The sequence below is a fragment of the Parabacteroides sp. KHUB-01 genome (assembly GCF_056640935.1).
In genome coordinates, this window is sequence record NZ_CM153256.1 from 1,622,501 (window position 1) to 1,680,171 (window position 57,671).

At 37.7% G+C, this 57,671-nt stretch carries 40 protein-coding genes, 6 tRNA genes, 1 rRNA gene and 1 pseudogene (1 of these 48 cut by a window edge); 21 read left to right on the plus strand and 27 right to left on the minus strand.

The window, feature by feature from the left end; genetic code table 11:
- The 4 genes from ACYIAR_RS07275 to ACYIAR_RS07290 all read right to left on the minus strand — a co-directional run.
- A tRNA-Ala gene (locus tag ACYIAR_RS07275) sits at nucleotides 1-63 on the minus strand (it extends 11 nt beyond the left edge of the window).
- 88 nt (nucleotides 64-151) lie between these two features.
- Nucleotides 152-225 (minus strand) — tRNA-Ile (locus ACYIAR_RS07280).
- A gap of 120 nt (nucleotides 226-345) precedes the next feature.
- Nucleotides 346-1,878: ribosomal RNA gene (locus ACYIAR_RS07285) — 16S ribosomal RNA — on the minus strand.
- 590 nt (nucleotides 1,879-2,468) lie between these two features.
- Complete coding sequence (locus ACYIAR_RS07290; RefSeq protein ID WP_480333089.1) at nucleotides 2,469-3,623, minus strand: 6-bladed beta-propeller; 1,155 nt, start codon at nucleotides 3,621-3,623, stop codon at nucleotides 2,469-2,471.
- Between the two features lie 943 nt (nucleotides 3,624-4,566).
- On the opposite strand from ACYIAR_RS07290, the gene porE reads away from it, so the two are divergent.
- Both porE and ACYIAR_RS07300 read left to right on the plus strand, forming a co-directional pair.
- A complete protein-coding gene (gene porE / locus ACYIAR_RS07295; protein WP_480333091.1) occupies nucleotides 4,567-6,543 on the plus strand; it encodes a PorE family type IX secretion system protein in 1,977 nt (658 codons plus the stop codon).
- 68 nt (nucleotides 6,544-6,611) lie between these two features.
- Nucleotides 6,612-7,751, plus strand: coding sequence for a glycoside hydrolase family 76 protein (locus tag ACYIAR_RS07300; protein ID WP_480333576.1), 1,140 nt, complete (start codon nucleotides 6,612-6,614; stop codon nucleotides 7,749-7,751).
- Between the two features lie 94 nt (nucleotides 7,752-7,845).
- On the opposite strand, the gene ACYIAR_RS07305 is transcribed toward ACYIAR_RS07300, so the two are convergent.
- Nucleotides 7,846-8,988, minus strand: a complete 1,143-nt coding sequence (locus ACYIAR_RS07305) for an aldose epimerase family protein (RefSeq protein WP_480333093.1) — start codon at nucleotides 8,986-8,988, stop codon at nucleotides 7,846-7,848.
- Nucleotides 8,989-9,226: 238 nt separating this feature from the next.
- Here ACYIAR_RS07305 and ACYIAR_RS07310 point away from each other — a divergent pair, with 238 nt between their 5' ends.
- From ACYIAR_RS07310 to ACYIAR_RS07330, 5 genes and pseudogenes are all read left to right on the plus strand, one after another.
- Nucleotides 9,227-10,021 (plus strand): thymidylate synthase, encoded by a 795-nt coding sequence (locus ACYIAR_RS07310; protein ID WP_480333095.1) that lies wholly within the window; start codon nucleotides 9,227-9,229, stop codon nucleotides 10,019-10,021.
- Nucleotides 10,022-10,074: 53 nt separating this feature from the next.
- Nucleotides 10,075-10,572, plus strand: a complete 498-nt coding sequence (locus ACYIAR_RS07315) for a dihydrofolate reductase (protein WP_480333097.1) — start codon at nucleotides 10,075-10,077, stop codon at nucleotides 10,570-10,572.
- A 210-nt stretch (nucleotides 10,573-10,782) separates the two neighbouring features.
- Nucleotides 10,783-16,410, plus strand: coding sequence for an alpha-2-macroglobulin family protein (locus tag ACYIAR_RS07320; protein ID WP_480333100.1), 5,628 nt, complete (start codon nucleotides 10,783-10,785; stop codon nucleotides 16,408-16,410).
- An 81-nt stretch (nucleotides 16,411-16,491) separates the two neighbouring features.
- Nucleotides 16,492-17,034 (plus strand): helix-turn-helix domain-containing protein, encoded by a 543-nt coding sequence (locus ACYIAR_RS07325; protein ID WP_480330947.1) that lies wholly within the window; start codon nucleotides 16,492-16,494, stop codon nucleotides 17,032-17,034.
- Nucleotides 17,019-17,867 (plus strand): annotated as a pseudogene (locus ACYIAR_RS07330) (IS3 family transposase); the annotation flags it as partial. The gene ACYIAR_RS07325 and the pseudogene ACYIAR_RS07330, both read left to right, overlap by 16 nt.
- Before the next feature lie 142 nt (nucleotides 17,868-18,009).
- Here the strand turns inward: ACYIAR_RS07330 and ACYIAR_RS07335 are convergent.
- Together ACYIAR_RS07335 and ACYIAR_RS07340 are read right to left on the minus strand one after the other, a co-directional pair.
- Nucleotides 18,010-18,417 carry a hypothetical protein gene (locus ACYIAR_RS07335; RefSeq protein WP_480333102.1) on the minus strand — a complete coding sequence of 136 codons (408 nt, stop codon included), beginning with the start codon at nucleotides 18,415-18,417 and terminating at the stop codon, nucleotides 18,010-18,012.
- A 382-nt stretch (nucleotides 18,418-18,799) separates the two neighbouring features.
- On the minus strand, nucleotides 18,800-19,705 hold the full coding sequence (locus ACYIAR_RS07340; protein ID WP_480333104.1) for an Rpn family recombination-promoting nuclease/putative transposase: 906 nt from the start codon (nucleotides 19,703-19,705) through the stop codon (nucleotides 18,800-18,802).
- Between the two features lie 172 nt (nucleotides 19,706-19,877).
- Between ACYIAR_RS07340 and ACYIAR_RS07345 the strand changes: the two genes are divergently transcribed.
- Nucleotides 19,878-20,249, plus strand: a complete 372-nt coding sequence (locus ACYIAR_RS07345; protein ID WP_480333106.1) for a BlaI/MecI/CopY family transcriptional regulator — start codon at nucleotides 19,878-19,880, stop codon at nucleotides 20,247-20,249.
- A gap of 16 nt (nucleotides 20,250-20,265) precedes the next feature.
- Nucleotides 20,266-21,588 (plus strand): M56 family metallopeptidase, encoded by a 1,323-nt coding sequence (locus ACYIAR_RS07350; protein ID WP_480333108.1) that lies wholly within the window; start codon nucleotides 20,266-20,268, stop codon nucleotides 21,586-21,588.
- Nucleotides 21,589-21,717: 129 nt separating this feature from the next.
- Here the strand turns inward: ACYIAR_RS07350 and ACYIAR_RS07355 are convergent, their stop codons facing one another.
- Nucleotides 21,718-23,211, minus strand: coding sequence for a RagB/SusD family nutrient uptake outer membrane protein (locus tag ACYIAR_RS07355; protein WP_480333110.1), 1,494 nt, complete (start codon nucleotides 23,209-23,211; stop codon nucleotides 21,718-21,720).
- A gap of 97 nt (nucleotides 23,212-23,308) precedes the next feature.
- Nucleotides 23,309-26,389, minus strand: coding sequence for a SusC/RagA family TonB-linked outer membrane protein (locus ACYIAR_RS07360; protein ID WP_480333112.1), 3,081 nt, complete (start codon nucleotides 26,387-26,389; stop codon nucleotides 23,309-23,311).
- Nucleotides 26,390-27,115: 726 nt separating this feature from the next.
- Between ACYIAR_RS07360 and ACYIAR_RS07365 the strand changes: the two genes are divergently transcribed.
- The 3 genes from ACYIAR_RS07365 to meaB are packed head-to-tail and all read left to right on the plus strand — an operon-like array spanning nucleotide 27,116 to nucleotide 29,752.
- Nucleotides 27,116-27,502 carry a DUF1573 domain-containing protein gene (locus tag ACYIAR_RS07365; RefSeq protein WP_480333114.1) on the plus strand — a complete coding sequence of 129 codons (387 nt, stop codon included), beginning with the start codon at nucleotides 27,116-27,118 and terminating at the stop codon, nucleotides 27,500-27,502.
- A 23-nt stretch (nucleotides 27,503-27,525) separates the two neighbouring features.
- Entirely contained in the window at nucleotides 27,526-28,632 is a 1,107-nt protein-coding gene (locus tag ACYIAR_RS07370) for a DUF1573 domain-containing protein (RefSeq protein ID WP_480333116.1), read from the plus strand.
- A 25-nt stretch (nucleotides 28,633-28,657) separates the two neighbouring features.
- Nucleotides 28,658-29,752 (plus strand): methylmalonyl Co-A mutase-associated GTPase MeaB, encoded by a 1,095-nt coding sequence (meaB, locus tag ACYIAR_RS07375; RefSeq protein WP_480333118.1) that lies wholly within the window; start codon nucleotides 28,658-28,660, stop codon nucleotides 29,750-29,752.
- A gap of 60 nt (nucleotides 29,753-29,812) precedes the next feature.
- Here meaB and ACYIAR_RS07380 read toward each other — a convergent pair whose 3' ends face one another.
- From ACYIAR_RS07380 to purB, 17 genes are all read right to left on the minus strand, one after another.
- Nucleotides 29,813-30,514, minus strand: coding sequence for an SIMPL domain-containing protein (locus ACYIAR_RS07380; RefSeq protein WP_480333120.1), 702 nt, complete (start codon nucleotides 30,512-30,514; stop codon nucleotides 29,813-29,815).
- 203 nt (nucleotides 30,515-30,717) lie between these two features.
- Nucleotides 30,718-31,698, minus strand: a complete 981-nt coding sequence (gene pfkA, locus ACYIAR_RS07385; RefSeq protein WP_480333578.1) for a 6-phosphofructokinase — start codon at nucleotides 31,696-31,698, stop codon at nucleotides 30,718-30,720.
- 80 nt (nucleotides 31,699-31,778) lie between these two features.
- Entirely contained in the window at nucleotides 31,779-32,660 is an 882-nt protein-coding gene (locus ACYIAR_RS07390; protein WP_480333122.1) for a 4-hydroxy-3-methylbut-2-enyl diphosphate reductase, read from the minus strand.
- Nucleotides 32,661-32,664: 4 nt separating this feature from the next.
- On the minus strand, nucleotides 32,665-33,354 hold the full coding sequence (gene cmk / locus ACYIAR_RS07395) for a (d)CMP kinase (RefSeq protein ID WP_480333124.1): 690 nt from the start codon (nucleotides 33,352-33,354) through the stop codon (nucleotides 32,665-32,667).
- Nucleotides 33,355-33,426: 72 nt separating this feature from the next.
- A complete protein-coding gene (gene porQ, locus ACYIAR_RS07400) occupies nucleotides 33,427-34,437 on the minus strand; it encodes a type IX secretion system protein PorQ (RefSeq protein ID WP_480333126.1) in 1,011 nt (336 codons plus the stop codon).
- A gap of 256 nt (nucleotides 34,438-34,693) precedes the next feature.
- Nucleotides 34,694-35,167: an Lrp/AsnC family transcriptional regulator gene (locus tag ACYIAR_RS07405; protein ID WP_480333128.1), complete on the minus strand. Its 474-nt coding sequence runs from the start codon at nucleotides 35,165-35,167 to the stop codon at nucleotides 34,694-34,696.
- Nucleotides 35,168-35,420: 253 nt separating this feature from the next.
- A complete protein-coding gene (locus tag ACYIAR_RS07410) occupies nucleotides 35,421-35,888 on the minus strand; it encodes an ExbD/TolR family protein (RefSeq protein WP_480333130.1) in 468 nt (155 codons plus the stop codon).
- Nucleotides 35,889-35,890: 2 nt separating this feature from the next.
- Nucleotides 35,891-36,478, minus strand: a complete 588-nt coding sequence (locus tag ACYIAR_RS07415) for a biopolymer transporter ExbD (RefSeq protein ID WP_480333132.1) — start codon at nucleotides 36,476-36,478, stop codon at nucleotides 35,891-35,893.
- 24 nt (nucleotides 36,479-36,502) lie between these two features.
- Nucleotides 36,503-36,976 carry a hypothetical protein gene (locus ACYIAR_RS07420; RefSeq protein ID WP_480333134.1) on the minus strand — a complete coding sequence of 158 codons (474 nt, stop codon included), beginning with the start codon at nucleotides 36,974-36,976 and terminating at the stop codon, nucleotides 36,503-36,505.
- An 8-nt stretch (nucleotides 36,977-36,984) separates the two neighbouring features.
- Entirely contained in the window at nucleotides 36,985-37,722 is a 738-nt protein-coding gene (locus ACYIAR_RS07425; RefSeq protein WP_480333136.1) for a MotA/TolQ/ExbB proton channel family protein, read from the minus strand.
- A gap of 94 nt (nucleotides 37,723-37,816) precedes the next feature.
- Nucleotides 37,817-37,904 (minus strand) — tRNA-Ser (locus ACYIAR_RS07430).
- Nucleotides 37,905-38,046: 142 nt separating this feature from the next.
- Nucleotides 38,047-38,832, minus strand: a complete 786-nt coding sequence (locus ACYIAR_RS07435) for a TatD family hydrolase (RefSeq protein ID WP_480333138.1) — start codon at nucleotides 38,830-38,832, stop codon at nucleotides 38,047-38,049.
- Between the two features lie 3 nt (nucleotides 38,833-38,835).
- A complete protein-coding gene (locus ACYIAR_RS07440) occupies nucleotides 38,836-39,810 on the minus strand; it encodes a polyprenyl synthetase family protein (RefSeq protein ID WP_480333140.1) in 975 nt (324 codons plus the stop codon).
- A gap of 72 nt (nucleotides 39,811-39,882) precedes the next feature.
- The gene (locus tag ACYIAR_RS07445) at nucleotides 39,883-40,578 is read right to left on the minus strand and encodes an energy transducer TonB (protein ID WP_480333142.1); all 696 of its coding nucleotides are present in this window, start codon (nucleotides 40,576-40,578) and stop codon (nucleotides 39,883-39,885) included.
- Between the two features lie 251 nt (nucleotides 40,579-40,829).
- Entirely contained in the window at nucleotides 40,830-42,236 is a 1,407-nt protein-coding gene (gene asnS / locus ACYIAR_RS07450) for an asparagine--tRNA ligase (protein ID WP_480333144.1), read from the minus strand.
- 103 nt (nucleotides 42,237-42,339) lie between these two features.
- Nucleotides 42,340-43,851 (minus strand): pseudouridine synthase, encoded by a 1,512-nt coding sequence (locus ACYIAR_RS07455; protein ID WP_480333146.1) that lies wholly within the window; start codon nucleotides 43,849-43,851, stop codon nucleotides 42,340-42,342.
- A gap of 159 nt (nucleotides 43,852-44,010) precedes the next feature.
- Complete coding sequence (gene purB, locus ACYIAR_RS07460) at nucleotides 44,011-45,354, minus strand: adenylosuccinate lyase (protein WP_480333148.1); 1,344 nt, start codon at nucleotides 45,352-45,354, stop codon at nucleotides 44,011-44,013.
- Between the two features lie 519 nt (nucleotides 45,355-45,873).
- Here purB and ACYIAR_RS07465 point away from each other — a divergent pair.
- From ACYIAR_RS07465 to ACYIAR_RS07490, 6 genes are all read left to right on the plus strand, one after another.
- Nucleotides 45,874-45,948, plus strand: a tRNA-Val gene (locus ACYIAR_RS07465).
- 27 nt (nucleotides 45,949-45,975) lie between these two features.
- Nucleotides 45,976-46,050: transfer RNA gene (locus ACYIAR_RS07470), tRNA-Val, on the plus strand.
- A gap of 27 nt (nucleotides 46,051-46,077) precedes the next feature.
- A tRNA-Val gene (locus ACYIAR_RS07475) sits at nucleotides 46,078-46,152 on the plus strand.
- Between the two features lie 156 nt (nucleotides 46,153-46,308).
- Nucleotides 46,309-47,520 (plus strand): C45 family peptidase, encoded by a 1,212-nt coding sequence (locus ACYIAR_RS07480; RefSeq protein WP_480333150.1) that lies wholly within the window; start codon nucleotides 46,309-46,311, stop codon nucleotides 47,518-47,520.
- 86 nt (nucleotides 47,521-47,606) lie between these two features.
- Complete coding sequence (locus ACYIAR_RS07485; RefSeq protein WP_480333152.1) at nucleotides 47,607-49,001, plus strand: 3-keto-alpha-glucoside-1,2-lyase-like domain-containing protein; 1,395 nt, start codon at nucleotides 47,607-47,609, stop codon at nucleotides 48,999-49,001.
- A gap of 176 nt (nucleotides 49,002-49,177) precedes the next feature.
- Nucleotides 49,178-50,029, plus strand: a complete 852-nt coding sequence (locus ACYIAR_RS07490; protein ID WP_480333154.1) for a hypothetical protein — start codon at nucleotides 49,178-49,180, stop codon at nucleotides 50,027-50,029.
- Nucleotides 50,030-50,224: 195 nt separating this feature from the next.
- Here the strand turns inward: ACYIAR_RS07490 and trpS are convergent, their stop codons facing one another.
- Entirely contained in the window at nucleotides 50,225-51,214 is a 990-nt protein-coding gene (trpS, locus tag ACYIAR_RS07495; RefSeq protein ID WP_480333156.1) for a tryptophan--tRNA ligase, read from the minus strand.
- A gap of 319 nt (nucleotides 51,215-51,533) precedes the next feature.
- On the opposite strand from trpS, the gene ACYIAR_RS07500 reads away from it, so the two are divergent.
- The 3 genes from ACYIAR_RS07500 (at nucleotide 51,534) to ACYIAR_RS07510 (ending at nucleotide 57,610) form a co-directional block, all read left to right on the plus strand.
- Entirely contained in the window at nucleotides 51,534-51,872 is a 339-nt protein-coding gene (locus ACYIAR_RS07500; protein ID WP_480333158.1) for a DUF6565 domain-containing protein, read from the plus strand.
- Between the two features lie 294 nt (nucleotides 51,873-52,166).
- Nucleotides 52,167-55,385, plus strand: coding sequence for a carbamoyl-phosphate synthase (glutamine-hydrolyzing) large subunit (gene carB / locus ACYIAR_RS07505; RefSeq protein WP_480333160.1), 3,219 nt, complete (start codon nucleotides 52,167-52,169; stop codon nucleotides 55,383-55,385).
- Between the two features lie 239 nt (nucleotides 55,386-55,624).
- A complete protein-coding gene (locus ACYIAR_RS07510; RefSeq protein WP_480333162.1) occupies nucleotides 55,625-57,610 on the plus strand; it encodes a ligand-binding sensor domain-containing protein in 1,986 nt (661 codons plus the stop codon).
- Nucleotides 57,611-57,671 lie beyond the last annotated feature (61 nt).

Below are 57,671 nucleotides of genomic sequence, written 5' to 3' on the forward strand. Positions count from 1 at the left end.
GGATTCGAACCGTTGACCCTCTGCGTGCAAGGCAGATGCTCTAGCCAGCTGAGCTAATCCCCCGTTTTTCATTTGCGGCTGCAAAGGTATGAAACTTTTTTCTTTTCCGCAAATAAAAAGGAAAGAAATTTTTCATCGTTTCTTTCCGGAGTAGTCCCAGGCAGAGTTGAACTGCCGACCTCTACATTATCAGTGTAGCGCTCTAACCAACTGAGCTATAGGACTGTCAACTTTGCCGGTTTCCCAGCTTCATCTTTCTCTTTTTCTATCTTTTTTTCATATATCCAACCGTAGTACAAGCGGAATAATACCACTTGATAATCTTCACGGAAACTCTCGCTCCAGAAAGGAGGTGTTCCAGCCGCACCTTCCGGTACGGCTACCTTGTTACGACTTAGCCCCAGTCACCAGTTTTACCCTAGGCCGTTCCTTGCGGTTACAGACTTCAGGTACTCCCGGCTCCCATGGCTTGACGGGCGGTGTGTACAAGGCCCGGGAACGTATTCACCGCGCCATGGCTGATGCGCGATTACTAGCGAATCCAGCTTCACGGAGTCGAGTTGCAGACTCCGATCCGAACTGAGACGTGGTTTTGAGATTAGCTCCCTGTCGCCAGGTCGCAACTCTTTGTCCACGCCATTGTAACACGTGTGTCGCCCCGGATGTAAGGGCCGTGCTGATTTGACGTCATCCCCGCCTTCCTCACAGCTTACGCTGGCAGTCCCGCTAGAGTCCTCAACTTTACTTGTTAGTAACTAACGGCAAGGGTTGCGCTCGTTATGGCACTTAAGCCGACACCTCACGGCACGAGCTGACGACAACCATGCAGCACCTCGCAAGCGGTCATTGCTGAAAGAAGTGTTTCCACTCCGGTCCCCCTGCGTTCAAACCCGGGTAAGGTTCCTCGCGTATCATCGAATTAAACCACATGTTCCTCCGCTTGTGCGGGCCCCCGTCAATTCCTTTGAGTTTCACCGTTGCCGGCGTACTCCCCAGGTGGATTACTTAACGCTTTCGCTGTAGAGCTTACATTATATCGCAAACTCCTAGTAATCATCGTTTACTGCGTGGACTACCAGGGTATCTAATCCTGTTCGATACCCACGCTTTCGTGCTTCAGTGTCAGTTATGGTTTAGTAAGCTGCCTTCGCAATCGGAGTTCTGCGTAATATCTATGCATTTCACCGCTACACTACGCATTCCGCCTACCTCAAACACACTCAAGTCTCCCAGTATCAATGGCAATTTTATGGTTAAGCCACAAACTTTCACCGCTGACTTAAAAGACCACCTACGCACCCTTTAAACCCAATAAATCCGGATAACGCTCGCATCCTCCGTATTACCGCGGCTGCTGGCACGGAGTTAGCCGATGCTTATTCATGGGGTACATACAAGATCCCACACGTGGAATTTTTTATTCCCCTATAAAAGAAGTTTACAATCCATAGAACCTTCATCCTTCACGCGACTTGGCTGGTTCAGACTTCCGTCCATTGACCAATATTCCTCACTGCTGCCTCCCGTAGGAGTCTGGTCCGTGTCTCAGTACCAGTGTGGGGGACCTTCCTCTCAGAACCCCTATCCATCGTCGGTTTGGTGGGCCGTTACCCCGCCAACTGCCTAATGGAACGCATGCCTATCTATCAGCGATGAATCTTTAACAAATATTCCCATGCGGGACCCCTGTTTTATGCGGTATTAATTCATCTTTCGATGAGCTATCCCCCTCTGATAGGTAAGTTGCATACGCGTTACTCACCCGTGCGCCGGTCGCCGGCAATAGTTGGCAAGCCAACTATCCCGCTGCCCCTCGACTTGCATGTGTTAAGCCTGTCGCTAGCGTTCATCCTGAGCCAGGATCAAACTCTTCGTTGTTATAAATTGTTTATGTCTTATGCTCAAGATTCCGTTACTATTGATTTATCAAGTATTGACGGTATTTATTCTCAAAATACTTGTACTACTTGTTGATATATGTAATATTTTCAAAGAACTTAGTCGCTATCGTTATTTTTGATTGCGGTTGCAAAGGTAAGAACTTTTATTTTAATCTTCCAAATTTTTTCGGAAGTTTTTTTTATTTTTTTCTTCAGCTTTCGGAATTTCGCTTGGATTTACCAACCTCACCTATCTCTGACAGAATTACTTTCCTTTACCTCTTCATCATGTTGACTACCGCATCTCTCTCGATTGCGGGTGCAAAAGTAGAACGGATTTTTGAATCTGCAAAATATTTTTGGAAGAATTTTTGAATTATTTTTAAGTTTGGCTGTGTATCAGAGGAATAGAAAGGGAAGTTTTTTAGATAATAAGTTGACGAGGAAACAAGGATACAAAAAACTGCTCCTTATAAGCTGAAGACCTTATACATCCAGACTAGGCGTAATTACCTCTATATAACCGTTAGCGTGATTAAATCAGCACATATTAAATTCAGCCAATAGGTCTTTGAGAATGAATAGTTTTTATTCTTTATGTTTAATAAGCATAATTACCGGATTATCGTCTTCTTCTAAATTTGAAGCAATCTCTTTCAATTTCCCTTTTAATTTCCCCTCTTTATATTTTTCAACAAGTTCCCATGCTTCTAAGAATTGCGAAGTAGGAATTTTACTATTCAACGGCCTTGACTTTAAGAACGCTTCCTGCTTATAAGAGTAATCTCCATTATATACCTTATATCTAAACAATTTGTTTTCCTGTTTATCATATACAATATCTGTTGCATTAAATTCCATTGTTTTTTCAACCGCTTCTACAAAGTAATACCGGTCCGTAAATAAGGTTGGAAACAAGAATACTTCCGGGTTCAAAGTCTGGACAGATGGAGTTCTTGCAATAATTGGCCCCATTGCCCCATTGGGCGTATATTGATAAACTGTATCAGCAGAGTATTCAGCTAACACATAATTATTGAAATAAGGAATCAATGGATGCGATGTTGAAGGGGCATAAGCGTAATACATACCACTATCATCAGCTGGAGTTCTTATGATTATACTCTTTTTATCCTTAAAAGGAATCTGAATTTTTTCTATCACATGCCCATTTTGTTTGGAAATTAAAACAAATGACTCTGTTGATCGAACTGTAGGATTATCTATATTAAGGCAAATTAAATACTCTTTGTCGAAATTGAATATTTCACCAAACATATAGTCATCTTCCCATGAAATCCTACGTTTAAAATTCCCTTCTAAATCATATACAACTATTTTACGGGCATAAGTATCACTCACATACAATTCATCATTCTCTTCATCCAAGACAAAGCCTAATGCAGAAGTATATTCTTCTCCACTTTGTCCTTTATGATTTATTTTTCTTATAGATTTCCCTGTTTTTCGATCGAAAAGAAATATATTGCCATCTGAAGCATGGTTCGTAGCAAGAATCAAATTCTCACCAACATGCCAAACGCTTCCAGAACAAAGAATACTATCTGTGGTTTCCAATGGGATATACTCCACATCCATAAAATCCTGAAGAATTAATTCTTTTAACGGATAGTTCGCTGTAACATCAATAGTTACAAAATCGTCGGCCTGTTTATTTTCTAAACTAGCTGATAAAAATATCATCAAAAATGATGAAATAAAAATCATACAAAATTTATTCATGGTAAATATGATTTATAATTTAACATTACACATATTAGAACTACTTATTTTTGATTTCGTAATCGGATAGAGAGGGGGGCAAAGCCATTTATATATACCTTTGTTATAAAGCTCTAGATCTCAAACACGAAGCCAAGATCTACACTCCTCTAATTCTTTTTATATAATCTCTTATATACAACACTCTTTGGCTGAATTAAAATTTATCAAATTAGATGTGCTAAAATTCTGCCAACAGGTTAATATAAACGAAAACAAGGACAATAAATAAAAAACTGTCCTAAAAGCAAAAGCCACAAATCGGCTCTCTAAAAATTCAATAACTAGTCTTTTCATAAATCTCACTTTTATTTTTAATAAAAATAATACTCAAAACCGCACCACAATCTACCATTCAGTCACAAATATACTAATATTTCGTAATAACTAAATAAACAATGAATTATTTTTACTTTTCTTATTATATATTCATCACAAAGGCACATCATTTTTATTACAATTATTTGATTACTTCTACGAAATAATAATATCAGCTCACCTAGGTGAGTTAATCGGCTCACCTAGGTGGATTGATTGGCTCACCTAGGTGAGTTAATCGGCTCACCTAGGTGGATTGATTGGCTCACCTAGGTGAGTTGATTGAACCACCTAGGTGAGTTGATTGAACCACCTAGGTGAATCGATATTTTGATTAGCATTGATGTAAGAAATAATAACAATAAAAGGCAATAATCATTATAATAAAATCCTTACATCTTTGATAGTAAATGTTTGACTGATGTCATATAACTCAAGTTAAGAATACTAAACTTTCTGTTTACGAATTGGCATGAATACATGTTGGTAAAAGTTTGTGATAAGGTTTGTCAAACAGTATTCACAATTCATTATAATAAAATGAATATCTTTGCCGTTATATAACTATTATTTACAGAGGTTTCGTATGAAACATATAATCATCCATACATTATACATATTTACAATCGCCTCATTATTATTCTCGTGTAAATCAGCAAAACTAAGTGATGCTGAAGAAAAACACAGAATTGGAGAATATTATGAAGCAGCAGCAATTTACAGAAGAGTTTACACCAAGACATCTCCTAAGAAAAGAGATTTGCGTGGTTATATAGCATTCAGAATGGCGGAATGCAACAGACTGATAAACAGTACACCTAAAGCACTTAGCGGATATATGAACGCATTAAGATATGACTATCCGGACAGCATTGTATATTTAAGGATAGGACAAATGCAGCATAAAAGCGGGAAATATGCCGAAGCCATAAAAAATTATGATTTATACCTGATGCACGATCCGGGAAGCGAACTAGCTATGAACGGAGTTGAAGGAGCACAAAAAGCTCTGGAATGGAAAAAGAATCCAACACGTTATGAAGTGAAGCGAATGGATAAATTCAATTCCAGACGTGGAGAGTTCAGCCCGATGCTTGCCGGTACAGACTATGACCAGTTGTATTTCGCCTCATCAAGAAGCAAAGATAAAGAAGCTAAAATCAGTGCAATAACCGGACAGAACAATAACAATTTCTATCTGGTAAAAAAAGATGAACAAGGGAACTGGCTTGTTCCTGAAGAACTTGAAGACGAAGTAAACACTGAATTTGACGAAGGAACACCGTCTTTCTCTCCTGACGGAAATACAATGTACTATACTTATTGCTCACAGGCTCCAGATGGAGACAGAACTGCAGAAATATACCAATCGTCCCGAAGCAGTGCCAAATGGGGGAAAGGGAACAGAATCGCTTTGGTGAAAGACTCAGTGACTCCGCTTGCTCATCCGGCAATGTCTCCTGATGGTAAATATATATATTTCACTTCTGACGTAGTGGGCGGACAAGGAGGAAAAGATTTATATAGAGCAAGGGTGAAAGGTAATGACTTCGGACCCATGGAAAACTTAGGCGAGGAAATAAATACTCCAGGAGATGAAATGTTTCCTTATGTGCGTGATTCCGTAACACTATATTTTGCATCAAACGGACATCCGGGAATGGGCGGTCTGGATTTATTCAAAGCTACACTGGACAGCACAAATCATTGGAAAGTGGAAAATATGGGATGGCCTATAAATTCTTTTTCCGATGACTTTGGAATAACTTTTGAAGGAAAGAAAGAAAAAGGATTTTTCTCGTCAAACAGAAATGATGCCCGCGGTTACGACCACATATATTCTTTTGAATTGCCGACTATTACTGTTAAAATTGAGGGTATTGTATTCGATGTTGATGAAGTTCCAATTGAGAATGCAACAGTGAGAATTGTGGGCCGTGACGGTATGAATGCAAAAGTCCAGACTTTGAAAAGTGGAAACTATTCCGTTGAGTTGGAACGAGACATTCGCTACGTGATGATGGCAAGCGCACGTGGATATCTTAATCAGAATTTTGAGCTGAAAACCGATGCAGAGGAAAAGAGCGAAACATATATAGTGGATTTCTACCTCTCGCCTATCAGCAAACCTGTCGTAATAGAAAACATATTCTATGATTTCGACAAGGCAACTCTACGTCCGGAATCAAAGAAAGCTCTCGATGAGATGATAAAGATGCTCAACGACAATCCTAACGTAACAATTGAACTTGGAGCACATACCGACCGCAAAGGTTCAGACAAATATAACGAGAAACTTGCACAGCGACGTGCACAGTCTGTCGTTGACTATCTGATTGAAGGCGGTATTGCAGCAGACCGTCTGGAAGCTAAAGGCTATGGAGAAAGTGTTCCTAAAACTATAAACAAGAAAATGGCTAAGGAATTTGACTTCCTGAAAGAGGGTGATGTGCTTACAGAAGAGTTCATTCTGAAACTTACACCGGAGCAGCAAGAAGCAGCAGACCAAATCAACAGAAGAACAGAATTCAAGGTTTTGAGAACTAATTATAATTTGTTCTAGAACCAGTTTAAAGTTAACTATAAATGAAGAAATACAAAATGATTATGATATCACTCCTTTTTGCAGGAATGATATCATGCAAAGAAGAAGCCAGACAGGCAGAACAAGTGAATTATGAGATAGCAGTTGCAGACTCGATGTTGCAGAATATATTGGATAAATATAATGTAGAAAAATATGGACTGCTGTCTGAAACTTATCCGGTAAATCCGGAAAACAAAGTGACTTATCTTGCAGAAGGAACAGAACAATTAAGAAACCAGGAGGTTTCGTTCCTTTGGCCCTACTCAGGGATTTTGTCCGGATGTATATCTCTTTACAGAACAACCGGAGATAAAAAGTATCTGAAAATACTTGAAGAAAAAATAATACCGGGAGTGGAACTTTATTGGGATGGCGACAGACTTCCAGCCTGTTATCAAAGCTATCCAAAATTCAATGGAAACAGTGATCGTTTTTATGATGACAACGATTGGATTGCAATAGATTTCTGCGACTTATACGAACTGACTGAAAACAAAGCTTATCTGGAGAAAGCCCAACAACTCTACGATTATATTTTCAGTGGCTGGGATGAGAAGCTTGGTGGTGGAATATATTGGTGTGAACAGAAAAAGACATCCAAGAATACTTGCTCAAACGCACCAGCAACTGTCCTTTGCATGAAACTATATAATATCACCAAAGACAAAACATATCTTGACCAAGCTTATAAAGTCTACAATTGGACAAAAAACAATCTGCGTGACAGTGAAGATTTTGTATATTGGGACAATATCACTCTTGACGGAGAAGTAAATAAAGCAAAATATACTTACAACAGCGGGCAAATGATTCTTGCCGGAGTGATGCTTTATCAGGAATCTGGAGACAAACAATATCTAGAAGATGCACAGAAGACAGCAAAAGGTGCTTATGAAAGATTTACCAGTATAAACGATAAAACGAAATCAAGGTTTTATACTGCTAGTCCATGGTTCAATGTAATATTGCTTAGAGGCCTGACAGCATTATACAAAATTGACGGAAATTATGAATACATAAAAACAATGGCAGATAATGCTACTTACGCATGGAAAAACAATCGCGACAAAAACGGTTTCCTCGGCAATGACTGGAGTGGAGAAAAAATTCAGGAATATAAATGGCTGCTTGATAACGCCTGTATGGTGGAACTGTTTTCAGAAATAGGAGAAACAAAACTCTGATAAAAAAGTATAACAGTAAAAAAGGCATGTGAGAAAGAACGAATAAGATTCCTGTCACATGCCTTTATTTTATGAATGAATATTTGTCCGGATATTACTTAACCAAGAACTTATAGATACAACGGCTGTAATATTTCTGTCCCGGTTCAAGAATAGTAGAAGGGAAATCAGGATGATTTGGAGAATCAGGATAATGCTGTGATTCCAGACAAATAGCACCACGGCGAGGATAAGTTGCACCTTTCTTACCTGTTTCTTCTTTCATCATGTTACCACAATAAATCTGCAATCCCGGTTCGTTTGTGTAAACTTCCATCAAAATACCGCTAACAGGAGAATATACAGTTGCAGCAACAGCTTTTTCATCACCTTTAGTATTAAGTACCCAGTTATGGTCATAACCACCAGCTTTAGTCAACTGATCGAAATCATCATCAATATGAGCAGAAATAACCTGAGCTTTACGCAAATCAAGAGGAGTTCCGTCCACCTTAGCTATTCCAGTTGGGATAAGTTTGTCATCAACCGGAGTATACTGGTCTGCATTTACATATAATTCATGATCCATGATAGTTGAACCAGGAACACCAGACAAGTTGAAATAACTGTGGTTAGTCAGGTTGACTACAGTTTTCTGATCAGTAGTTGCTTCATATTTGATATCAACGGCATTGTCGTCAGTCAAAGTATAAGTTACCTTTATATTAAGATTGCCTGGGAAACCAGCTTCACCATCTTTAGATAAATAAGTAAGTTCAACAGACTGAGGAGAAACCTGATTTGCATCCCACATCTGACGGTCGTATCCGTTAGGTCCGCCATGCAGACAGTTAGTTCCGTCGTTCTGAGGCAAAGTGTATTCTTTTCCGTCAATTTTGAATTTACCTTCAGCAATACGGTTGCCATAACGGCCAATCAAAGCACCGAAGTTTCCTGAACTAGCCAAATAAGCCTGAATGCTGTCATAACCAAGCACAACATCTGTCATTTTTCCATTCTTATCCGGAACCATAACAGAAACCAAACGTCCACCCCAGTTTGTAACACAAGCCTCAGCACCTTTTGCATTTTTAAGAACATATAGCTCTGTCTGCTTGTTTTCAACTGTGGTAACAAAATCTGATTTATACAAACCTGATAAAGTGGCTTCTTCCTGTGGAGCCTGCTGCTGTTGTTGTTTGCCTCCGCAAGACATCAACATTGTCATTGCCATTACGGCCATACATAGTTTATTCATATATTTTAGTTTTTAAGTTTGTTAGTTTTTGAGTTAACAAGTTGACGAGTGAACAAGGTTAACTGTAGTGACTGAATAGTATCGGCATTTAACTCCTTCTACCTTCCAATAACTCCTCCTTAACTCCTTGACTTCTAAATTCCTTAACTCCTCAACTCCTTCCTTCTATATTCTTCTTTCAAAAAAATCCCCCAAATATATCGAGTTTTTTGTTATTTTTGTGGGAAAATGTAGAAAAATGAAACAATATATTGATTTGCTTAATCGTGTGATGAACGAAGGCACTTTTAAGGAAGATCGTACAGGAACAGGCACGATTAGTGTTTTCGGTCATCAGATGCGTTTCAATCTTGAAGACGGATTTCCTCTTCTCACGACCAAAAAACTTCATTTAAAATCTATTATTTATGAATTGTTATGGTTTCTGAAAGGTGACACAAATGTGAAATACCTCCAGGAAAATGGTGTGAGAATATGGAATGAATGGGCTGATGCTGATGGTAATCTCGGTCATATATACGGTTACCAGTGGCGTTCATGGCCGGATTATAAAGGTGGTTCCATCGACCAGATAAGCGAGGCTGTGGAAACTATAAAGAATAATCCTGATTCAAGACGTATAATTGTAAGTGCTTGGAATGTTGGCGACCTGGACAATATGAATCTTCCTCCGTGTCATGCATTCTTCCAGTTTTACGTTGCAAACGGAAGACTTAGTCTTCAGATGTATCAGCGAAGTGCTGATATATTCCTTGGTGTTCCATTCAATATCGCATCATATGCTTTGTTGCTTCAGATGATGGCGCAAGTAACCGGATTGAAAGCAGGAGATTTTATCCATACTTTGGGTGATGCACATATTTACAGCAATCATATCGAACAAGTAAAACTTCAGTTGACTCGCGAACCTCGCCAGTTGCCTAAGATGGAACTTAATCCGGAAGTTAAAAGTATATTTGATTTCAAATATGAAGACTTTACGCTTACGGGATATGATCCTCATCCGCATATTAAGGGAGTGGTTGCAGTGTGAGAGAAGGGTTACCTTGTCAACTTAAAAATTAAAAAACTCAAAAAACTATTCAAATGCCACAGATTACAATAATAGCCGCAGTAGCAGAAAATGGTGCTATCGGCAAAAATCAGCAGTTATTATGTCATTTGCCTAATGACATGAAAAGATTTAAAGAACTTACAACAGGTCATGCAGTAGTAATGGGACGCAAAACTTTCGAATCTCTTCCAAACGGAGCACTACCAAACAGAAAGAATGTTGTGCTTACAACAATGCCGGAAGCAGATTTCGTAAATTGTTTCCCTTGTGATTCAATGAGCGATGCACTTGAACTTTGTGAAAACGAAAAAGAAATATTCATTATTGGTGGTGCATTGGTTTACCGTCAGGCTTTGAGTAAGGCCGATAAAATGTATATAACAAAAATACATGCAGAATTCCCTGATGCTGACGCATTCTTCCCTGTTGTTGACTGGAGCCAATGGGAAGAAACAGAACGCCAGGATTTCCCTGCCGACGAAAAGCATCAGTATGCATATAGCTTTATTACATATGTAAGAAAGGGATAAAAAGCTGTATTTATGCTTTATTAACCCTAATCTTACAACTTTTTGCTCTTGAAATCAATCTAATAGTAAAGAAAGAAGTGGAGGAGTCAAGGAGTTAAGGAGTTAAGAAGTAGTTATTGGAAGTTAGAAGGAGTTAAAAGCCAATAGTTTTCAGTCATTACTATCAACCTTGTAAACTTGTTCACTCGTCAACTACTAAAAACATTGCCTATGATTTCAAGAGCATTTTTTATATCTTCACTTTTGGCAATAGGAATTGCCGGAAGCAGCACATTCATTTATGGTAATTATAAGAATTACGAAAAGAATGAAATTAGTGAGATTATCCAAAACAAGGATACGGAGAAACTGATAAAAGAACTTGTTAAGAGAATAGATGAAAATCTGGAAAAAGATACTGACAAGTTTCCGGAAATTATCGTAGAAACAGAGCAGTATATAAAAGATATGGAAGAATCCGCATCGACTGCATTTCTGCATTCACTTTTAGCGGAAATGTATTCCATATATTATAATGCCAACAGATGGACCATCGACCAACGCACTTCCCTACAGGATTTTGTCCCGGAAGATATAAGAGAATGGAGTGCGAATATTTTCGATAAGAAAATTCGGGAAGAACTAAAGGCTTCCCTCTCTCCTGCCGAGATATTGCAAAACACCAAAACTGAATCTCTGGGAGATGTTATCAAGAAAGGCAAAGATTCAGAAACTCTACGCCCGACATTATTCGACTTTCTTGCTTTCCGTGCCATAGATATCAAGGCTGATAACGAATGGTTTGAAATGCTAAAATCTTTTCATCTGAAAGATGGCAATAAAGATGCTTTGATTAATGTGGAACTGGAATATTTGGATTTCCGCAGAAGGAATAAGCCTTATCTCAACGATACCGAATACAAAACTGCACTGGATAGTCTTGCCAACTCTGCAGGAAACAGTCTTCTTGCCATAGAGATTGCCATTAAGCAATTTAATTTATATGAACAGTCTGTTTACGCAAAAATTAGCGACCGCAATTCAAGAACTTCTGCCATTTACAGCAAATGTAAGGAATACATAAATATATATAAGGATAATCCAAGAGTAGCAATCTTCGAGAACAGACTTGCGGAAATGGAACAGTCTTTTATAAGTTGTTCCGGTAATAGAAATGTATATCCGGGTAAAGATTTGGAGCTGAAATTAGAATACAAAAATCTTGATAATGTAAAGGTTTGTATATATCAGAACACAAATCTGCCGGTAAATGCCACCAGAGATGAAGATAAACACAAAGGCAAGAAAGTTGCAGAAAAGAGTTTTGCTTTGAATCATCCAGATAAGTTCAGCCAAATGGATACGACATTGCATATCCAAATGGATAAGCCCGGATTATATATTTATGAAATAAACGACAGCAAAGGAAAGCTGAAAACTAACGGTACGTTCAGTGTCAGCCGCCTTGCTATGGTTACACGTCAGCTGGAAGACGGGGCAACTGAAGCTATAGTTACAGATTTCACAAGCGGTAAACCGATTGAAGGTGCAACTGTCATTACTTATAATGTAAGCAGGAAATGGATTTCACAAAAGTTAGAAACCTACAAAACTGATAAAAACGGGAAAGCTGTTCTTTCCGCAAAATTCAGGAAAGAGCGTGAAGTTGCAAGAGCTGTTTATGGCAACGACACTTGCTCTCTGAACAATGTATTACCATATTATTATGTCAACAATCCGACAAAAGGAGATAATATGGAAGTTGAACTGTTCACGGACCGGAAGATTTACCGTCCGGGACAGACTGTTTCCTTCAAAGGCGTTTGTTATGTAAGGGATTATGAAAAGCCTTATGTTCTGGAGAACAAGAATGTTTCTGTGATTTTCCGTGACGGAAACCATAAAGAAATTGCACGTAAATCATTCCGGACAAACAGTTTCGGTTCATTCAACGGTTCATTCGAAATCCCGGAAACTACAAAGAACGGGAATTTCACTTTGTCTGTGGATGAAAGATATTTCAACAATATTATGGTTGAAGAATATAAGCGCCCTTCATTTCTTGCCGAGTTCGAACCGATTGAAGGAGAAGTGTTCTTCGGAGATGAAATGTCTCTGAATTGCGTTGTCAGGACATATTCAGGAGTGAATCTGCAAGATGGAAATGTTAAATGGAGAATTGAAAGACATCCTATATGGATATTTGCAAGATATTCATACTATGACAGCAGCAGCCGTCAAGTGGCTGAAGGAAATGCTGTAATCAATAGCGAAGGTAAGTTCTCAATACATTTCACTCCGAAAAAAGATAATGACTTCAATGGTAATAATGACATACAATACAGATATATTGCCTATGCGCAAATAACAGACAGCAAGGGTGAGACTCAGGATTGTGAGGTTTCTTTCTGCGTCGGTGACAAAGGTTTGAATATTGGTATCAGTGCAGCAAGCACATTAGATAAAGATAATTCTGATATTATAATCTACACTCACACTGTAAACAGCAAGATTGTAGATAAAGAAGGTATGCTCAAACTTTATGAGGTTGACAAGGATGGAAAGGAAGGAAAAGAAGTGGCAAAATGCAATTTCATTTCCGGAAAAGCTGTTGACGGGGAATTTATATCTTCCGTTCCTTCTGGGAAATATTTACTCAAAGCTGAAACGACGGATTCAAAAGGACAAATTTGTTCTGAAGAGAGAGAGATTATAATATATGGAAAGACGGACAAACGTCCGCCGGTATTCAGACATACTTGGCTGATAAAAGATAATAAGGAATATTTGCCGGGCGAAAATGTAGAATTTACTTTCGGTACATCTGATACATCTGCCTACGTCCTGTATGAATTGTTCGATTCTGAAGGCAAGCGTTTCTGTTCTGACAGATTTGTCCTAAGCAATGAGAATAAGAAATTCAACATGCCTTTTGAAGAAAAACATGGAAAAGGATTCACAGCTGCCTTTATGTTTATAAAGAATGGAAAGCTATATCAGGATTATTTACAGGTAAAACGTAAGCAAGAAGACAGAAAGATTAATTTCCACATAAATACATTCCGTGACAAATTGTTGCCGGGAAGTAATGAACATTGGAGTTTCAGACTGACAGACAAAGATTCTCTTCCTGTTAAAGCTGAAATTCTTGCCGGAATGTATGACATGTCACTTGATGATATTGTAAAGTTCAACTGGAATTTTAATCCTAATACACTTACGTTCCTTAAATATAACACCTTCAGCAGTGGTTGGGCTTTTGACAGTTATAGTGAATATGACAGCGAAACAATCAAAGGGAAAGAGGTGAAGGAGTATTCGTTTGATATAATGTATGAAAACTGGTATAATGCTCTTAATAATATCAGATACGGACGAAACTTCACTTTACACGGTATGGGATTGAGCAAATCTGTAGCTGCTGCACCGATGGCAAACGATGCAATCGAAGTTAGAGAAGATGCCGCAGTTTTGGAAGAAAGTGTGGTGACAAGTGATGAAAAAGCCTTCTATTCCGTAGAGCAATCCGCCGTGACTGGAAATACCGGCAGCCCAATGTCAATAAGAAAGAATTTCCAAGAAAATGCATTCTTCTATCCTGTGTTGGTAAGCGATGAAAATGGAGATTTTTCGTTCGACTTTACTATGCCGGAGAGCAACACGACATGGAAACTGCAAATGCTTGCCTGGACAGACAGCCTGAAATATGGTTATATCCAAAAAGAAATAGTAACATCCAAGCCGCTTATGGTCCAACCTTCACTGCCGAGATTCTTCCGTGTGGGCGACATTGTGTATATTTCATCACAGATTATAAACCAAAGTGGAGAAGAAGCCAAAGGACGTGCCCGCCTTGAATTGTTCAATCCGGAAAACGGAGAGCCGGTAGTTTGCCTAACAAAGTCGCAGAAAGTATTCGAACTTGCTGCAGGAGAAATTACAACTGTCAGCTGGTCGTTCCAGGTTCCGGAAGTAAAAGATGGTGTAATCGGCTGCCGTATTATTGCAGAAGGAGATAAATTCAGTGACGGTGAGCAAACACTTGTCCCGGTTCTGTCAGACAAAATCATGCTGACTGTAAGCAATCCTTTCTTTATAAATAAAGAAGGTAAAAAAGTAATTTCACCAAAAGAAGAACAGGATGGCAAAGTTATTCGCAGCATTGTTGAATTATCTGCAAATCCTGTATGGTACGCCGTTCAGTCGTTACCGTCTTTAAGTGAAGCACGTAACGAAAGCAGCCTTTCATGGTTCGCCGTATATTACAGTAATATTCTTGCAAATCATATTGCCAACAGTAACCCGGAAATCAGTAAAGCAATAGAAATCTGGAAGGCGAAAGGAAATTCAGAACTTGTCTCAAATTTGGAGAAAAACAAAGATGTCAAGAATATTCTTCTTGAAGAAACTCCTTGGGTCAGAGATGCAGAAAACGAAACAGAAAGAATGCAGCGTCTGGATTTACTGTTGCAGGCAAACCGAGCATCACAAATGCGACAGACAGCTTTAGAAAAACTTATTTCCAAGCAAAATCCGGACGGCGGATGGAGATGGTTCGAAGGAATGAGAGGAAACAGATTCATCACCTTGCAAATTCTCAAAGGAATGGGACAGCTTGTTGAAATGAATGCTGTGGAATATAAGCAAGAAGAAAAGGAAATGCAAATCAAAGCTCTCCGTTTCCTTGACAACGAAATAAGGAAAGAATATGAAAGACTGACGAAATCTGGAAATAACATCAAAGATTACATTCCATACGACGAACAGATTGAATATTTGTTCGTAAGAAGTATGTATCGTGATATTCCTGAAGGCGACGCTCGCGATGCCTCACGTTTCTATACAGAGCAAGCCAAGAAATATTGGAAAAAGCTCTCAATCCATAACCGCGCTGCATTGGCAGTTCTTCTGTGGAGAAATGGAGATAAGGAAACTGCTCAGGATATATTGAAGTGGTTCCGAAAAACTGCAACCGTTTCTGAAGATAAAGGTATATTTTGGGCAAACAACAGAAGTACATCTTACAGCAAATATTCTGTAATCGATACTCATTGCCTTATTATGCAAGCGTTCCGCGAAAGCAAATCTGATAATGCCGAAATAGACTTGATGAAGCAATGGCTGCTTGCCCAGAAACGTACTCAGCAGTGGGAATCAAAGCCAGCAACAATGAATGCAATCCATTCATTGCTAACTGACGGTACAAACTGGCTCAGCGAAGGAAACGAATGTGTTATTTCGTGGAATGGAGAAACTTATTCAACTGAAAATGAAGGCAACATTATTGGATACAGCAAAATTGTAAAGGAAAAAGAAGTTTCTGGTAATGTATCTTCAGATATTGTTGTTGAAAAGAAAGGTAATGCACCAGCTTGGGGCGCTGTATATCAGCAATATTTCGTACCTCTCGACAAGGTAAGAAAGAACAAAACAGACCTCAACATAGAAAAGAAAGTTTTCGTTGAAGTAAATAATGGAAAGGAAATCCAACTGAAAGAAGTTACAAAGGATAATCCTTTGAAAGTTGGCGACAAGGCTATAGTCCGCCTGACTGTCCGAAGCGGAATGGATATGGACTTTGTATGTATAAAAGATTTACGTGCCGGATGCTTCGAACCTATTTCACAAGTTTCAAAACAAGAATTCCGTGAAGGAATTTCATTCTTCCGAAGCCCTAAAGATGCATCAGAAAATTTCTTCATTGATTTCCTTCCTGCCGGAACTTTTGTTATTGAATATCCGGTTTATGTAAGTCGAGAAGGTGAATACTCTGGTGGAATTTGTACAATCCAATGTTTGTATGCTTCGGAATTTATATCTAATACGGAAGGTTACGAAATTGAATCCATCGGCAATTAAGTTCTGAAAAAAAGATGCCGATGTTTTTTCGGAAATGACATGCACCCCGAAAGTTAGACAAAAAACTTTCGGGGTTTTGTTATGTCTAAAAAGTACAGGAAACATGGCTATGCAGAACGGCTAAAATATATGCATATGCTAGAGAATGGCTTTAGCCGAAATTATATTAAGCGCCGCTTTGGGATTAGCGGGGAGCTTCTTGGATATTTATGGACACGATACCGTTCAGAAGGTCCAACGGGATTGTTGAAAAAGCAAAATGTAAGGGCGGATTATGCCTTCAAGCTTGAAGTCGTTCGTGATGTTGAAGAAAATAATATAACTTTGCTGGATGCTTCGTTGAAGTATAATGCAAGTGCCAGTCAAATCAAGGTATGGCTAAAAGTCGCCAGGACTCAAGGTTATGATGCTTTAGCTATCACCAGGCCAAGAGGCCGCCTACCAAAGAATGCCATGGGAAGATCAAGGAAAAAGAAACCGGAAGAAATGACAGAGTTGGAACGTCTCAGATACGAGAATGAGTGCCTGAGGGCTGAGAATGCTCTGCTAAAAAAAGTGAAAGCCTTAGTAGAAGCAAGAGACGCCCGTCTCAAAGAGATTGGGCGGAAGCCATCCAAGAACTAAGGCAGGAGCATGATCTCGAGATTCTTCTGGAGAAGACAGGGATGGCCAGATCCACATTCTACTACCATACGAAAAGGATGTTAGAACCTGACGGCTACAATGATGCAAGAAATGCAATCCGAAAGATATATGATCGTCACAGAGGACGTTATGGCTATCGAAGAATAACTGCCCAGCTGCGTAATGACGGTATGCACCTTAACCACAAGACCGTACAGAAACTTATGGTAGAGATGGACCTATATGGCAAGCGAAAGACGGCAAAGTACAAGTCATATAAAGGTGAGATCGGAACGGTTGCGCCCAATGTCATTGACAGAGACTTCACGGCAACTGCACCTAACCAGAAATGGGCAACTGACGTGACTGAAGTCAAGATAAAGGACAGGAAGATATATCTTTCTCCTGTCCTGGATATGTTCAATGGGGAGATAATATCTTACACAATATCATATCGTCCGGACCTGGAAATGGCAATGAAGATGCTGGATAAAGCGTTCAAGAAAACTGATATACCGGAAGGACTCATACTACACTCTGATCAAGGATGGCACTATCAGCATCAGAGATACCAGAAGGCATTGAAAGACAGGAATATCGTGCAAAGCATGTCACGTAAGGGCAACTGCCTGGACAATGCCATGATGGAGAACTTCTTCGGACTTTTGAAGAATGAATTGCTATATTTGCAGGAGTGGGACAGCGTTGAACAGTTCTCAAAGGAACTGGTTAAGTATATACGCTACTACAACAATGACAGGATCAAACTGAGGCTGAATGGAAAGAGCCCGGTACAATACCGAGCCCTATTCCAATCGAAGTCCGCCTCCTAATATAATGTTAAACCGTCCAACTTTTGGGGGTCATATCAAAAAGTGCCGACGTTTTTTCTTGAACACTGCAGTGTTTCTATAGAAACGTCGGCACTTATTTTATATAATATATAATAGCCGGAAATTCAAAGACTTTCAAATTTTAATCATTTTTCTCGAATTCCCGGAAAACATCATTATCATAGAAACAAATATGATTCAAAGGAGAAATCCATGCCTCAACAGAAACACTATCTGTATTTAAATATAATGATGGATGCTTGTATAAATATTTTCCGTTTGTAAGAATAACAGAATCCCGGGTTGTCTGCAAATCCTTATCATAAACTGTAGTTTTAGTTGTAATAGTAAAACTATCTCCAGTAAAAGAAATCGTCTGATTTTTAGGATACTCTATTGGAGACAAAGATTTATCACTACTATAATACTCTGAAATGCTTACCCATTCAGTGTCATTTAAAACCTGTTCTTCACCATATTTCATGTCCTGTTCATCATTTGTACAGGCAAAGAAGCAACATGAAAGAATTAAGAATAATAATTGTCGCATAGCTTATTTTATTTGAGGGATTTATGACTATATAGTAAAAACATTTTACACTGTAATTTTGTTTTATTTAACTTTGTTTTTAACAAAAAAAACATCTACTATTAATTTCAACTTCTGAATAATAAATCAATATTCCGAGCCTCAAATCACAAGATTAGACTGTAATACAAATATTTACAAATTGCGTGAAACATAGTTTCAGAAACTTCATGTATAGTAAAGATACAAAATATGGGAATAAGACAAAATATATACGGATGCAGGTACAAATAAATACGGACGTATTTCAAAATATATACGGAAGGACGCAAACGCGGGTTCGACCCTAGAAATTTTATGTCCGTACCAAAACAAAACTTGATACGGACATATTTTGACTGACTTATTTCAAAATATTTTTTATTTCCTCTTCTGTCAATTCAGTAATTTCAGCAATATCCTCAATTGGGTATCCTTTTTCAAGCATTCTTCTGGCATTGTTGATTTTTTCTTTTTTCTGACCTTTTTCAATTCCTTCAGCCAGACCTTCTGCTCTTCCTATTTCCAATCCTTCTTCTTTACCTTCCTTCAAAGCCTGTTCCTTCATATAGTTCCAGGTGTTATAATTGTCACGATACACTTTTAGGCATGCCTCATATTCGTCCCGCTCTTTCTTGTTCATATTGACAATACGGGCTAGCTCTTCCAGACGCTGGAAAAGTGCCTTCTGTCCCTTGAACTCTAAAGATTCCAATTTTTCCATGTGCTTCAAATTATATAGCCAATAATCCAATGGCGTTTCACATTCCTTTTCTGTTTTATTGAACAGCGGGAATTCTATAAAGATTTCCCTTATCATTTTAGATACCGGTTTCCCCGTTTCTTTATCGGCTAGAATTATGTCCGTCTTAACTTTGTCGGATTTACCGCTCTTGAAATTCAGGAAGAAAATTCCATAAACAGGGACAATATCGAATTTCCATCTGTCGCCTATCCGGTCCTGTCCGGCTATTGCCCTACAAATATAATAAAGACCACGTTCATAAATATACGGCTGATTGCAATTTTGCATTTCCACAAGGAAAATACTTCCGTCTTTATCTTTACATCTGAGATCAAATAGTGCAGTCCTTCCATCTGCTGTTTCCGGAGGCAATTCATTGTTCATATACTCCAGGTCTTCGATATGCCTCTCGCCTTCCAATAAGTCATTGAGCAAATCTATGAGCAGTTCTTTACTGTTTTCCTGTCCGAAAAGAATTTTGAATCCTCTGTCTACAAACGGACTTATAAATATTCCTTTTTCCATAATTATGGTTTTTAATGTTAATATTGCAAGTATAGGAAAAATACTTTTACGGAACAATATAAAATTTGAAAAGTTTTGTTTCTCAGTCAGTTTTATAGCTTTTAGTTATATTAACTATAAATATTAGTTCATAAACTATATTTTCTCGTTATTTGTAAAAACGAAAGAGGTTATGAAAAGATTAACAGCCAAAGAAGAAGAAATAATGGAATTTTTCTGGGAAAAAGGTCCATTGTTTGTAAAAGAGATACAAAAATTCTATGATGAGCCCAAACCTCACTTCAATACACTATCAACAATAGTAAGAGGTTTGGAGGAGAAAGGATTTCTGGCACACGAAGCATTCGGAAACACTTATCGTTACTATGCTAATGTCAGCAAAGAAGAATTCAGCGCAAAAACATTAAAAGGAGTTATAAGCAAATATTTTAATAATTCATATCTGAGTGCTGTTTCAACATTAGTAAAAAAAGAAGAAATATCAATTGATGAACTGAAAGAACTGATTCGTGAAGTTGAGGATGCTCATAACAAAAACGAATAAATAAAGACACATCATTATGGGAATTTTCATTGCATATATCCTTAAATCAAGCTTTTGCCTCATCATATTTTATTTATTATATAAATGGATGATGGCAAATGAAACTTTTTTCAGGCTTAACCGTACTGTTATTTTAGTTTTTTGGCTATTGGCATTTCTGTTGCCCGCAATAAATCCCAGTGAATTGCAGAACACAAACCTTGTAATGGATATAACAAATAGCAGTATCGATATGAGTAACTATGCAGCACTGGTTAAAAATTCAGATAAAATACAAACCGACCACCAATCTTATATTATATATTCACTGATATGTGTGGTGTATTTTATCGGATTGTTGATAATCACAATAAAACAGATAATAATATGGTCACAACTTTTCAGGCTTATCAGAAAAGGAAAACATATAAACTACGATTCTTATTGTCTGGTTATAGTTGAAGGAGAACAATATCCGTTCAGCTGGATGAAATATATTATATTATCAGAAAAAGACTATATGGAAAACCATGTTGAAATTATTGCTCACGAAAAAGCACATATACAGCATAAACATTCTTTGGAATTACTGATAGTAGATGTACTGCTTCTGCTGCAATGGTTCAATCCTGCAGCATGGTTGTTGAAGCAGGAAATGCAGTCAGTACACGAATATGAAGCAGATAATGATGTGCTCTCTGCAGGTATAGATGCTAAATCTTATCAATTATTACTAATAAAAAAAGCTGTCGGCACCAGTCGCTACACAATGGCCAACAGCTTTAATCACAGTTCACTTAAAAAACGTATCACTATGATGTTAAAAGAAAAATCAAATCCGTGGGCTCGTGCAAAGTACGTTATGGTACTTCCACTGGCAGCCTTATCTGTGGTGAGTTTTGCTCACCCAAAAGTTTCGGAAGTTTCAAAAACTTTCAGTGAGTCCAAAATTAGTGAATTATGGACAGACCCACAAGAAAAAACGCCTGATGTGAAGGCAAAATTTCCTGGCAATGAAAAAGAAGCTTACCGTTTCATTGCCAAAAATATCAAATATCCTGCCCTAGCTCAAGAGGCAGGAGTTGAAGGTCGTGTTGAATGTCTTGTAACTATCGGTACAGACGGAAGCATAAAAAATGTCCGTATTACCAAACCAGTAAACAAATATCTGGATAAAGAAGTTATCCGCATTATGAATGAAATGCCGAAATGGGAACCGGCACAAATTGACGGTAAGGCAGTTGAAAGCACAATTCCTTTTGGAGTAGTATTCAAATTCGACGGAAGCAATATACAATCCGAATCGGATACGGATATTATTGTGGTTGGATATGGGATACAGACTGAAATAAATAGATGATGTAGTTGCAAACAGCAAGACACCTGAAACTCAGAAAACCGATAATAAATATCAAATCTGAGTTCCAGGTGTCTTCTTACTTTATAACTGTAGATAAATCCTTATCAAACAGATTATACCTCAATATTATTACAATTCGTTCTGAACCATAGCAGAATTAGCATCCATTTCCTTCTGAGAAATTACAAATTCCCAACGTTTGTCTCCTGCAGGAACAGACATAGTCTGGCTGACAGCCTCATCGTGATTTGAATTTGTTCTGTCAAGCGCAAGATTCAAACGCTTCAAGTCTGTGAAACGGAAACCTTCACCCCAAAGTTCAATACGGCGCTGTGTAAGAATCTCTTCTATCAAAGCCGCACCACTATTAGCAGAAAGTTTATACTGAGGGTCACGAGTCTGAACCAATTCCAGCAATGTATTTTTAGCAGCACCTTCATTTCCAGAACGAGCCTCAGCTTCTGCCTTCATCAAGTACATTTCAGCTAGACGCATATATACGACATCCGAAACCGGAGTTGAAGAAGATACAGATGTGAATTTCCTGTTCTGATATTTTGCAGGCGTAAAGTTAGAACCTGGCATAGCAGCTTCGCCTGTCGGATCCCACCACTGACGGCGTACGTCAGTTTCAGAAATCATATTATACAGACGGTCGATAATACATTTAGGATTCTGTCGGATATTTGTTGAGTTAAAGTTCCAAGACATAAATGCCATAAATGAATAGAAATAGATAGTCTGATCTGACTGAACCAAAGAAGCCCACATCCATTCCGGATTCTTTGATGCTTCAGCAAAACCATTCATTAACTCGTCACCACTCATCAAACGGCGACCGTTAGCCAAAGCCGTTTCTATAGCTAAGCCTGAATATTTTGCAGCATCTGCCCAATTCTGCTGAGCCAAAGCAACTCTGGCTTTCAAGCCATATGCTACTTCCAAAGAGAAATGGTTCAAATCTTCAGCCTTGTAATCCTTCATCAGTTCAATAGCTGCATCTAAATCCTCGTTTGCATACTGATAAACCTCCTCAACTGTGTTACGTGGAGAATCATGCATTTCGGACTGTTTCTTATAAGGAACACCAAGCTGATCGTTTGTCTTTCCTGCCTCATAGCGTTTTCCATAAAGCTGTACTAACTGGAAATGTGACCAAGCACGGAAGCAAAGAGCTTCAGCCTTTACTCCTGTTCTACGATTTTGATCCTCTCCTGATGCATTATCAATAGATTCAAGGAAGAAATTCGCATTAAGAATCAGTTTATAATAAAATTCAAACGGATAATAAGCTAAATAAGATGTTGGATTTCTATGGTCTATCCAGCGGGCATTACTGATATACCAACCGTTACCTGTAGAAGAGTTTATCAAATCTTCACCCAACATATCTCGTTTTATATTCATAGAAGCTTCACCACCCTGGTCCTGACGGCTATATTGTATATACATAGCACGATGAGTACCATTAAGTGCTGTGTAAAGATTGTCTACAGTTTCCTTAATAAGAGCATCAGGCACCTTGTCTGTCGGAGCAGTATCCATAAAGTCAGAAGAGCAAGAGCCGAGAGCTGCAGCACCAATCAAGGCCGCAGCAATTGTTGTATATTTTATTGCTTTCATATTGTATTCAAATTTAATTTAAGTTGACAAATTGATGAGTTGACAAGGGAACAAATTTCCATTGAAAACTTGTATCTGAGACCTCGTCCACTTCAATTTACAATGTTATGTTCAACGCAAACGTAAATGTTCTTGAAGGCAAGTAAGCATTATTACTTATACCATTGAATGCCTGAAGCGGGTTCATACCAGACTTAGATGTAAACATGAAAATATTTTCACCACTTACTGATAAACGAGCATTCTGAATAGTAAACTTGCTCAAGAATGATTTCGGAAGATTATAGCCAAGAGACAAAGACTTGATGTTGAAATAGTCCGAACTCATTAGCCAACGATCCGACTGAGCATTGAAATTAGTTTCCTGTCCGGCATCAAGACGCGGTACATCTGTAACATCACCAGGTTTCTGCCAACGGTTAAGAATGTCGGTATGCATAGCTCCACCGAAATTGTTAACACTCATCAAACCTGCATAACTTGAATTATACATTTTACCACCAAGCTGATAAGAGAATACTGCAGCAAACTCGAATGCTTTGAAACGAAGAGTTGTATTTATACCACCATATACCTTTGGAATGGCACTTCCGGCATAATGATACTGAGCCAATGCCTGGTCAGTTGTCAGACGTTTTCCATCTCTTTCGAAACAAGTCTCATCATTCCATTTAATATTAGGATCATTGTCGGCAAATGTATATAGAACAGAACCTGTCTGTGGATCTACACCAACATAATCCTTAAGCCAGAACTCATATATTGAGTGTCCAACCTCAAGTTTCTTAGTTCCGTCGATAATAGATTCGCTTGGCAAACTCTTGATTGTATTTTTTAGGAAGGTTGCATTGGCTCCAACATTCCATGTCCAATTATCATTTTTAAGAATTCTATAATCCAATGCTATTTCAACACCAGAGTTACTAACCTTTCCGATATTCTTCCAAATACTTGTTACACCGTTAGAAAGTGGTGTTGGCACTTCGAACAACAAATCATCAGACTGTTTGTTGAAATACTCAACAGAACCTGTCAAACGGTCGAAGAGTCCGAATTCTACAGCCACATCTGAGCTGACCTGCTTTTCCCAAACCAAATCAGGATTACCAAACTTGCCAAACAAAACTCCGGCCTGTGAACCATTAGCATAACCCAATTGATAAAGAGTATAATAAGGATAATAGTCGTTCAGGTCGCTTTCATTAAGAATAGCATCATTACCAGTCTGGCCATATGAAGCACGAAGTTTCAAACTGTTTATCCATTTTATATCCTTCATAAAATCTTCCTGGTCAATTCTCCAGGATAGACCTGCAGACCAGAAATTACCCCAACGATTATCTTTTGCAAAACGAGATGAACCGTCACGTCTGTAAGACATAGAAAGATAATATTTGTCAGCATAATTATAGTTTACACGAGCAAAATAACCTTCCTTACGATATTTGTCAGTATAAGAGCTGAGAGTATTAATTGTATTGAAATTATCAAACTCTAGCAAATTATCCAAAGTCTGGCCCTGACGCATACCATAAGAATACTCATACTGATATGAGTAACTTTCATGACCAAGCATAGCTTCCAAATTATGCGAGCCGAATGATTTGTTGTACTGCAACAACTGGTTGAAAGTAACAGTAGTCATTCTTGTCTGAGTCTTTGACAAACGTCCTGAACCCTGACCGTCGCCAACCAATTTATTCTCGAAGCTTGTAAATTTATAATTAGAGTTTTCCAATGAAGCATTTACTGTTGCTGTAAATCCGTCAAACAAATAGAAGTCCGCATAAGTTCGAGCATTAACAGCATCACGAGTTGAACTTCTGTCGTTAAACTCTGTTTCAGCAACAATATGTCTTCCTGAAGAAGCACCTGCTCCACGGGTTCCCATATAGTCATAAACCTTATTTCCGTTTGAATCAAGTATATATTCACCGGTAGTCATGTCATGTTCATGAATAGGATAAACAGGACCTATATTTCTTGAAAAGAAGAATGGGTTGTTATATCCAGCACTATTATCCTGAGTATTAGCAGTAGTTGATGAAGAACGAGTTGCCGCAACATTGAATCCTGTCTTCAACCATTTTGTCGGTTTTATATTAACATTCGCGCGACCAGAGAAACGTTCGAAATCAGATTTGATAACATAACCATTATCTTTCAAATATCCTAAAGAAACATAGCTATCACTGTTTTCAGAACTTGTACTATATGAAACATTATATTCTCCACGATATCCAGTACGACTGATAGCATCTTCCCAGTCTAGGTCATCACCATAAAGAAGAGTAGTTGCAGCCGGATTAAGTTGTCCGTTAGGCATTAGAATCTGGTCATTAGGAACACCTTTGAACGGATTATACTTAACCAAGTTGAAAGCATCTGTCACAGCCTGAGCTCCCGCAAATTCCGGAGTTTTGCCGGAAGTAATATACTGGTTATACTTCTGTTCCCACATCAAAGGATAATAGTCCCATACATTTACACGGTCATATTCTTTAATTGCACGACCGCTAAATCCCTGACTTATATTAAGAGAGATGGAAGGTTTGCCACTTTTTCCTTTTTTTGTTGTGATAAGAATAACACCGTTTCCGGCACTCGAACCATAAAGAGAAGTTGAAGCTGCATCTTTCAACACAGTCATTGATTCGATATCTGATGGATTGATATCTGCTATTGAACCATTATATATACTGCCATCCACAACATAAAGAGGTTCAGAAGATGCATTTACCGTACCGAAACCACGAATACGAATTTCAGGAGATTCACCAGGCTGGCCATTACTAGACATTATCTGCAAACCAGGAGCTGTTCCTTCAAGTGCCTGAGCTGCATTATTTATAGGTCGTATATCCAAATCTTTTGCCCCTAATGAAGTTGCAGAACCAGTAAAGGATGATTTAGTTGCAGTTCCATATGCTACAACAATTACATCATCAAGTTCCTGAGCATCAGCTTTAAGTAGAACTCGCATATTAGATTTGACAGCAATATCCTGTGTCTGCATACCGACATAAGATATTTGTAGCTGCGCATTCTTGTCCACATCAAGGGTGAATGCACCATCCAAATCTGTTACAGTTCCTATAGTCGTACCTTTAACAACTACTGAAGCTCCAATTACCGGAAGGCCATCTTCTTCACTAACCACAACTCCGGTCACTTTCATCTGCTGTGCCACAATGCACTACATTCCCAAAAGGGATGAGAGTAATACTAGGGGTAATTTGTGTTTCATAAACTCACTCTTCTTTTTTAACTGTTAAACACATATTATCTTTTTCCCAAACGGCAGGGATTTATTTTTCTCTGTTTTATATTTATACCCTCATTTTATATAATAATTTGTTATCAAATAAAATTTCAAGGGATAATTTCAGGTAACAAAGCTCAAATTATTGATGTTCGCAAGATAATTATTTCTATTAATATTACAAATCAAAATATCAAAATATATTCAATTTTAACATTTTCGATTCAAATAGTCATAATTAAACGCCATAAATACACTTATAGAAGGTAATATTGTAAACATTTGCCATAACTATACAAATAAACAGATATAATATATATGTAATTTAAACACAATTATAGTACGAATACCGTTTAATTTGCTTCCGTATGTAAGCACAATTACTTTCGGAACAAAATTCAAATACTTCCGTATATATTTTGAATTACATTCGGATATATTTTCAACAATAATTGGATATAGGTTATCGTAACAAAATCAAAAACAAATTATTTATTTTGCTCTCAGATTGCCTTTCCGTATATTTGTTGACACTAATATAGGATGCGTTCAGGCATAACCAAATAAGAAAACGATGTTTTCTATTTGTCTCTACACTCACCTTTCACTATATTTGCGAGACGAACTAAAAAATATATAGAAATGAAACAAGTTATTATTATTCTAATGGCAATGCTGATGACAATAGGTGTTGTTTCAGCACAGACAAACAAACAAGCTGTTATATCAGTAAAAGAAAACATATACGATTTTGGAACGATAAAAGAAGATGGAGGTAATGTTTCGCATACCTTTACAGTAAGCAATGAAGGTGCTGCCCCATTAGTTATTACACGTGTTATTGCTTCGTGCGGATGTACTACACCGGAATGGACAAAAGAGCCTATCGCTCCAGGTAAAAAAGGAGAAGTAAAAGTTACTTTCAATCCAAAAGGCCGCCCTGGAATGTTTGCAAAAACTATTTCTGTATATAGTAATGGTAAAAAAGGAAGCTATATATTAACTATCAGAGGTAAAGTTGAAAATTAAGTTTTCAGTAACAAATCATGTTGATGACTTTCAGACTAAAAACTGTTATATTGGTTTGTGTTATGGCTGTATGTACAGTATCAGCAGCCATAGCACAAGGCATTGCCAAAATAAGTCCGGACAAACAAGTATTCAATTTCGGGACTATTGCTGAAGAAAAAGGTCCCGCTAGTCACGAATTTATTATCACAAACACAGGAGACGCACCTCTTGTTATAAACAGAATTACTGCATCATGCGGTTGCACAAGACCGTCATGGGACAAATCCCCAATTGCTCCGGGGAAGTCAACATCCATCAAAATCACCTATAATCCTCAAGGAAGACCTGGACCATTTTATAAAACAATCACTATAATTTCAAATAGTGACAAGAAAAGGTTTAATCTGGCTATAAAAGGAAATGTAACACCTAAGCCCAAAGAACCTAAATACGAGTATCTGTACAGTATTGGAGACTTAAAGTTGCATAAAACCAATGTTTTATTCAGTAAAATAATCAGAGCTGAAACAAAAGGAGAGAAAATACATATCAAGAATACAGGTAAGACATCTGCTGTTGTACATATCGGAAAACATCCGCATTATCTGACAATAAACAGCAGACCGGATACTATTCTACCTGGTAAGACTGGAGAAATTACGCTACTATTTGATGCTATGGCTGCAAAGCATAAAGGTAGAAAATATTGCGAAATTCCAGTTGAAGTATCTATGGCAGGACGAAAATCCGCAAGTGGAATTATTAATGTAGCTGCAAATATTATTGATGATTTCAGCAAACTGACTTCGGAAGAAAGAAAGAATGCTCCGATTGCCAAACTTTCCGGCAGTATTTTGGATTTCGGTGAAATTAAATGTGAAACAAAATCTGTATACGGAACTGTGGAACTAACCAACAGTGGCAAACAGAATTTACATATTTACAGTGTAAGCTCAGAAAATGATTTAATAAAAATATCTGGCGGCAAGAAAACAATCAAGCCAGGAAAAACTGTTATTTATAAAATAAAGGTAAAATCAAAAGATATGCCAGAGAAGTTTAATGCTTCAATAAATTGGGTTTGCGATTCACCGGATAATCCAGTTATTACATTAAAGGTTCTTGCTAAGAAAAAAGTAGAAAAATAAGTATAACTTTATAACAAATACAACTATGGAACATCCAGAAAATGACGATTTATATAAAGGGTTAAAAGTGAACAAAGGCGTAACTGATGTGCCTACTGTTAATCCATATATGAAAAAGCGAGTTCAAAGACGTCAATATACTACTTCTGAATTTGTTGAAGGTATTCTAAAAGGTAATATAACTATTCTCAGCCAGGCTGTAACATTAGTTGAAAGTTCAAAACATGAACATCAGCAGGTTGCCCAGGAAATTATAGAAAAATGTTTGCCTCATGCTGGGAAATCTGTAAGAATTGGTATTACAGGTGTACCTGGAGCTGGAAAGAGTACTTCTATCGATTCATTTGGTATGCATCTGATAAAAGAAGGACGAAAACTTGCGGTATTGGCTATTGACCCTAGTAGTGAACGTTCAAAGGGAAGTATTCTTGGAGACAAAACTCGTATGGAATTATTGTCAAGAGAGAAAAATGCATTCATTCGCCCTTCTCCATCAGCAGGCTCACTTGGTGGTGTAGCACGTAAAACCAGAGAAACAATTGTGCTTTGCGAGGCTGCAGGATTCGATACTGTCTTTGTTGAAACTGTAGGTGTAGGACAAAGTGAAACAGCTGTTCATTCAATGGTGGACTTCTTCCTATTGATTCAGCTTGCTGGTACTGGAGATGAATTACAAGGTATCAAACGCGGAATTATGGAGATGGCTGATGGTATTATCATAAATAAAGCAGACGGAGATAATGTGGATAAAGCCAAACTTGCTGCAGCCCAGTTCCGCAACGCTCTTCATCTGTTTCCACCTACCGAATCTGGCTGGTTCCCTAAAGTTCTAACATATTCCGGATATTACAACCTTGGTATAAAGGAAATTTGGGATATGGTGGGTGAATATATGGAATTCACTAAGAAAAACGGATATTTTGAACATAAGAGAAACGAGCAGGCTAAATATTGGATGTATGAAAGTATAAATGATACATTGCGTGATACATTCTATCATAATCCTGCAGTTGAGGAAATGTTATCATATACAGAAAAACAAGTTTTGCACAATGAAATCAGCTCATTTGTTGCAGCTAAGAGAATGATGGATTTGTTCCTTGCAAATATTAGAAAATAATAACTGACTAAGGTTTCGCAAGTTGATAAACTAAAACTTGCGAAACCTTAATTTTTATGCTTAATCTTCCAACGCGTAGTTAACAGTCGTTACTACTCTCACTCGTTTCAGATATGGAGTTGTTGCATCTTCATCAACAATAGAAAACTGCCCTTGATTAGCCTGCATTATCTTTCCTAGTTTGCTGTCTGAATCCTTAGCAAATTTTTCAGCTGCCTGACGGGCATTTTTAGTAGCTTCTTCAATCATCTGAGGTTTAATATCATTAAGACTTGTATATTCATAACGGACCACATGCTGATAATCTCCGCTTACTATAGCTATACCTTTTTTCAGGAATTCACCTTGCTCGGTAATTAACTTACGGACAACATCTACTTTTGAAGAAGTTACAGTTACTATTGTTGTAACATTATAACGGTATTGTGAAGGAGTACTAGAATATCGTTCGGCCTTCATATCAATGATTTCAGGAGCATTCAAATTTATTTCTGAATCTTCTATACCTTTACTTTTCAGATATTCTACTATAATTTCATTAGAGTTCTTTATATCATTATATAAAGCCGACAAATCATTTCCAATATTCTTATAAACCAGCGGCCAAGTAACTTTATCCGCAGTTACAACCTTTTCAGAAAGTCCTTTAACATTTACTGTTCTATTTTTATCAGCAAAAGAACTTAAACCTTTATCTACAAAATAGCCAGAAGCAACTATACCTAAAGCTATAATAAATGACTCTTTAATAAAATTTGCCATAGAAACACTCTCCCTTCTATTTAAGTATAAAATCTACAATTAAAAGCCTGAATAAAAAATATTTATATTCAAGTTTGATATACTAGCAATATTAGGACATTTAAATATATAAAACAACAAAAGCACCCAATTTTGTATTTAGTTAATACAAAACTGGTGCTTTTTATTTTTTTATTAAAGCTTATTACGCTTTCGGCAACAGATTAAATTGAAGAAATACGCAAAACATTCAACAAATCTCTGTTGATAGGTTTATCATTTTTAATCGCCTTTGAGAATGGAACATTTACAATCTGATCATTCTGAATACCAATCATCACATTACGCTGACCGTCAAGCAGAGCATCAATTGCAGCAACACCCATTCTTGTTGCTAAAATTCTGTCCTGAGCTGTAGGTGAACCACCACGCTGCAAGTGACCAAGGATTGAAACACGTACATCAAACTGAGGATATTCATTTTTAACACGTTCAGCAACCCCCATGGCACCACCAGTAACTTCACTTTCAGCAACAAGAACAATACTACTATTCTTAGATTTTCTGAAACCAGTTTCAATCATTTCAGCCAACTGGTCTTTTTCCAATGAAATTTCAGGGATAATAGCAGCTTCAGCACCAGATGCTATAGCACCATTCAAAGCAAGGAAACCTGCGTCACGACCCATTACTTCAATAAAGAACAAACGTTCATGTGAAGTAGCAGTATCACGTATTTTATCCACACACTCCATGATTGTGTTCAAAGCTGTATCATAACCAATTGTTACATCTGTTCCATACAAATCATTATCTATTGTACCAGGAAGACCAACAATAGGCATATTGTATTCTTCTGCAAAAATACGAGCTCCAGTCAAAGAGCCATCACCACCGATAACAACCAAGGAATCTATTCCATGTTCTACAAGCTTATCGTATGCCTGTTTACGTCCTTCAGGAGTTTTAAACTCAGCACAACGAGCAGTTTTTAGAATAGTACCTCCACGCTGTATTATATTACTTACATTCTGTGTTTTAAATTCTTCAATTTCATCAGTGATCATTCCTTTATAACCACGATAAATTCCCTTTACATGCAAACCGTTGAAAATTGCAGCACGCGTCACGGCGCGAATCGCAGCATTCATACCTGGAGCATCACCTCCTGATGTTAAAATTCCGACACATTTAATAGCCATGATACTATTTATTTAATTTAACCGCAGCAAAAATACGAATAATTCAAATAGATATAATCATAATGAACAAAATTCACATAAAATTAATCTTGTTGAATCTCTCCTCCGTTCAATTCTATAACCTTATTGGCAACTTTTTCCATCAGCCATTTTGGAGTAGAAGTAGCACCGCATACGCCAACAGTCTCTATATTTTGAGGCAGTGATTCAGTTATCTCACTTGCATCAGAAATAAATACACTATTCAAATTAGCCTTTCTGCACTCATCAAAAAGCATTTTTCCGTTGGAGCTTTTTTTCCCTGCAACAAAATATATCCAATCGTGAGCCTTTGCAAATTTCTGAATATTAGGTAAACGATTTGCCACCTGACGACAAATTGTATCATAATAATTAAACGATACTTCAGGATTTATCCGTTTTTCAATTTCTGAAACGATATTACGAAATCCATCCAATGATTTTGTTGTCTGTGAAAACAAAGCAACTGATTTAGAAAAATCAAGCTTATCCAAATCTTCTACTTTTTCTACAACAATAGCATTTCCATCAGTCTGACCTACCAGTCCGTTGACTTCGGCATGTCCTTTTTTACCATATATAACAAGTTGCACACCTGCTGGACCAGATTCCTGATAACAACGATGTATTCTTTTCTGAAGTTGCAATACAACAGGGCAAGTTGCATCTACTATTGTAATATTATTCTTCTGAGCAGTTTCGTATGTTGACGGAGGTTCTCCATGAGCACGGAGCAAAACTTTCTTACCTTCCAATCTGGCAAATTCATCATGTTCTATGGTGCGTAATCCCATTGATTCCAGACGTTCTACCTCAAGGCTGTTATGTACAATATCACCAAGGCAATATAGTATGTCCGTATTTTTAAGTTCACGTTCAGCACTGCTAATTGCATTTACAACACCAAAACAGAACCCCGAACCTTTGTCAATCTCTACTTTCACCTTATTAGTCATTTATTTTATTTTTCACTTGTTGCAATAGCCAAGCTTTTTGTTCTGCAATTGTCATATTGGAATTATCCAGAACTATTGCGTCCGGAGCCTGACGTAACGGACTCTCTGCACGTGTTGAATCAAGATAGTCTCTTTTCTTCACATTTTCCAAAACTTCTTCATAAGAAGCATTCTCTCCTTTAGCTACAAGCTCATCAACTCTTCTGCGGGCTCTTACTTCAGGAGAAGCTGTTACAAAAAGTTTCAATTCAGCATTCGGAAACACAACTGTTCCGATATCTCTGCCATCCATAACTATTCCTTTCTCCTTCCCCATCTCTTGCTGTTGTGCAACCATTGCTTTACGGACAAAGCTCAATGCAGCTATCAGGCTAACATTATCAGCTACCTGCATACCTCTGATTTCCCGTTCCACATTAACACCATTAAGATATGTATCCGGACGACCTGTCTCAGCATTAAATTTAAAAGTTATATGGATTTTATCCATATCAGAAGCTAATGATTTTTCATCAATAACTCCATCTTTAATAAAGCCATGCTGCAAAGAGTAATATGTTACTGCACGATACATTGCTCCTGTATCTATATAAATATAACCAATCTCACGTGCCAAGTCTTTTGCCATTGTACTTTTTCCGCTAGAAGAATGACCGTCAATTGCTATAACTATCTTTTTCATGTAATATGATTTTTAATTTATTTCATTTCCCGACTTTTGATATACTAAAGTAAAAGCAGCAATAATAAATCATCATTGCCATTCACCTAAGGTCACATTCAATGTTACCATCAAAGACAAAGCAGAAGGATGGTATTGCGCAACAGAAGCTCCAACATCAAATCTTTTTATACGCACACCTGCACCTGCAGAAAAGCCAGACAATCCCGAACCGCCTCCTCTCAACTTCATATCAATCCTAGTTTTTGGATTAAAACCTATACCAACCCAAAAATTATCTGAAGGAACATAATCGACACCAAAAACCAAGTGTTTAAACAAATTCTGCGCAAAACCTGATTTGTCATCTTCAGTAGCATTAGTATTAACAGCATCAATCTTCCATTTGTTCAAATACATTGCTGTTAAAGAAAAACGAAGCGGAATATTACGCATTTGTTTAGATATACCAGCTTGAATATCCCAAGGCATACGCTGACGCTCGTCATTATAAGGCTTAAGCTGTGCTCCAATATTTTTTAGTACGAAACCAAAAGAAAACAAGTCTTCAGAATTATAATAGCTCAATCCAGCATCTACCCCAAGGCCTAATGAAGTATAGTCAGCCATTGTTGAATACAAAAACTTCAACGATAAACCGCCACGCCAACGTTCACTCAAGTCATAGGAAAACAAACCGTGAATACTTATATCCTTCGCCGATACAGACCCTAGAGAAACATTCTCCGAATTATACTCATCTATTTTTCCATAACTGAAAAAGCTTGCACCAACAGCCCAAGCTCCTTTATCCTTAAATGCTTTAGAAAACATAGCACTTCCCACATTGATATCTGATATATAATTCATATAATTCAGATTAATCATCCCGTCCATTTCTCCACCTAGCAATCCCGGATTATGAAAAGCCAAAGACGGATCACGCTCTATCAAAGATACAGTATTACCACCCAACGCATTTGCCCTGGAGGAAGTAGGAATTCTAAGAAATGAATAAGCTTCATTTCCTGTTTGAGAATATGCATTATTCACAAACACAAAACCTATCAAACAGATTATAAAAATATATCTACTTAGTCTCATACAATAATTAACGGAACAAAGATACTTATATTTTATGGGTTTGAGAATTTAGAAATAGAGATTATAAATTTATATGAAAACAGAAGATATATTATAAGATAAAGTACATCAAATACGCATTCAAAAATAAAAAGGACGTATATTTCACAAAACTAGAAAACAGAATTTATAGATAGCATTGTGAAATATACATCCCTACATTATAAGACAATATATCTATTACTTATTAGCGACAAACAGTAACAGTATATCCTTATTAATCGTCCGTATCAATATCTATAGGAAGCTGACGCTTGAAAGATTCCTTAAAAGATATCAAGGTCTCAGTTCTAGCCAAACCTAACGGTTGAAGTTTATTATGAATTATACTCAACAAATGCTGATTGCTTTTTGCATAAATCTTAATAAATAAATCATACTGACCAGTAGTATAGTGGCATTCGACAACCTCCGGTATTTCTTTCAAGGCTTCAATTACGTCAGTAAACTGACCTGGAGACTTAAGATATAAGCCCATATATGCACAGGTTTCATATCCAACTTTTGTGTTGTCTACAATGAACTCAGAACCCTTGATAACACCCAAGTTCGTTAGCTTTTGTATTCGTTGATGAATCGCTGCTCCTGATACATTACACTCCCTTGCTACTTCCAAAAATGGCATACGAGCATTTCCTACTATAAGTTTCAAGATCTTTTCGTCTAATTCATCCAATTGATGATGTGCCATAAATATAATATTTGTACGTAATACGTTAATTCTTACAATTTGATACAAATATAGTGAGATTTACAGAAAATAACTCCAATACATAAAAAATAATTTAGTATTGTAAGTTAATTATAAATACACTCTACAAAATATCAATAAAAAAAGATTCGACCAATAATCGACAAAGCAGGTTAATAATATATATGTGTCTAAAACAAAAAACCCCACATCCTATGGTTAGAATGTGGGGAATATTGTAAAGATAAAACTATTAGTCGATGCGCTGAGCAGCTGAATAGCTAATCTTCAATGCGTATGCTTCACGAAGAGCCTGTTTGATATCTGTGATGATACCCATTTTTGTATCTTTATCAGCTTTGATAGATACAGTCATGAAAGGCTGGTCTTCTTCTTTCATACTTGATTTTTCCTGAGCGATATAATCCTGAATTTCTGAAGTTTCAGCAAAACTATCATTCAACTGAATACGAGTTTCAGAACCCATCTTAGCTCTCAAATCCGGAGTTGGCTGACCAACATAGATGAAAGTCACCAATGATTTTTTCTCCAGTTTCTGAAGCTCTGTAGCCTGAGGAGCCTTGAACTGCACTTTCAATGTTACTTCACGCATTGATGTTACCATCATGATGAAGAACAAGAAAGCGAACACAAGGTCAGGTAATGATGAGGTATTCAATTCAGGCATTTCGCGTCCGCCCGCTTTACTAAACTTTCCCATTATTACTTACCTCCATAATTTTTAGGTTCAGCTTCAGAGATTTTCTGTGGATAAATCATCTGAACAGCTTTCTGTTGATCTTCGTCCAAATCCATGAATGCTTTACCAAACTTCTTCTTTGAAACATCGTCACGCAATTCGTTATAAGCTGCTGCCAATTCGTTCTGCACGTCAATGTATGCCTGATAAGAAGTACCACGGTCATTCTGCAATGAGATAATGTGGTTCTTAGTTACCATCATTTTACCGAAGTAAGGAACATCCACTTCTACTTTTTCAGGTTTATGTTCATCATTGTATGGATTTTCAATGAATTCCTTAACCTTATCTTTCAGTTGCTTAACATCTGTGACCTGGTCACCGCAAAGAATCTGGTTAGTACTACTTACAAGTACAACCAACAAGTTTCTTTTCTTGATGTCAACATCTGTATCATTCTTCTGGTCTTTAGGTACAGGAGGAGGCAAACGTCTCGCCAAACCTTTATCTGTATCCATTGATGTTGTAATAAGGAAGAAGATAAGCAACATGAAAGCGATATCGGCAGATGAAGAACCATTGATACCCGGTGTCTTTCTTTTCTTACCCATTTCTTTCCTGTTTTAACAAATTTCTTACTTATTCAAAATTCTCTTGATTGTACCTAAGAATGCTACAACAATAATCAATACTAACAGAATATAAGTTGAATACAACCACATATCTGTAGTCTTCAACCAGAATTCTGTATTGTATTTCTGAGAGTCTGCATTCAAACCTGTCATTGGAGTTGCATCACCCATTGCATATGTAACAAACAACATAGCAACAAACAATACCAAAACACCTAAAGACAACATAGCAGATTTAGCATCTGTTTTCAACAGAGTCAAGAACTGCCATACTGCAAACAATACAGTACAAGCAATTGTTACACCGAACAATAGATATGTCCAATTCAACAAGAGACCAGTATAAATAGGCTCTTTCATTTCAGCAGCAGGGTCTACGACACCTCCTGTATAGAACATAACCAGTGCAACGATACTGATGATTGAAGAAATCAACAGTGTCCAACTGGATATTTTTCTTATTTTAGTTACTGCCATAAGTCAAATTATTTTTTGAATTTCAGGTTGTATTTGATAACCAAGTCTAACAAAGAGATTGAAGCGTCTTCCATTTTGTTCAAGATAGCTTCCAATTTGCTCAACAAATAGTTATAGAAAATCTGAAGGATCAATGCTACAACCAAACCACCTACTGTTGTAATCAAAGCCACTTTCATACCACCTGCAACGACTGTCGGAGAAATATCACCAACCTGTTCGATTTTATCGAACGCCATGATCATACCAACTACAGTACCCAAGAATCCCAAAGATGGAGCCATAGCGATAAACAATGTAATCCAAGACAAGTTCTTTTCCAACAAACCGCCCTGTACACCACCGTAAGAAACGATTGATTTTTCAACTACATCGATACCCTGATCCATTCTCATCAAGCCCTGATATGCAATTGAAGCGATAGGACCGCGAGTGTCACGAGCTACAGCTTTAGCGCCTTCAACGTCGCCTCTTTCCAAAGCTTCTTCAATACCTTTTAACAATTTGTCAGAGTTAGTTTCTGCCAAGTTCAAATAGATGATTCTTTCCAAGCAGAATGCCAAACCGAAGATCAATGCGATAGCTACCAAGCTCATGAAGTCAGCACCACCTTCGATAAATTTAGTTTTCAATGCCTGGTGCATACCACCTTCGACAACAGCTTGTTCTGCTTCCTGAGCGAACGCTACAGCAGAAGTACCAAGGGCGCACAAGCCCAAAAATGCTTTTGCAAAATACTTTTTCATTGTGTGTTTAATTTTAAGATTAATAATTCTCTTTTTTGTTTTTATTTTTTGTTATTAATTTTCTAATTATTCACGGTTATATCATCCTAAAACGCGGAGAGAGCGGGATTCGAACCCGCGATACGCTTTAGGCGTATACACGCTTTCCAGGCGTGCCTCTTCAACCACTCGAGCATCTCTCCAGATGCCAATCCTCTTTAAAACGGCTGCAAAATACGAAAAATTTCCCAATTGCAATCATTTCAGTGCACAAATCTATATTTTTTGATTGATATATCCATCATATCTTAGCAAGAAATTTCGCACTATTTTAATTTTATCGAATTATATCGGAAATTTAACACTCTTAAACAAGTGTTCTGTGTTCACTTTCGTTATTTCAGATACTTTTTCAAGGGGTATATCAAAAATTTGTGCTATCTTATCAGCCGTTTTCCATATATAGACGGGCTCATTACGCTTCCCTCTATAAGGTACGGGGGCCAAATATGGTGCATCGGTTTCCAATAATATCCTATCTAACGAAACAGACTTTAAAGTTTCTGACAATTTAGAGTTTTTGAAAGTAACAACACCGTTTATTCCTATTTTAAAATTTTCCAGTTTTTTCACTTCCTCCAATTCCTCAGAATTACCTGTAAAACTATGGAAAACTCCATAAAGATTTTCCGCACCGACTTTATAAATACTGTCAAAAACCTCCGGGAAAGCATCTCTGGTATGAATCGCTACAGGCAAATCCAAGTCTTTACTCCAACGAAGCTGCTCCTCAAAAACAATCTTCTGTTCTTTTAGATATGTCTTATCCCAATACAAATCTATACCAATTTCTCCAATTGCACAATACTTTCTCTTTCCAAGCCATTTTTCAGTTTCAGATAATGCTTTTGCATAATCGGAATCTACACTTGTCGGATGAAATCCCATCATTGGAAACAAATATTCCGGATAACGGTCACAAATATTATGCATTCGCTCAATAGTTGTTGTATCCACATTTGGCAACAATAATGCGCATATACCAGACTCTTCCGCCTGTTTCAAAAGGCTATCCTGTTCCGGATCAAAATCCTCAAGATATATATGATTATGAGTATCTATTATCTTCATACATCAAGACTTTCGAAACATCAGACGTGAAACCACATCTTTCAGCACATCCAATTTACTTGATTCAACTTTAAGAGCTGAAAGATTATTCATTGCCAAATTATAATACTCTTGCATTTTATCTTCAGAAAGTTTCTTCAAGCCTATTTCATTGTATATAGCAGTAACAGCAGCAATCTTCTCTTCCGGTTTGCAGGATTTAGCCCCAATCCATTTGTTTAACTCTGCCAACTGTTTCTCATCGGCCAAACGGAAAGCATTAATTAGCAAGAAAGTCTTTTTATCACACAAGATATCACCGCCTATGTTTTTACCGAACGTTTCAGTATCTCCATATACATCCAACAAGTCATCCTGCAACTGGAAAGACAATCCTATATTTATACCGAACTGATACAAATTTTCAGCATCTTCTTTTGGAGCGCCGGCAAGTATTGCACCAACTTTCAAACTGCAAGCAAGCAAAACTGCAGTCTTCAAACGGATCATTTCGATATACTCTTCTTCCTTGACGTCATCCCGAGTTTCAAACTCCATGTCATATTGTTGCCCTCCACATATTTCAGCAGCAGTTTGAGTGAACAAATCCAAAACTTCTTTCAAATAAGTTCCAGGTGTTTCAGCCATCAGTTTATAAGCGGCTATAAGCATTGCGTCGCCAGACAAAATAGCTGTATTAGCATTCCAAACTTTATGAACTGTTGGTTTGTTACGACGTTTGTCCGCCTGATCCATCAAATCATCATGCAACAATGTAAAATTATGAAACACTTCCAATCCAATTGCCGGACGGATTGCCTGCTCTACGTCATCTTTATATATATTATATGCCATAAGGACCAACGCAGGTCTGATACGCTTTCCTCCTAACGACAATATATATTCTACAGGTTCATAAAGACTTTTTGGAGGATACACGAATTCAAGATTCTTAACTTCGTGTTCTATCTTTTCCAGAATTTCATTAAATGTATACATAACTAAAACATATTATAACAAAAAAGGCTGCCTTTATGCAGCAGCCTTTTTATATTTATACTTTCTGTAATATTATTGCAGACGGAACATTACCGGTACTGTATATTTTACACGTACTGGTTTACCACGCTGTTTACCTGGTTTCCATTTAGGCATTGTACCCAACACGCGTACGGCTTCTTTGTCCAATGATGGGTCAACACCACGCAACACTTCAATGTCAACGATTGAACCGTCTTTGTTAACAACGAATGCACAAACTACACGTCCTTGAATACCGTTTTCCTGAGCAATTACAGGATATTTGATATTCTTAGCCAAGAATTTCAACAAACCCTGCAAACCTCCATCAGGGAAGTCAGGCATTTCTTCTACGACTGTAAAGATCTGCTGTGCAGATTCTTCCTCTTCTTCTTCAACTACTGGAGCCACAAAAGTCTGAGTCTGAGCTTCTGTCTGGCTATCTTCTGAAGTTACGATTTCCTGCTGTTCCAACTCAACATCGTCATCTACAACATTCAACACTTCAGTTACAACTGGTGCTGGTGGTGGAGGTGGTGGTGGAGGAGTGTTTTCCGGTCTCGTAATTTCAATTTCCTCTTCAGCGATAATGTCTGCTACGCCTTCGTCAGCAGTCACAACCTGAATGTCGCGTGTTCCCCATTCGAAACCAACGAAAAGAACAGCCAAACCGACAACCATACCCATTAGGACACCCATCCCTTTGGTCTTCTCCAGGTCCGCTTTCGGTGATTTTTTAACTTCCATAAATATGTTTTATTTATTAAATAAAAGAATTAGCATTTATTCCTGACAAAAATACGAATAATTTTGAACATGCAACAATTTCGTATTCTTTTTTTGTTGTTTTAGCTGATAAAAATATACTATATAAGAATTTTCATTGATTATATATAAAAAACAAAGACACAGAAAATACAAAGGTTAATAGCCAATGCTAAATAAGCCCTGTATTTTCTATGTCTCTGTGTTATTATAATAATGTTCCGTAATACGAATTAGAACTCTGCGTTTTTCGGAGTACGAGGGAACGGAATCACATCACGGATATTAGCCATACCAGTCACGAACAAAAGAAGACGTTCGAAACCAAGACCAAAACCAGAGTGAGGCACAGTACCGAAACGGCGAGTATCCAAATACCACCACATATCTTTCATAGGTATTCCTAATTCTTCGATACGAGCAAGCAATTTGTCATAATTTTCTTCACGTTCAGAACCACCGATGATTTCTCCGATTTTCGGGAACAAAACGTCCATAGCACGTACTGTCTTTCCATCCTCATTCTGTTTCATATAGAATGCCTTGATTTCTTTCGGATAGTCAGTAAGGATTACCGGTTTCTTGAAGTGGTCTTCAACCAAATAACGTTCGTGTTCAGAAGCCAGGTCAACACCCCAGTAAACTGGGAATTCGAACTGCTTGCCATTTGCTACAGCTTCTTCCAAAATCTTGATACCTTCAGTATAAGTCAATCTTACGAATGAATCCTTCAATACACTCTGAAGACGTTCGATCAAACCTTTATCGAACATATCATTCAAGAATTTGATATCATCCATACAGTTATCCAAAGCCCACTGAACACAATATTTGATAAATTCTTCAGCAAGCTCCATATTGTCATTGATATCATTGAAAGCAACTTCCGGCTCAATCATCCAGAACTCAGCCAAATGGCGTGGAGTATTTGAGTTTTCAGCACGGAAAGTAGGACCAAATGTATAAATCTGACCTAATGAAGTAGCAGCCAACTCACCTTCCAACTGACCTGAAACAGTAAGACTAGCCTGTTTGCCAAAGAAATCACCGTCATATATGATAGAACCGTTTTCGTCCTTTTTCATATCATAAAGGTTCATTGTTGTCACCTGGAACATCTGTCCGGCTCCTTCACAGTCTGAAGCAGTGATAATCGGAGTATGGAAATAAAAGAAACCTCTATCGTGGAAGAACTTGTGAATAGCATAAGCCATATTGTGACGAATGCGGAAAATTGCACCGAATGTATTTGTACGAGGACGCAAGTGAGCAATCTCGCGCAAGAACTCCATAGAGTGTCCTTTCTTCTGAAGAGGATATGTGTTAGGATCAGCTGTACCGTAGATTTCAATTTCAGTTGCCTGAATTTCTACGTTCTGTCCTTTTCCCAGCGACTGAACCAAAACACCGTTTACACTGATACTAGCTCCGGTTGTTATAGGTTTAAGGAAATCTTCACCCAACTTTTCTACATCAACAACAATCTGAATATTATTAATTGTAGAACCATCGTTCAATGCAATAAAACTAACCTGTTTGCTGCCACGACGAGTACGCACCCAGCCTTTGACATTAACTGTAGAGCCATAAGCTTCGCTTTTTAGCAAATCTACAATTTTTGTTCTTTTTACTAATTCCATATTATTTCTGAAAATTGTAAACTGAAAACCGAAAGTTGAAAATCAAACGAGAGAAATCTCAGCTTCAATTTTCAACTTTCACATTTCAATTTAATAAGTTTTTTTATTCAAATGCACCCATTCTCAAGGCGTTCACTTCTTTTTCATTCAAATAGCGCCATTTTCCGCGAGCAAGATTCTTCTTAGTCAAACCTGCAAAGTAAACACGGTCAAGCTTAACAACATGATAGCCCAAAGATTCAAAAATACGACGTACGATACGGTTACGTCCTGAATGTATTTCTATACCAACCTGAGTCTTGTCTGTTTCGCTTGCATAGCTGATTGCGTCTGCATGGATTTCGCCGTCTTCCAATTCAAGACCGTTAGCGATTTTCTCCATATCTTCAACAGACACATTCTTATCCAACCAAACGTGATAAATCTTTTTCTTCTTGAATGAAGGATGAGTCAACTTTGAAGCCAAATCACCATCATTAGTAAGCAAAAGAACACCAGTTGTGTTACGGTCAAGTCGGCCAACCGGATAGATACGTTCCGTACAAGCATTCTTAACCAAATCCATAACTGTAAGTCTTTCCTGTGGATCGTCAGAAGTTGTAACACAGTTCTTCGGTTTGTTCAAAACGATATACACCTTGCTTTCGATATGTACTTCCTTATCATTAAACAATACAACATCAGAACGTGTAATCTTTGTACCCAATTCAGTTACCACTTCTCCATTAACTTTGACAGCTCCTTTCTGGATGAACTCATCAGCCTCACGACGAGAGCAAACACCAGCATTTGACAAGAACTTGTTCAAACGGATTGGTTCATTAGGATCAGCCAACACTTCCTTATACTTAAGCTGTTTCTGGAAATTATACTTAGCATTTGGATTATAGTCAGCAGTGCGACGTCCGTTATTGTTCGGACGACGGTTATTATTGTTTCCGCCCCTCATGTTTCCGCCATTGTTACGGCCATAACCACCACCGTTATTTCCATAACCGCCACGGTTGTTGCCATAACCGTTATTTCCATAACCATTATTATTTCCGTATGGACGTGACTGACGCATATTGTTTCCGCGCATATCATTATTATTATATGATACGCGAGAATCTCCTACACGAGGTCTTCTTTTCTTTACATTAGTATTATCAGCGCTTACAACATCTCCTTCAGGAGTTGCAGAATAAGCTCTTCCCGGTCTTTCATCATAATTGTTATTATTGAAAGACTGGCGATTGTTGTTGTAGCCACCATTATTGTATCCACCGTTGTTGTTGAATGAACGGTTTCCGTAAGACTGGCGGTTATTGTTGTAGCCACCATTCATATTGTTGCCATAGTTATTACGCTGGCGGTTGTTATTATTGTAGCCACCGTTGTTATAACCATAACCACCCTGGCGATTGTTCTGGCGGTCGCCATATTCGCCATACTGACGGTTGTAACCACCCTGAGCCGGACGGTTAAAACTTCTTCTTTCATAATTTCCTTCAGGTCGGTTATATCCCTGATTATAAGATCTTCTTTCACCTTCCTGCTCTGAATTTTCTCTTCTGATACCCGGCATCGCTTTTCTTGGACGCTGTTGTGCTTCGTCTCTTTCTTCTGTACTCATTGTTTTAGATTGAATAAAAAATTAATAATAATAACCTCACGGCTACCTGCTGTAAATTCAAAGAACGAAAACCGAGAATTGAAAAAGTCCTAGTTAATTTTGTATTATTACGGTTTTCTCAAATTATTCAATTCCCGATTTCCGATTCAAAAATTCACTTTACATTCCCGTATAATTATGTGGTGTTATCGCCTTCAATTCTGCTTTCACAGCATCACTCACCTGCAATGTATCAATAAAATCACTGATAGACTGCTGTGTAATACCTTCGTTTGTGCGTGTCAAAGCCTTCAATGCTTCGTATGGTTTCGGATAGCCTTCGCGACGCAAAATCGTCTGGATACCTTCAGCCACAACAGCCCAACATTTGTCGAGGTCTGCATATAAAGCTTTTTCGTTAAGCAACAACTTGCCTAAACCTTTCAGCATGCTCTTGAAAGCAATTTCGATGTGAGCCATCGGAACGCCTACATTACGCAAAACTGTAGAGTCTGTCAAGTCACGCTGCAAACGAGATACCGGCAATTTTGTAGCCAAATGCTCCAAAATAGCATTTGCCATACCCAAATTACCTTCAGCATTTTCGAAGTCGATAGGATTTACTTTATGAGGCATAGCTGACGAACCAACTTCACCAGCTTTAATTTTCTGCTTGAAATATTCCATTGAGATATACTGCCAGAAATCGCGGTTCAAGTCAATCAGGATTGTATTGATGCGTTTCAAACCGTCGAAGATAGCAGCCAAATTATCATAGTTGGAAATCTGAGTTGTCCACTGCTCACGCTGCAAGCCAAGCACATCATTCACGAAATGATTTCCGAATGCTTTCCAATCGTTCTCTGGATATGCCACATGGTGCGCATTGAAATTACCAGTTGCTCCACCGAACTTAGCAGAGATTGGGGTTGCCTTAAGCAAAGCCAACTGCTGTTTCAATCGGTAAACGAATACCATAACTTCCTTGCCCAAACGTGTAGGAGAAGCTGGCTGTCCGTGAGTTTTTGCCAACATTGGGATATTCATCCAGTCGTTTGCATAGCCTTCCAATGTATCAATCACTTCCTGCAATCCCGGATAATAAACATTTTCCAAAGCTTCTTTAATTGACAAAGGAACTGAAGTATTGTTGATATCCTGAGAAGTTAGTCCGAAGTGGATAAATTCATGGAATTTTTCAGCCAAGAAATGGTCTGTTTTCTCTTTGATAAAATATTCTACTGCTTTGACATCGTGGTTAGTTACTTTTTCGATGTCTTTAACGCGCAAAGCGTCCTCTTCCGAAAAATTCTGATAAACGGCACGAAGTCCGGCTTTGACTTCTTCCGTATTCATATCTGCCAACTGTGGAAGATATTCAGACAAGGTAATCAAATACTCTATTTCTACTCGTACTCTATACTTTATCAGAGCTAATTCTGAAAAATATTCGGCCAGATTTTCGGCCTTGTTTCTATATCGCCCATCAACCGGCGAAATGGCTGTAAGTGTTGATAGTAACATATATAAGTATTTAGTTCTTCAGTTTCTGAGTTTGCAAGTTTATAAGTTCATGTTTTAAATCAGCTAAAAACTCAAAAACTTATAAACTAATAAACTAACAAACTTACATTAATATATAATCGACGACAAAGTTAATGCTTTTATTGTATTTATTTATCTAAAGCCGTCAGTATTTGTGTTTTTTTCTTGTTTTTTTAAAGAAAATATACTCACCTAGTCCTACTGTCAAAAATTCGATGCTGATGGAATATTTTTTCCATATATTGTGAAACAAAAATTCCATATATTATGAAAATTTTGTTTCATATATTATGAAAAAAGTTTTTCAAGGCATAGAAATACGATGAAAATGTAAATATCTATACTACAACAATATAAGATTTTATACTTTTGCACAGAATCCAAAATTCAATTTTTTATCAAAAAAAGTTCGCTAAAAATTTGGAGATATAAAAAAAAGCCGTACCTTTGCACCGTCTTAAAGAGATAAGGCAAACAAAACTTAATGAAGTTTGAAAAGGGCGTTTAGCTCAGCTGGTTCAGAGCATCTGCCTTACAAGCAGAGGGTCGGCGGTTCGAATCCGTCAACGCCCACTTTTCAAAAAAGAAATCCGATTAATCGGGCGTTTAGCTCAGCTGGTTCAGAGCATCTGCCTTACAAGCAGAGGGTCGGCGGTTCGAATCCGTCAACGCCCACTTTCAAAAAAGAAATCCTAATTAATCGGGCGTTTAGCTCAGCTGGTTCAGAGCATCTGCCTTACAAGCAGAGGGTCGGCGGTTCGAATCCGTCAACGCCCACTTTCAAAAAGCAATCATCAAATTGATGATTGCTTTTTTTTATTTTCTATTTATCCAAAATAGATATTTCATTATCTCTTTTCCATAAAAAAGTATTAACTTTCCGCTCATAAAAACAACAAGCAAGACTTATCCATATTTAAATAAGCAAATACCATGAAACGTGTCATTACAAGCATAAGTTTCGCCATTGGCATTGCGTGCTCCTGCATCAATTCGGAAGCATGCACCTCAATAATTATAACAGGCAAAGCAACTCCGGACGGAAGACCGCTGATGTGGAAGCACCGCGACACCAGTGTGGATTACAATCATATTGTATTTGAAAAAGGAGAGAAATATAATTTCATCGGGCTGACCAACAGCAATAACGACGGAGATATATGGATGGGCACAAACGAATGTGGTTTCTCAATAATGAACACAGCTTCATACAATCTCAAGGACGATGATGTGGAAGTTATGGACCACGAAGGAAAAGTTATGAAACGCGCACTTGAGATTTGCAAAACAGCCGGAGATTTTGAGAATTTCCTGGACACACTCTCCCGCCCTATGCGTGTGGAAGCAAACTTCGGCGTGATTGATGCTCACGGTGGTGCAGCTTATTATGAAACGAACAACACACGCTATTACAAGAAAGACGTAAACGACAGCAGTCTGGCTCCGGAAGGTTATATGATTTATACTAACTTCTCGTTCGAAGGCCGCAAGGACGAAGGTTATGGCTTTGTAAGACACGAAAGCGCAAAGAAGATTTTCAATGATATGAAAGAAAAGGGATTTACTCCGAAGAATATATTCTCTGACGCTTCTGCGTCTTTCTATCATAGCATGATGAAAATAGATTTGAAGAATCCGGAACAGAGCCCTAACAAACTTACTTCGGGCTGGGCTGTTGAGCAGGATTTTATTCCAAGGCACGAAAGTACGGCTTCAATCGTAATACAAGGCGTTAAAGAAGGTATGAATCCGGAACTTACAACAATGTGGACTGAGCTTGGTTATCCTCCTGCTGCAATTGCCGTTCCTTTGTTTGTAAAAATGGGAGAAAATCTTCCTAAAATGGTTTCGTATGACGAGAAATATAAAACTGCTCCTCTGTGCTACTATTCCACAGAAGTAAAAAACAAGGCTTATCCTATACACAAAGGCAATGGACAGAAATATATACATTGGGAATCGTTCTGGAACGACAATGGCAGCGGTTCTCTGCAGATAATCGAGCCTTTCAGGGGAAAAGTCTATGATATGTTCCAGTCATGCCAGAATGAATGGGGAAGCAAATCTCTGGATTTGGATAAAATATATTCGATTTATCAAAAAGCTGAAACTGTCATCAACGATTGTTACAGTAAATTGTTATAGTCTCGTTGAACTCAACTTTCTGTTAACGAGTTGACAAGAGTATTTTGAAGTGACATTAATTTTTACAACTTAATATCTTGAATAATATGAAAAAGACCTATTGTGTTATCAAACAAGCATTATGCCTTGTGGCATTTGCTCTTTTGGCTGCTTGCTCGTCATCGCCGGAAGGAGAATTGCTTGGAAGTTCCACTGACAAGAACTGGAACTGGGAAGGAAATGTTGAAGTTAAAGATGGTGTTGTATCAGTTTCCCCAAACACGCAAATGATTCTTGCTTCGGGTAATTACAAGAATTTCGAGTTGGAAATGGAACTACAGACTGTGGACAACGGCAAAGGCTATATTCAGTTCCATACGGACAACACACTATCAAAAGGATATAAAATTGCTATAAACAACGACCGCAACGACCAGCAGTGGTGGCGAATGACAGGCAGTCTTTTGTCTGTACGCAACCTAACAAAGAGTTTTGCACGCGATAATGAATGGTTCAAAATGCGTCTTCACGTTAACGGACAGAATATAGCCGTTTATATCAATGACAATCCGGTTGTGGAATATGTTGAACCGGCACAGCCATATCGTATCTCACCAAATGATAATGCACGCGTTTCAAACGGAACTCTTGCCGTTGTAAGTAATGGAGAGGGAAAAATACAATTCAAATCAATGAAGGTAACTTCTTTGCCGGAAAACCAGGCTGATGCAGATTTCCCGGTTGTTGCTCTTGACGAGCAGAAAGACCCGATTATCAAGTTGCATCAGGAAGATTTCCCTGTATTGGACTATCATGTTCATCTGAAAGGAGGTCTTACAAAAGAAAGAGCTGCTCAGCAGTCACGACAGACTGGTATAAATTATGCCATCGCTCCTAACTGCGGACTTAAATTCCCGGTAACTACAGACCAGGACATCTATAATTTCATCGACACTATGCGCACACAGCCTTTCATCCTTGCTATGCAGGCTGAAGGACGTGAGTGGCTTACACTTTTCTCAGAAAAAGCTCGCGGCGAATTCGACTATATATTCAGCGATGCTCTTACATTCTTCGACAATAAAAACCGTCGTACTCGCCTTTGGATTAACGACGAAGTATGGATTGAAAACGAAGAAAAATATATGGATTTGATTGTGGAAAAAAGTTGCGCAGTCATGGAAGAACCTATTGATATATTCGTAAATCCAACTTTCCTGCCGGAACAGATGAACGACCGTTACGACCAGTTCTGGACAGACGCCCGTATCGACAAATTTGTTGCAGCTTTGGTTAAAAACGGAAAAGCTCTGGAAATAAACGAACTTTATAAAATTCCGAGCAAGAAGATTATCATGAAGGCTAAGGAAGCCGGCGTAAAATTCACTTTCGGCTCAAACAATGTAACTCCAGATGTCAGTGATTTAGGTTACAGCCTGAAGATGAAAGAAGAATGCGGACTGACTGCGGAAAATATGTATAAGCCAAAGGTTAAGAGATAAGTATGAGGGAACAAGTTGACGAGGGAACAAGTTGACAAGGTCAGAACACCTGTAATTTCACGAATTATTATCCAAAAATCTTGTTAACTTGTCTTCTTGTCAACTCGTTTCCTGATATCATTTTAACCATATCTGTCGAGTAACTTACAGAACTAAAGTAATAAACAAATATATTCATGAAAACAATCCTCCTAATATCCACTTTTATGGTGTGCGCTTTTGCTGGAGCTCAGCAAAGCCAAAAGCGTTCTCTCCAATTTATAGTAAACAAGGAGGGAAAACTGACTGCTGTTCCGAAGTTTAGCGAACCGGAAGAAATTTACATCCCCGAAGCTTCATATAAAACTTATACACCATCAAATGTTATGATGGAAAAGATAAATCTGGAACAGAAAAACTTCACATCTCCATATTTGCCTCTGTTTGCAGAAAGGCCAATGGATATGAATGTTCTTTCGGAAGCGTACGAACCTTTCTTCAACGTATATACTCCTATGTTGAGAAGAGTTTCGCCTATGGCGTTGGATTTCGATGAATATGCTATCTATCCAGTTGGAGTAAACGGTGCATTTATGGTTAACGGACGGCAACTCTCCTGGCCTGCAATAGGCGGATTAACAACAGCTGAAACAGCTATTGCATGGACAAATGAAAGACTGACCATCAGTGGAGGTATTTTTGCAGGACGATATTACAGTCCTTATGTAAGTTCTCCCGGATTTATAGGAGGAATCAATATAAATACAAGATACGAAGTGAACGACTGGCTCGCACTACGGACATGGGGACAATATTCTCACTCCAACAATAATGGTAAAGACCCATTTCTGCAGATGAATCCATTGCTGAATCAGACTAATATAGGAGGAGCTGTAGAATTCAAAGTTGGCGACAATGTAGGTTTCGGTATTGGCGTGAACTTCCAAAGAAATACTTTCAACAACCAGTTTGAAAGACAATATATTTTCTATCCTAATTTCGGAGCAGGAAACGATAATATCAAATTTGGAATAGGTGGAGGAAGATAATAGAAAAAGTTAACAAGGCTTCAGAGACAAGTTAACAAGGTCAAAACACCTGCAACTTTACAATTTATCATCTAAAAACCTTGTTAACTTATCTTCTTGTCAACTCGTCAACTTGTCAACTTGTTATCTAAAATTAAGCTTGCGAAACTCGAACAAACTCACAAACTCACAAACTTAAAAACTTACAAACTCAAATCAATACGGACGGAAACCGATAATCTGACGAACTTCGTTCAAAGTTTTAGCTGCACTTTCACGAGCTTTTTCAGCCCCCATGCGTGCTACTTTAGCAAGAAGCTCTTCGTTGTTTCTGATATCAAGTATTTTTTCACGAATAGGAGCGCAGAAATTGTTGATATCTTCGGCCAACTGTTTCTTCATATCGCCGTAGCGAATTTCACAATTGTTGTACTTTTCGTTGAAGAAATCATATGTATCCTTTGAAGATACGATTTCCATCATTGTAAACAAGTTGGCGATTGGTTCCGGCTTTACACTGTTAGGTTCAGTTGGACCTGAGTCAGTGACAGCTTTCATAACCTTTTTCTTTATAGTCTTTTCGTCGTCGATAAGATAGATTGCATTTCCTTCGCTCTTACCCATCTTTCCTGAACCATCCAATCCCGGAACTTTAACAGATTTGTCACCCAAGTGGAATGATGCAGGTTCAACGAAATATTCAACGCCATAAATCTGGTTGAAACGGCGGGCAAACTTACGTGCCATTTCCATATTCTGCTCCTGGTCCTTTCCTACCGGAACTTTAACAGCTTTATGAATAATAATATCCGAAGCCATCAATGTCGGGTAAGTAAGCAAACCGGCATTAACATTATCCGGCTGTTTGCGCACTTTCTCTTTAAATGAAGTTACACGCTCCAATTCACCAAGATAAGCGTTCATATTGAGATAAAGATATAGCTCAACAACTTCAGGAACATCACTCTGAATATATATCGTAGCCTTCTCAGGATCGATACCACAAGCCAAATATTCAGACAATATAGTTTTAACACTATTTCGAATATTATCCGGATGCGGATGTGTTGTCAGAGAATGCCAATCAGCAATAAAGAAAAAGCAATTGTATTCATTTTGCATTTGCAAAAAACTCTTTACTGCACCAAAGTAATTTCCCAAATGGAGATTACCGGTCGGACGGATTCCACTTACTACTGTTTCCATTGTTATTTATATAGTTTATAATTCATTGTTTCTCAAAACCATTCTCCAGAATCAAACATTAAACTGGCAAAAAGTTGTTATAACAATATTGGTTTACTTTCACTTTAAAGATAAACAAGTAAAACCATATTCAAATAGGTGCAAATATAGTGAAAGGTGAGTGGAGAGCAAAATAAAAAACTTGTTTTTGATTTTGCTATTCCGAACCGCATCCTATATTATCCAAATATAGTGAATAAATGTATTAAAAACAGAAAACCAAAGAAAACAACAGCACAAAACATTATATTTGCCTATGAACTAAATTTTCAAACTTGTTATGAGAAAGATTTTATTAATTTCACTTGTGGTAGCTTTCCTTTCATCTTGCCAAACAAAAGAATCATATATTAGCAATCTGAACGAATTCATTGAAGACGTAAAAAATGACTGTGCCAACTATACAGAAAAAGATTGGGAAAAAGCAGACAAAAAGCTTGAAAAATTAACAAAAGAGACATACAAGGAATTTGCAGAAGAGCTATCGTTTGATGAAAAAAAGGAAGTTGCAAAGTGCCAGACAGTATATGCTGCATTGAAAGCAAAAGCCGGAATAAAGAATTTGAGCAAAAACATTGAAGAAGCAGCAAAGAAACTTGATGAAGCAATGAAAGAATAAAGCTCTTTTCAAATAAAAAACTTCAAGTATTAAACTTTGAGGTTTCCATAAAAAGCATTATCTTTGCACAAATTTATGAGGAATATACATGAATAGAAAACATTACACGTACAAACAATCTGTTTCTGCCGCTCAGAAGTCGGAGATGGGGTATTTATTTTCTATTTTCACGATATTTATTAGGTAATATTAAATGCGTTAGTTATTTTTACTAGCGCATTTTTTTTGTGTTTCCATCATACAACGATAATATTGTAATATATAATTATACATAAACAAAACATTCAAATTACTATGTCTAGATGCGGTATTAAAAAAGTGATTGTTCTTGGCTCCGGTGCTTTGAAAATCGGACAGGCTGGAGAATTTGACTATTCTGGTTCTCAGGCTTTGAAAGCTCTGAAAGAAGAAGGTATCAGCACAGTGTTGCTAAACCCTAACATCGCTACAATCCAAACGTCAGAAGGAGTGGCAGACAAGGTTTATTTCTTGCCTATCACACCGTATTTCGTAGAAGAAGTTATCAAGAAGGAACAACCTGACGGTATCCTGTTGGCTTTCGGTGGCCAGACTGCGCTTAACTGTGGTACAGAACTTTACACAAGCGGAACTTTGGCTAAATATGGCGTTAAGGTTTTAGGAACTTCTGTTGAAGCAATCATGTACACAGAAGACCGCGACTTATTTGTTAAGAAACTTAACGAAATCGAAATCAAGACTCCAGTAAGCCAGGCTGTTGAAAACATGGATGACGCTGTTGCTGCTGCACATAAGATCGGTTTCCCGGTTATGATCCGTTCGGCTTATGCTCTTGGCGGTATGGGTAGTGGTATATGTAAAGATGAAGCTGAACTGCGTGAGTTGGCAGAAAGCGCATTTGCATATGCTCCTCAGATTCTTGTTGAAGAATCTCTTAAAGGTTGGAAAGAAATCGAATTCGAAGTTATCCGCGACAAAAACGACCATTGCTTCACTGTTGTAAGCATGGAAAATGTTGACCCACTTGGTGTTCACACTGGTGAAAGTATCGTTGTTGCTCCAACTTGTTCTTTAACAGATGCAGAGCTTAAGATGCTTCAGGATTTGTCTATCCAGACAATCCGCCACTTGGGTATTGTTGGTGAATGTAATATACAGTATGCATTTAACTCAGATACAAACGACTATCGTGTTATCGAAGTTAACGCTCGTTTGAGCCGCTCTTCTGCTTTGGCTTCAAAAGCATCTGGTTATCCTTTGGCTTTCGTTGCTGCTAAATTGGCACTAGGCTACGGATTAGACGAAATTGGAGAAATGGGAACTCCGAACTCAGCATACAAGGCTCCGGAAGTTGACTATATGATTGTTAAGATTCCTCGTTGGGACTTGACTAAATTCGCCGGTGTTGACCGTAAAATCGGCTCAAGCATGAAGTCTGTCGGTGAAATCATGTCAATCGGTAAGAGCTTCGAAGAAATCATGCAGAAAGGTCTTCGTATGATCGGTCAGGGTATGCATGGTTTCGTTGGAAACAACGACCTTGAGTTTGAAGACTTGGATTATGAATTGGCTAATCCTACAGACTTGAGAATCTTCGCTGTTGCTAAAGCTTTGGAAAGCGGCTATACAGTTGACAGAATTCATGAACTTTCAAAAATCAACCAGTGGTTCTTGAACAAACTTAAGAACATCGTTGATTATACAAAAGTATTGAGCCTTTACTCTAAGATTGAGGATCTTCCTGAAGATGTATTGAGAGAAGCTAAACGCTTAGGTTTCTCTGACTTCCAGATTGCCCGTTATGTAGAAAATCCGGAAGGAAATATGGAAAAGGAAAATATCCGTGTCCGCTCATTGCGTAAGAAATTAGGCGTATTACCAAGTGTTAAGCGTATCAACACTGTAGCTTCTGAACATCCGGAATTGACTAACTACTTGTATTTGACATACGATGGTAGCGAACATGATATTCCTTATTATCATACAGAAAAGAACGTTATCATCCTTGGTTCTGGAGCATACCGCATCGGTTCTTCAGTTGAGTTTGACTGGTGTTCAGTAAATACAGCTCAGACTGCAAGAAAACTTGGATATAAGGCTATCATGATTAACTACAACCCTGAAACCGTATCTACAGACTATGATATGTGTGACAGATTGTATTTCGATGAATTGTCATTCGAACGTGTATTGGACGTTATCGACCTTGAAATGCCTAAGGGTGTTGTAGTTTCTGTTGGTGGTCAGATTCCAAACAACTTGGCGATGAAGCTTCACCGTCAGCAAGTTCCAATCCTTGGTACATCTCCATTGTCAATTGACCGTGCAGAAAACCGTCACAAGTTCTCTGCAATGCTTGACTCACTTGGCATTGACCAGCCACGTTGGGCAGAGTTGACAAGTATGGAAGAAATCGATGCTTTCATTGAAAAAGTTGGTTTCCCTGTATTGATCCGCCCATCTTACGTTCTTTCTGGTGCAGCAATGAATGTTTGCCACACTAAAGAAGAAATGATTGAATTCCTTGGCTTGGCAGCTAAAGTGTCAAAAGAATTCCCGGTTGTTGTTTCTGAATTCTTGCAGGGAACAAAAGAAATTGAATTTGATGCTGTAGCTAAGAACGGTGAAGTTGTTGAGTATGCAATTTCTGAACATGTAGAGTTTGCCGGCGTTCACTCAGGTGACGCTACTTTGGTATTCCCAGCTCAGAAGATTTACTTCGAAACTGCGCGCCGTATCAAGAAGATTGCAAAAACTATTGCAAAAGAACTTAACATCAGCGGTCCGTTCAACATCCAGTTCTTGGCTAAGAACAACTTCGTGAAAGTAATCGAATGTAACTTGCGTGCTTCACGTAGTTTCCCATTCGTTTCAAAAGTATTGAAACGCAACTTCATTGAAACTGCAACACGCATTATGCTTGATGCTGAATATACAAAACCAGATAAGAGTGCATTTGATATTGACTGGATTGGAGTAAAAGCTTCACAGTTCTCATTTGCTCGTCTTCACAATGCAGACCCTGTTTTGGGTGTTGACATGAGTTCAACAGGTGAAGTTGGATGTATCGGAGATGACTTCAACGAAGCATTGCTTTCATCAATGATTGCTGTCGGCAACAAGATTCCTAAGAAAAATATCCTTGTTTCTTCTGGAGCAGCTAAGAGCAAAGTTGATTTGTTGGAACCATGCCGTGTTCTTGACAGTAAAGGTTACACAATTTATGCAACAGCAGGAACTGCAAAATTCTTGAATGATAACGGAATCAAAGCAACTGCCGTTTGCTGGCCGGACGAAAACGGTGATTTGAACATTATGGATATGTTCAGCAACCACGTATTCGAACTTGTTGTAAATATTCCGAAAGATCATTCAAAACGCGAATTGACTAACGGTTACAAGATCCGCCGTGCTGCTATCGACCATAACATTCCATTGATTACAAATGCAAGATTGGCTAGCGCCTTTATCAATGCATTCTGTGAAATGAAGATGGAAGATATCCAGATCAAGAGCTGGCAGGAATACAAATAAGAAAGTTGACGAGGATTCAGAGACAAGTTAACGAGAGAAAGAGTTAAATCAAAAACAAGTTTTTTATTTTGCTCTGCACTTGCCTTTGCTTATCTTTGCAATATAAATCTGTAGCGACAGGTTAACAAAAGCCTGTCGCTATTTTTATCTTTATTCTAATGCGTTTTTGGTGTAAAATATTATGTGCTGTGTTTTTCAATTTTCTTACCATTAATAATTTTATTAAGGGTGAAGAAAACATGTCCGTTTTTATACAAAACTACACCATAAACGAATATAATGCCAGTTGCCAGAATTGGGGATTGGCAGTCTCTCCCGACGGTATTTTATACGTGGCAAATAATTCCGGGCTTCTTGCTTTTAACGGCAATAGTTGGAAACTCTACAAAATGCCTGACAACAGTGCTATATACAAAATAAACTACAAGGATAATAGAATTTATACTGGAGGCGAAACTACAGACGGATTCTGGACTAAAGATGAATTCGGAGAAATGAATTTCACTCCATATGAAGGGAAATATCCTGACACAATATTTAACAAAACATATAGAGAGGTCAATATTCCAAAAGAAATTGAAGACTGTAAAACAAGCGTATTAGCAACATCAAAGAATCTTAATTTCATCGGAACAGAAACTGACGGACTATATATTACAAACAATGAGAACAAAATAATTTATCATATTTCAACACAAAACCAGTTGCAAGACAATGTGGTAAGAGATATCTGTGTTCAGGACGAAAGCCTTATTTGGCTTGCACTTGATAACGGTATTACACAAATCGACATAAATCCGCCTCTTTTTATGCTCGGACGCAGAAGTGTTATCGGCCAATTGCAACAAGCTAAACTCAAAGATGATATTCTGATAATCAAAACGAACCGTGGATATTTTAAAAGGACATTAAAACCTAACGATGTTTTCGTTCCTGCCGAAAATGAAGATACAACAGAACTTCTTCAAACAGTAGGAAATGAAAATAATAGAATAAGTGATTTCACTTTCAACCAATCAGAATCAGAAACAATCCTGCTTAATCCTCAAGCAATATACAATGCATCTGAAAATTTATATTGGATTATAAACAATAATGAAGCAGGACTCATAGATTTCGATGAAAGTAATAAAACTATATTAAAATGCAGGTTCTTATTTGACAATTATAATCTTAATCTGGCTACACGTGGCCAACAAATTATTTCGTTAAACGATTCACTTAGCGCAGTATCAACAATGCAAGGAGCTTTCCTTCTTGACACTAGAAAAATAATATCAAATTCTATAAGTCTGACTATGCCATCTTTTAGTCAAGTGAATTATGTTGACAAAAGAGGTATTCATCAGCTACAACCGGATACGAATTTTATTTCTCTTCCATATAATTTTCAAGAGCTCAACATTTTTGTTGAAACTACAATATTTACACCAAATCATCAGTTCAGTTATAAACTTGAAGGAGTATCTGCAGGATGGTCAAAATGGCAAAATGATGGAAAAATATCATTTCTGCAATTGCCAGAAGGAACTTATGAACTGAAAATAAGGAAATACGTTACTAAAGGTCCTTTCCCAGAGATTTCTATGATTATTGAGGTAAGGCCACCTTGGTACAATACTATATGGGCATATATAATATATATATTAATCCTATGGCTTATTATACAATCGGCTTTACGTTACCATCTGAGAAATCTTAATAAAGAAGAAATGGCTCAGAAGGAAAAAGAAAAACAGCTAGAAGAGCGCAAACTGGAACAACTGAAAAACGAAATGCTGGAAAAAGAACTGCAAAACAAGAACAATGAACTCACTTTGCAAACTTCAGCTTTAGTAAAACGTAACCAGGCAACTCAAGCTATACTTGATGAATTTGAAAAACAGAAGGAACTTCTTGGTGACAGATATCCTAATAAAATGTATAACAAACTTCATGCACTCATGGAAGATGCTTTGGAAAATCAGGCAGATTGGCTTCTTTTCGAATCTTATTTCAACAGTGCACACCAGAATTTCCTTGATAGATTGAAAACTCGTTTTCCGGATATTACAACTGGAGACTTAAGAGTATGCTGTTTATTAAAAATGAATCTTTCCACAAAAGAAATAGCTTCACTTATGAATGTATCTGTTAGAGCAATTGAACTGAGAAGATACAGATTAAGAAAGAGATTAGAACTGGATAACGAAACAAACCTTGTAGATTTCTTGATGAAATTCTAGAAATCTACATGCACTTTTCATATTTCAAACACACTTTTCAAAATTTAAATTTCTAGAAAAT

What these genes read in the sequence shown, in the direction of transcription:
- ACYIAR_RS07290 (WP_480333089.1), bottom strand. Translation starts at nt 3,623, where the DNA reads ATGAATAAATTTTGTATGATTTTTATTTCATCATTTTTGATGATATTT.
- porE (WP_480333091.1), top strand. Translation starts at nt 4,567, where the DNA reads ATGAAACATATAATCATCCATACATTATACATATTTACAATCGCCTCA.
- ACYIAR_RS07300 (WP_480333576.1), top strand. Translation starts at nt 6,612, where the DNA reads ATGATATCATGCAAAGAAGAAGCCAGACAGGCAGAACAAGTGAATTAT.
- ACYIAR_RS07305 (WP_480333093.1), bottom strand. Translation starts at nt 8,988, where the DNA reads ATGAATAAACTATGTATGGCCGTAATGGCAATGACAATGTTGATGTCT.
- ACYIAR_RS07310 (WP_480333095.1), top strand. Translation starts at nt 9,227, where the DNA reads ATGAAACAATATATTGATTTGCTTAATCGTGTGATGAACGAAGGCACT.
- ACYIAR_RS07315 (WP_480333097.1), top strand. Translation starts at nt 10,075, where the DNA reads ATGCCACAGATTACAATAATAGCCGCAGTAGCAGAAAATGGTGCTATC.
- ACYIAR_RS07320 (WP_480333100.1), top strand. Translation starts at nt 10,783, where the DNA reads ATGATTTCAAGAGCATTTTTTATATCTTCACTTTTGGCAATAGGAATT.
- ACYIAR_RS07325 (WP_480330947.1), top strand. Translation starts at nt 16,492, where the DNA reads ATGTCTAAAAAGTACAGGAAACATGGCTATGCAGAACGGCTAAAATAT.
- ACYIAR_RS07335 (WP_480333102.1), bottom strand. Translation starts at nt 18,417, where the DNA reads ATGCGACAATTATTATTCTTAATTCTTTCATGTTGCTTCTTTGCCTGT.
- ACYIAR_RS07340 (WP_480333104.1), bottom strand. Translation starts at nt 19,705, where the DNA reads ATGGAAAAAGGAATATTTATAAGTCCGTTTGTAGACAGAGGATTCAAA.
- ACYIAR_RS07345 (WP_480333106.1), top strand. Translation starts at nt 19,878, where the DNA reads ATGAAAAGATTAACAGCCAAAGAAGAAGAAATAATGGAATTTTTCTGG.
- ACYIAR_RS07350 (WP_480333108.1), top strand. Translation starts at nt 20,266, where the DNA reads ATGGGAATTTTCATTGCATATATCCTTAAATCAAGCTTTTGCCTCATC.
- ACYIAR_RS07355 (WP_480333110.1), bottom strand. Translation starts at nt 23,211, where the DNA reads ATGAAAGCAATAAAATATACAACAATTGCTGCGGCCTTGATTGGTGCT.
- ACYIAR_RS07360 (WP_480333112.1), bottom strand. Translation starts at nt 26,389, where the DNA reads ATGAAAGTGACCGGAGTTGTGGTTAGTGAAGAAGATGGCCTTCCGGTA.
- ACYIAR_RS07365 (WP_480333114.1), top strand. Translation starts at nt 27,116, where the DNA reads ATGAAACAAGTTATTATTATTCTAATGGCAATGCTGATGACAATAGGT.
- ACYIAR_RS07370 (WP_480333116.1), top strand. Translation starts at nt 27,526, where the DNA reads ATGACTTTCAGACTAAAAACTGTTATATTGGTTTGTGTTATGGCTGTA.
- meaB (WP_480333118.1), top strand. Translation starts at nt 28,658, where the DNA reads ATGGAACATCCAGAAAATGACGATTTATATAAAGGGTTAAAAGTGAAC.
- ACYIAR_RS07380 (WP_480333120.1), bottom strand. Translation starts at nt 30,514, where the DNA reads ATGGCAAATTTTATTAAAGAGTCATTTATTATAGCTTTAGGTATAGTT.
- cmk (WP_480333124.1), bottom strand. Translation starts at nt 33,354, where the DNA reads ATGAAAAAGATAGTTATAGCAATTGACGGTCATTCTTCTAGCGGAAAA.
- porQ (WP_480333126.1), bottom strand. Translation starts at nt 34,437, where the DNA reads ATGAGACTAAGTAGATATATTTTTATAATCTGTTTGATAGGTTTTGTG.
- ACYIAR_RS07405 (WP_480333128.1), bottom strand. Translation starts at nt 35,167, where the DNA reads ATGGCACATCATCAATTGGATGAATTAGACGAAAAGATCTTGAAACTT.
- ACYIAR_RS07410 (WP_480333130.1), bottom strand. Translation starts at nt 35,888, where the DNA reads ATGGGAAAGTTTAGTAAAGCGGGCGGACGCGAAATGCCTGAATTGAAT.
- ACYIAR_RS07415 (WP_480333132.1), bottom strand. Translation starts at nt 36,478, where the DNA reads ATGGGTAAGAAAAGAAAGACACCGGGTATCAATGGTTCTTCATCTGCC.
- ACYIAR_RS07420 (WP_480333134.1), bottom strand. Translation starts at nt 36,976, where the DNA reads ATGGCAGTAACTAAAATAAGAAAAATATCCAGTTGGACACTGTTGATT.
- ACYIAR_RS07425 (WP_480333136.1), bottom strand. Translation starts at nt 37,722, where the DNA reads ATGAAAAAGTATTTTGCAAAAGCATTTTTGGGCTTGTGCGCCCTTGGT.
- ACYIAR_RS07435 (WP_480333138.1), bottom strand. Translation starts at nt 38,832, where the DNA reads ATGAAGATAATAGATACTCATAATCATATATATCTTGAGGATTTTGAT.
- ACYIAR_RS07440 (WP_480333140.1), bottom strand. Translation starts at nt 39,810, where the DNA reads ATGTATACATTTAATGAAATTCTGGAAAAGATAGAACACGAAGTTAAG.
- ACYIAR_RS07445 (WP_480333142.1), bottom strand. Translation starts at nt 40,578, where the DNA reads ATGGAAGTTAAAAAATCACCGAAAGCGGACCTGGAGAAGACCAAAGGG.
- asnS (WP_480333144.1), bottom strand. Translation starts at nt 42,236, where the DNA reads ATGGAATTAGTAAAAAGAACAAAAATTGTAGATTTGCTAAAAAGCGAA.
- ACYIAR_RS07455 (WP_480333146.1), bottom strand. Translation starts at nt 43,851, where the DNA reads ATGAGTACAGAAGAAAGAGACGAAGCACAACAGCGTCCAAGAAAAGCG.
- purB (WP_480333148.1), bottom strand. Translation starts at nt 45,354, where the DNA reads ATGTTACTATCAACACTTACAGCCATTTCGCCGGTTGATGGGCGATAT.
- ACYIAR_RS07480 (WP_480333150.1), top strand. Translation starts at nt 46,309, where the DNA reads ATGAAACGTGTCATTACAAGCATAAGTTTCGCCATTGGCATTGCGTGC.
- ACYIAR_RS07485 (WP_480333152.1), top strand. Translation starts at nt 47,607, where the DNA reads ATGAAAAAGACCTATTGTGTTATCAAACAAGCATTATGCCTTGTGGCA.
- ACYIAR_RS07490 (WP_480333154.1), top strand. Translation starts at nt 49,178, where the DNA reads ATGAAAACAATCCTCCTAATATCCACTTTTATGGTGTGCGCTTTTGCT.
- trpS (WP_480333156.1), bottom strand. Translation starts at nt 51,214, where the DNA reads ATGGAAACAGTAGTAAGTGGAATCCGTCCGACCGGTAATCTCCATTTG.
- ACYIAR_RS07500 (WP_480333158.1), top strand. Translation starts at nt 51,534, where the DNA reads ATGAGAAAGATTTTATTAATTTCACTTGTGGTAGCTTTCCTTTCATCT.
- carB (WP_480333160.1), top strand. Translation starts at nt 52,167, where the DNA reads ATGTCTAGATGCGGTATTAAAAAAGTGATTGTTCTTGGCTCCGGTGCT.
- ACYIAR_RS07510 (WP_480333162.1), top strand. Translation starts at nt 55,625, where the DNA reads ATGTCCGTTTTTATACAAAACTACACCATAAACGAATATAATGCCAGT.